Origin of the sequence: Micromonospora sp. NPDC005299 (assembly GCF_042872345.1) — a bacterium.
GTDB lineage: Bacteria > Actinomycetota > Actinomycetes > Mycobacteriales > Micromonosporaceae > Micromonospora.
Map to the genome: position 1 here is coordinate 658352 of NZ_JBIAKG010000003.1, position 55894 is coordinate 714245.

Here is a 55894-nt window from a genome sequence, read left to right on the forward strand (position 1 = left end):
GCCCTGTTCCGCGCTCGGGGTGGCGGCGCCGGGCGTGGCCGCGCCGCTCGGGCGGGCCGACTGCGCCGGTCCGCCGGTCCGCGGCGCCTCGCCGGCCTGCCGGGTCGGGTCGGGCCGGAGGGCCGCCACGGCGGCGCCGCCGCCCGCGACGGCGAGCACGAGGGCCGCGGCGACGGCGATCCGCCATCGGCGTCGGGAACCCCCGGGCGGCGTCGGGGTCGGCGTGACCGGCGGCTGGTTGGCGCTACCGCCGCCGGGCGCGGTACGCGGCTCGGCCCCGACGCCCTCCGGCGGCGGCCCGGGCAGGGTGGCGGTGGCGGCGGACGCGCCCTCGGCCCAACCGGCTTCCGGGCCGGGGCGGGCGGGCGGTCCCCATCCGCCGGGCCCGGCGGGTCCGGCCTGCGGCGCGAGGCCTGCCGAAACGCCCTGGGGCGCCCAGTCCGTGTCGTTGCCCTGCGGCGCCCAGCCGGCGTCCCCGGCCTGGGTCGCCCAGTCGGCATCCCCGCCCTGGGGCGGCCATTCGGCATCCCGGCCCTGTGGCGGCCAGTCGTTGTCCCCGCCGTGCGGCGACCACTCGTTGTCCCCGCCGTGCGACGGCCAGTCGGCGTCCCCGGCCTGGGGTGCCCGGTCGGTGTCGGGGTACCCGGTCGGGCCGGCCTGCCGCGCCGGCCAGGCGTGTCCCCGGTCGGCGCCGGCCCACCGGGGGTCGGGGTCGGCGTGCCCGGGCCCGGTCTCCGGCCAGGGCAGGCCGGATCGGGCCTCGGCCGGTGGCACCGGCGGCGCGGCCTCGGGCCAGGGCAGGACGGGCGCGCCCTGCTGGCGCGGGACGTCCTGCCCCGGCCAGAGGCCGGTCGGCTGTCCGAAGGCGTTGTGCTGGTCTCGCTCGGCCGGCATGACCCTCCCTGGCTGGCGGTGGCCCGTCTCTCGGGGCTCAGGTCGGACGTGCATTCCGACCGACGATATCCTCCGGTCACCCGGGCCGTGCGTACCGCAACACTCAGCCGAACGCCCCACTCGGGGTGCCGGTGACGGTCGAACCGGGCATCTCGACCCCGGTGCGGGCGATCGCGTCGAGCAGCCGGTCGGCCAGCTCGGGGCGGCAGACCAGCAGGTCGGGCAGGCGCGGGTCGGCCCGGTTGTAGCGCAGCGGCGACCCGTCGATCCGGGACGCGTGCATCCCGGCGCCCAGGGCCACCGCCACCGGGGCGGCGCTGTCCCATTCGTACTGGCCGCCCGCGTGGACGTACGCGTCGACCTCGCCGGTCACCACGGCGCACACCTTGACTCCGGCGGAGCCCATCGGCACGGCCTGCGCGCCGAGCAGGTCGACCAGCTCGCCGACGAAGGCCGGCGGGCGGCTGCGGCTCACCGCGATCCGGATCGGCCCGTCGACCGCCTTCGGGGTCGGGCAGGCGGTGCCGAGGATGAGCTGGTCACCGTCCACGGTGGTCCGGGCCGGCATGCCCACGGCACCGGCGATCAGCGCGCCGTCCGGCGCGGCCGAGCGCTGCCAGAGCGCCACGTGCACCGCCCAGTCGTCCCGCCCGGCCTCGGAGAACTCCCGGGTGCCGTCGAGCGGGTCGATGATCCAGACCCGGTCGGCGTCGTGCCGGGGCGCCCGCTCGCCGTCCGCCCAGGCCCGGCGCGAGTCGGCCTCCTCCTCGGAGAGCACCGCGTCGGCCGGCCGCCAGCGGGCCAGCGCCTCGGTCATCAGCTCGTGCGACGCGCGGTCGCCGGCGTCCTTGAGCGCCTTCGGGTCGGCGAAGCCCTGCCGGGCCCGCAGCGCGGTGAGCGCCTCGCCCGCCCGCCCGGCCAGCCACTGCGCGAACTGCTGGTCGTCGAGCCGTCCGGCCTCGTCCTCGGTCACGAGCCTCACCACCTGTCTCCCCGGGCCTGCCGCGACCCGCAATCCTTCGGCGGCCGGTGGTCCCGGCGCCAGCTTCCGGTCGGATGGTAGACAGCCGTGAACTCGTTTCGAATCCGCGTCGGCCCTGGTGGACGGAGCGGCCGCCCGCATGTTGAACTTCGCGTGTATGGCGGTCGGACCCGCCGGGCCAGGCCCTAGGCTCGTGCGCATGACCGCCGAGCAGCTGATCTCCTTCGCCCGTGGCGCTCCCTCGTTGGACATCGTCGATGTCGAGGGGCTCAAGGCCGCCGCCGTCCGCGCCTTCGACGCCGACCCCGCCGGGATCACGGCGTACGGCACCTCCGTCGGTTACCCGCCCCTGCGGAAGTGGATCGCGGAGAAGCACGGCGTCGAGGCCGACCAGGTGCTGATCACCAACGGCTCGCTCCAGGCCGACGCGTTCCTCTTCGACCACCTGGTCCGCCGGGGCGACGCGGTGGTGGTCGAGCGCCCGACCTACGACCGGACGCTGCTCAACCTCCAGCAGATGGGCAGCGAGATCCACGGCGTGACGATCCAGCCGGACGGCCTGGACACCGCCGAGCTGCGCAAGCTGCTGGAGTCCGGGGTCCGGCCGCGGCTGGCCCACGTCATCCCGAACTACCAGAACCCGGCCGGCGTGACCCTCTCCCTGGAGAAGCGTCGCGAGCTGCTCGACCTGGCCGCCGAGTACGACTTCACGATCTTCGAGGACGACCCGTACGCGGACATCCGCTTCCGGGGCGAGCCGCTGCCCTCGATGCTGTCGATGGACACCCGGGGCGTGGTGGTGCACGCCTCCAGCTTCACCAAGACGGTCTGCCCGGGCGTCCGGGTCGGCTACCTGGTCGGCCCGGCCGACGTGATCGCGAAGATCGCCAAGCGGGCCACCAGCCTCTACATCTCGCCGGGCATGGTCTCCGAGGCGATCGTGCACCAGTTCTGCGTCTCCGGTGAGATCGACCGGTCGATCCACACGGTGCGGACGGCGCTCGGCGAGCGCGCCGTGGTGCTGGCCGAGTCGCTGCGCCGGCACATCCCCGAGGCCCGGTTCGTGGAGCCGGACGGCGGCTACTTCCTCTGGGTGGAGCTCCCCGAGGACGTGGAGGTCGACCGGCTCGCCCCGGCCGCGGCGGAGCGCGGCGTCGCGGTGGTCAAGGGCAGCGACTTCATGATCGACGGCGGCCGGCACGCGCTGCGGCTGGCCTTCTCGGCGGTGACGGCCGACCGGATCGACGAGGGCGTCCAGCGGCTGGCGCAGGCGGTAGCGGCCGTCCGAGGCTAGTCGTCTGTCGGGTTTCCGACAGAAAGGCGATACCGGCCGGTCCGGCTCTCCCGCTGGGCCGGCCGGCGACCCACAATGCTGCGAGCGCCGCTCACCTTTCCTCGGTGGCCGGTCCGCCGACCGGGGAGCCACGGGCTGCCCCCGTCCGGGGACCGCCGGCGCGCACAGCACAACCCCCGCCCCCCAATGGGTGCCGGGTGGGCCGTGTCGCCCCTCACCCCCCTGACGCGGCCGGCCCGCCCGGCGCCGTCACCGCTCTCTCGCCCGGGCGTGACGCGGGTCGCAGTCCGGCCGCCCGCCCCGTGCTCGGCCGCGCTGCGCCTCGTCCCGACCGGCGTAACCTGCAAGCCGCAGCTTCGTGGAGAGGGGGCGAGATGACGGACCGGGTGGCACGCGACCGCAGCGCCGGGCAGAACGACGACCGGACACCCAGACCACGGGCCTGGGCGGCACCGGTACGCGCCATGTCCCGGATCCTCAACGCCGACGGCTCTCCGCGTACGACCCGGCCGGCCGGCCCGGACCGGAGCGGGATCGTCGACTGCGGTCTCTACGTCGACGGCGAGCGCCGGACCGGCGAGTGGCACTACGCCGAGGCCCTGGCCGCGGCCCGCCGGGAGCGGAACGGGTTCGTCTGGCTCGGCCTGCACGAGCCGGAGCTGGACGAGATGACCGCGATCGCGGCCACCTTCGGCCTGCACGAGTTGGCCGTGGAGGACGCGGTCAAGGCCCAGCAGCGTCCCAAGCTGGAGCGCTTCGGCGACGTGGCCTTCCTGGTGCTGCGCACCGCCCGCTACTGCGAGCACACCGAGCTGACCGAGAACTCCGAGGTGGTGGAGACCGGCCAGGTGATGCTCTTCATCGGGCCGAACTTCCTGATCAGCGTCCGCCACGGGGACGCCTGCCGGCTGTCGCCGGTCCGGGCCGACCTGGAGGCGAAGCGGGACCTGCTGCTGCACGGCCCGTGGGCCGTCGCGTACGCGGTCACCGACCGGGTGGTGGACCTCTACCTGGAGGTCGCCGACCGGCTGGAGGACGACCTCGACGTGCTGGAGGCGGACGTCTTCGACCGGCAGGGCAGCGGGCGGATCCAACGGATCTACCAGATGAAGCGGGAGCTGGTGGAGTTCAAGCGGGCCGTGATGCCGTTGCAGCGCCCGCTGCTCACCCTCACCTCGCAGGTGAACCGGGAGGTGCCGCAGGAGGTGCGGCGCTACTTCCGGGACGTGCAGGACCACCTCAGCCGCACGGTCGAGCAGGTGAACTCCTACGACGACCTGCTCAACTCGATCCTCCAGGCGCGGCTGGCCCAGGTCACCGTCGACCAGAACAACGACATGCGCAAGATCGCCGCCTGGGCGGCGATCGGCGCGGTGTGGACCGCCATCGCGGGCATCTACGGCATGAACTTCGAGAACATGCCGGAGCTGAAATGGACGTACGGCTATCCGGGCATCTGGGCCGTGAACCTGGGCCTCTCGTTCATCCTGTACCGCTGGTTCCGCCGCAACGGCTGGCTGTAGCCCGCCCGTAACCGCAGACGGAAGCGCCGGCCACGCGGGGCGGACCCCCGCGCGCCGGCGCTTTCCGGGACCGCCGGGGTCAGCGGCGCCCGCTGGCCTTGGTGCTGCTCCGGCCGTTCTGCACGGCCTTGGTGATGTCGTCCGCCGGGCGGCCGGAGGCGTCCTTGGCGCCCTCGGCGACCGACGGCACCTTGTCGGTCGGCTGGATCACCGGCTGGCTGCTCGACGTGGCGGTCGAGGCGCTGCCGCTGCCGGCCACCGCCGAGCTGCCGGCGCCGGTCGGCCCGGCCTGGGTGACCTTCGCGGTGGCGTCGGGGGTCTCCACCACGATCGTGTCCACGTCCTCCCGCATCGGCTCCAGCTTGCCGGTCGGGTCGTACTCGGCCCACTCCTGCTGCTCGCGGCGACGGCGCATGGCCATGGCGCCGGCCAGGCCGGCGACCGTGCCGGCGACCAGCAGGCCGGTCGTCATGCCGCGCGACCTCTTCTGCTTCTTCTTCGCGGCCTTCATGTTCTTCGCCTTCACCTTCTTGCTCATGGCGGCCTGCTTGGCGGCGGCCGCCCTGCGGCCGGTCACGGCCTTGCCGGCGCCCTCGGCCTGGGCGTTGCGCACCGCCAGAACCAGCGGCGCGAGTGCGGCCACCGTCGACGCGACGCCGCTCGACGCCCGGTCCCGGACGACGATCGCGGTGGGCGCGACGGCGCCCCGGGCTGCCTGGACGCGCGGGCCGACCGTGGCGCCGGCACCCTTCGCCGCGTGCGCGGCAGCCTGCCTCAGGTGACCGATGCCCTGGTTCAGCTCGGCCTTCGCGAGCTGCCCCCGGGTCTTGCGCCGCCCGATTCCAAACACGGTCCCACCTCCTGGGAGTTGTTCCTCCGTCATCCTCCACCTTCGGATGCCTCCGCATGGCCAGATCGGGCACATGGGAGGATCCGCATGGAACTGACCAACGAGTGAGGAGTACCCGTGGCCGAGGCTGTCTACGCCACCTTGCACACCAACGCTGGCCCGATCCGGTTGGAGCTCTTCCCGAACCACGCGCCGAAGACCGTCCGCAACTTCGTGGAGCTGGCCGAGGGCACCCGGGAGTACATCGACCCGCGCACCGGCCAGCCGGGCAGCGGGCCGTACTACGACGGCACCATCTCGCATCGCGTGATCAGCGGCTTCATGGTCCAGATGGGTGACCCGACCGGCACCGGTCGCGGTGGCCCGGGCTACAAGTTCGGCGACGAGTTCCACCCGGAGCTGCGCTTCGACCGGCCGTACCTGCTGGCGATGGCGAACGCCGGGCCGGGCACCAACGGCTCCCAGTTCTTCATCACGGTGGGCCCGACCCCGCACCTGAACAACCGGCACACCATCTTCGGTCAGGTCGCGGACGAGCAGTCGGCGAAGGTCGTGGACTCGATCGCGAACACCCCGACCGGCCCGAGCGACCGGCCGCTCCAGGACGTGGTCATCGAGCGCGTCGAGATCGAGCGCAAGCCGGCGTGAGCGTGGCGCGGGTACCTTTGCTCGCATGACTGAGCGCTCCGGGCAGGCAGGTGACGCCACAGAGGGGCCGGCGCCGACCACTCCGGTCTGCTTCCGGCACCCCGACCGGGAGACGTACGTCCGGTGCACCCGCTGTGACCGGCCGATCTGCCCGGAGTGCATGCGGGACGCCTCCGTCGGCCACCAGTGCCCGGAGTGCGTCAGCGAGGGACGCCGCACTGTGCGGCCGGCGCGTACCGCCTTCGGGGGCGGTGCGGCCGGCCGCCAGGGCTACGTCACGAAGACTCTGATCGCGCTGAACGTGCTGGTCATGGTCCTGTCCATCGCCTCCGATCGGGGCGGGGACGCGGCCGCCGGCGGGTCCGGCTTCGGCGGCCTGATGGGCGGCTCGACGCCGCTCACCGACTGGGGCGCGGTGCTGGGCTACGCCCAGTACGTCGCGTTCGGCGAGCTGCACGGCATTGCCGCCGGTGAGTGGTACCGGCTGGTCACCGCCATGTTCCTGCACTACGGCCTGGTGCACCTGCTGCTCAACATGTGGGCGCTCTGGGTGCTGGGCCGAACCCTGGAGGCGGTGCTTGGCCCGCTGCGGTTCCTGGCCCTCTACCTGGCCGCCGGGCTCGGCGGAAACGTCGCCGCCTATCTGTTCAGCCCGCCGTACAGCAGCACGGTCGGGGCGTCGACGGCCATCTTCGGCCTCTTCGCCGCGATCTTCGTGATCATGCGCCGGCTGGGCCGCGACACCTCGGCCATCGTGCCGATCCTGGTGATCAACCTGATCTTCACGTTCACCGTGCCGGGCATCTCGGTGGCCGGGCACCTCGGCGGTCTGGTGGTCGGCGCGCTGATGGCCCTGGTCCTGGCGTACGCCCCGCGGATGCGGCGGACCGCCTTCCAGGTGGCCGGCGGGACGATCCTGCTGGTGGCGCTGCTCGGGCTGGTGCTCGTCCGCACCGCCGCGCTGACCGGCTGACCGGGCTCAGCGCCCGGCGGCGCGGGCGGCCTCCAGCGCGGCGGCGACCTCCTCGGGCGGCGCGTCCAGGTCGTAGCGGCCGAACAGGTGCAGCGACTCGCCCGCGTCGATCTCCAGCGTCTCGGCGGTGAGCCCGCGCCGGGTACGTCGCTCCACCCGGATCGCCTCCACGGCCGCCCAGGGCAGCCGCCGGCGGCCGGCGTAGCCCCGGATCACGGTGATCCCCTCCGGGTCGGCGGCCAGCCGGACCGGCGCGACCAGGTCGCGCAGCGCCCAGCCGAGCAGCGCGGCCGCGGCCAGCCCGGCGAGCACCAGCGGGACCCGGTCCTCGCCGGCGAAGAGCAGGGCCAGCGCGATCAGGACGAGCGCGCCGAGCGCCTTGGCCGCCGGTAGCACCGGCGGCACCCGCCACTGCCGGGCCGGGGACGACTGTGGAGTCACCGCCCCAGCATGCCAGCCGGGTGGGCCCGGGAACGGGGGGAGGACGACCGGCCGGGTCAGCACGTAGGATCGGAGCAAGCCAGGTTACCGGGGAGTAGACATGAGTGACGCAGTCATCGTCGGTGCGGTACGGACCCCGGTCGGGCGGCGCAAGGGCAGCCTTGCCGGCGTCCACCCGGTCGACCTCTCGGCGCACGTGCTGCGCGCTCTCGCCGAGCGGACCGGCATCGACCCCGAGCAGGTCGACGACGTGGTCTGGGGCTGCGTGTCGCAGGTCGGCGAGCAGTCGTGGAACGTGGCGCGCAACGCCGTCCTCGCCGCCGGCTGGCCCGAGTCGGTCCCCGGCACTACGCTCGACCGGCAGTGCGGGTCGAGCCAGCAGGCGCTGCACTTCGCCGCCGCCACCGTCCTCTCCGGCCAGGCCGACCTGGTGGTCGCCGGGGGCGTCGAGTCGATGACCCGGGTGCCCATGGGCTCCAGCGTGGCCGGCGGGATGCCGTTCAGCGCCGCGATCCTGGAGCGCTACCGCGGCGTCGAGGGCGTCGCCGAGGACAGCCCGCTCCCGTTCAACCAGGGTGTCGGGGCCGAGCTGATCGCCCGGCGGTGGCGCTTCTCGCGCACCCAGCTCGACGAGTTCGCGCTGGCCAGCCACGAGAAGGCGGCCGCCGCGCAGGACGCCGGGGCGTTCGACCCGGAGCTGGCCCCGGTGGCGCTGGCCGACGGCGGCAAGTTCACCGCCGACGAGGGCATCCGGCGGGACACGTCGCTGGCCAAGCTCGGCGAGCTGCCCACCCCGTTCAAGGCCGACGGTGTGGTCACCGCCGGGTCCGCGTCGCAGATCTCCGACGGGGCGGCGGCGCTCGCGGTCACCACCAGCGAGTGGGCCAGCCGGCACGGCCTGCGCCCGCTGGCCCGGGTGCACACCGCCGTGGTCGCCGCAGACGACCCGGTCGCCATGCTCACCGCCCCCATCCCGGCCACCGCGAAGGCGCTGCGCCGCGCGGGGCTGGGCATCGAGGAGATCGGGGTGTACGAGGTGAACGAGGCGTTCGCCCCGGTGCCGCTGGCCTGGCTGGCGGAGACCGAGGCGGACCCGGAGCGGCTGAACCCGCGCGGCGGGGCGATCGCGCTCGGCCACCCGCTGGGCGGGTCCGGCGCCCGGATCATGACCACCATGCTCCAGCACATGCGCGACAACGGGATCCGCTACGGCCTGCAGACCATGTGCGAGGGCGGCGGCATGGCCAACGCCACCATCGTCGAGCTGCTCTGAAATCGCTGGCTGACGCCCGGGGGCACGGCCTGGCGTGCCGACCGTGACGACACCCGACTGGTCCGATCCGCTCTGGCGGGACGCCGCGCTGGCCTGGGTCGGTGACGCGCTGGGCCGACACGGCCGGCGGGTGACCGGCCCGGTCGAGCCCCGGGTCCGCCCCTGGTCACTGGTCTGGCGGGTGCCCACCGGGGCCGGCCCGGTCTGGTTCAAGGCCAACAACCCGGGCACCGGCTACGAGGCGGCGCTTCTGGCCGAGCTGGCCCGGCTCGCCCCGGGGACGGTGCTCGACCCGCTCGCCGTGGACGTCGCGCGCGGCTGGTCGTTGCTGCCTGATGGCGGCCCGAGCCTGCGTGACGTGCTCGCCGGGGATCTGACGCACTGGGAGCGGGTGCTGCCCGCGTACGCGGCGTTGCAGATCGCGGTCGCGCCGCGGGTCGACCGGCTGCTCGCCGCGGGGGTGCCCGATCACCGGCCGGAGCTGATGCCGGACCTCCTCGACGGGCTGCTCGACGACGAGGAGTCCCTGCTGCTCGGCGAGCCGGACGGGCTGGCCCCGGAGCTGCACGCACGGTTGCGCGCCTACCGGCCGGAGTTCGCCGCGACCTGTCGGCGGCTGGCGGAGTTCGGCATCCCGGCCAGCCTGCAGCATGACGACCTGCACGACGGGAACGTCTTCGTGACCGACGCCGGCTACCGCTTCTTCGACTGGGGGGACGCCTCGGTGGCCCACCCGTTCGGCACTCTGCTGGTGACGCTCAGCTCGGTGGCGCACTCTGCCGGGCTGGCACCCGGCGACCCGGTGCCGGGCCGGCTGCGGGACGCCTATCTGGAGGCGTGGACCGACCGGTACGACCGGGCCGCCCTGCGGGAGGCCGCCGGCCTGGCCATGACGGTCGCCACGGTGAGCCGGTCGCTGTCCTGGCGGCGAGCCCTGGCCACCCCCGACCCGGCCCGAGCCGAGTACGTGGCCGCGGTTCCCGGCTGGCTCGGCGAGGTGTTCGCCGCCCCGCCGGCCTGAGGGGGGCGGCCGGGCCGGAGCGGATGTCGCACCGGAGGTGCGATTTGCACGGATGGAAGTTCCAGAAATCGGGAGTGACCCATATCACCCCCGCTCGCATGCTCGTTGCATCTTGCATGGACGTGTTCTCGCGAACGTTCCTTCCGGCCGCCGCCGAGACCGGCCTGGCGACCCAGACCGCCAGCCGGCACATGCCGGTCTTCCGCCTGTGCGTCGGCTCCGGCGACGCCACCATTCTGGTCACCCGGTGCAGCCGCCCGGACCACCCGATCGGCGGCGACTACCTCATGCTGCTCACCCACCGCCGCCTGGTGGTCACCCGGCAGACCCGGGTGCTGCACCGGCTGCGCCTGCACCTCAACACCGAACTGCGCGAGCTGAGCACCGTCACCTGGAGCCCCGACCCCCGGTCGCACAGCCTGGAGCTGGCGGCGACCGCGATCGACGGGGTGCGGGAGCGGTTCCTCATCCGGACCCACCACCCGAAGCAGGTGTGGCAGCTCGACGCCCTGCTCAACCACGCCTTCCGGACCCGGCTCCGGACGCCCGCGGAGCGGCTGGTCGCCACCATTGGCGAGTCGCCGGCCGGCACCCGCCCGGCCGTGCTCCGCCCCGCGTCGGTCCGCTGACCGGCTCCTTACCGAACCCGAACACTCCGCCGGCCTCCCGGCCGGCCCCCGGTCGGTAATCATGGGCCGGTGACCGCCGATGCCGCTCCGCGCGGGCTCGTCCTCGTGGTGGAGGACGAGCCGGCCATCGCCGACCTGGTCCGGCTCTATCTGACCCGGGACGGGTTCGGCGTACACCTGGAACGGGACGGGTCGGCCGGGCTGGCCGCCGCGCGGCGACTGCGCCCGGTGGCCTGCGTGCTCGACATCGCGCTGCCCGGCCTGGCCGGCACCGAGATCTGCCGGCGGCTGCGCGAGGCCGGCGACTGGACGCCGGTCATCTTCCTCACCGCCCGCGACGACGAGGTGGACCGGATCGTCGGCCTGGAGTTGGGCGCCGACGACTACGTGACCAAGCCGTTCAGCCCGCGCGAGCTGGTCGCCCGGGTCCGGGCGGTGCTGCGCCGCACCGCCGGCGCGCCCGCCGCGGCCGAGCAGCCCCGGGTGGTCGGCCAGGTCACCCTCGACCCGGCCCGCCGCACGGTCACCGCCGCCGGCGCCCCGGTGCAGCTCACCTCCACCGAGTTCGACCTGCTCGCGCACCTGATGGCCCGTCCCGGCCGGGTCTTCACCCGGGAGGAACTGCTGGCCGGCGTCTGGGGGTACGCGGCCCACGCCGGCACCCGGACCGTCGACGTGCACGTGGCGCAGGTCCGGGCCAAGCTCGGTCCGGCCAGCGTGATCCGCACCCACCGCGGCGTCGGGTACGCGGCCGATGCCTGAGCAGCCCACCGTCGCGCTGCCGGTCATCGGGTCCAACCCGCCGGCCCCGCCCCGGCGGCGGCTCGCGCACACCCTCACCGCCCGCGCAGTGCTGGTCACCTGCGCGGTGGCGCTGGTGTCGGTGCTGGTCACCGCGCTGGTCGCGGTGCCCCTGGCGGTACGCGGGGCGGAGCGGCGTGACCAGGAGGCGCTGGCCGCCCAGGCCCGGCTCGCCGCCGAGGTGCTGCGGGTCCGCGCGGTACGCCAGCGGGACACCGCCGGGGACCGGCTCATCCGCCAGCTCCGCCAGCAGCAGATCGAGGTGTACCTGATCCGGTCCGGCCAGGTCGACCGCGCCGGCCTGCCCCCGCAGGTGGTGAACCGGGTGACGGCCGGCCGGGACGTCTCCGGGCGGCGGCTGGTCGGCGGTCAACGGGCCCTGGTCGAGGGGCGGGCGCTGCCCGGCGGGGACGGCGTCGTGCTGGCCCGGCCGACCCGGAACGGACCCTGGCGGCAGGTGCTGCTCAGCCTCTGGTTGCCGATGCTCGCCGGGCTCGCCTCCGGGGTGGCCGCCGGCCTGCTGCTGGCCCGTCGGCTGGCCCGGCCGATCCGGACCGCGGCCACCGCCGCCGCTCGGCTGCGCGCCGGCGACCGGGCGGTCCGGGTGCCGGTCGAACCGCCCGACGAGGTGGCCGACCTGGCGTACGCGCTGAACGGGCTGGCCGCGGCGCTGGCCACCAGCGAGGGGCGGCAGCGTGAGTTCCTGCTCTCGGTCTCGCACGAGCTGCGCACCCCGCTCACCGCCATCCGCGGCTACGCCGAGGCGCTGGCCGACGGGGTGATCGACGCCGACGGGGTGCCCGCCACCGGCCGGACCGTGCTGGCCGAGGCCGAGCACCTGGACCGGCTGGTCAGCGACCTGCTGGCGCTGGCCCGGCTGGAGGCCGCCGACTTCCCGCTGGAACCCGGGCCGGTCGACCTGACCCGGCTCGCCGCCGACGCGGCCCGCACCTGGTCCGACCGGTGTGCCGCGCTCGGCGTGCCGTTCCGGGTGGAGGCGCCGGAGGGGCCGGTGCCCGCGTACACCGATCCGGGGCGGATCCGGCAGGTGGTGGACGGGCTGCTGGAGAACGCGCTGCGGGTCGTACCCCCGGGGGCGCCGATGGTGCTCGCGGTCCGGCCGGCCGGCGCGGACCCGGCGGCGGGCGGCCTCGTCGAGGTCCGGGACGGCGGACCCGGCTTCACCGACGACGACCTGGCGGTGGCGTTCGAGCGCGGGGCGCTGCACCAGCGGTACCGGGGGGTGCGCAAGGTGGGCAGCGGCCTGGGGCTGGCGCTCGCCGCCGGGCTCGTCCGGCGGCTCGGCGGCGACATCTCGGCCGGGCACGCCCCGGAGGGCGGCGCGGCCTTCACCGTCCGGCTGCCCGGTGATCCTTACCTGACCCGAACATCGGCCTGACGATCCGCTCGCGCGCGCGGGGGAGGCTGACGGCACCACGGACGAGAGGAACACTGATGGCACGTCAGGGAATCGTCACCGGCGTCACGGCGCTGCTCGCCGCGGCCGCGCTCGGGCTCGCCGGATGCGGCCCGGCCCAGGTCGCCCGGGACTCGGCCAAGGAGACCGCCGTCGAGGTGGCCGCCGCCCTGGGCGCGGACGGCCAGGCGCTGGCCGCCCTCGGCGTCGACGCCGCCGACCTGGACGTCGACCCGGTCGCCGCCCCGGCGCCCTCGGCCTCCGGCGCGCCCGGTGAGCAGGCCGGTCCGCAGGACAAGCGGGGCGAGCGGGCGCAGGAGTGGCGCAAGCGGCACCGCGCCCGGGTGCTGCTGCGCAGGAACACCCTGCACGGTGAGGTCGTGGTGCAGACCAAGGACAACGGGACGAAGACCGTCGCCGTGCAGCGCGGCCAGGTGACCGCGATCGACGCGAAGTCGATGACCGTGAAGTCGACCGACGGCTTCTCGGTGACCTGGACCTTCGACGAGAAGCTCCGGGTGGTCGAGCGGCGCACCACCGTGCAGTCCAGCGACATCAAGGTCGGCACGACGGTCGGCGTGGCCGGCGCGAAGAACGGCGACACGTCCGTCGCCCGCCTCATCGTCGTCCCCGCCAAGCAGCGCTGACTGGAGGGGCCCCCTGTTGACGCCTGGCGTTGTACCGGGGGCCCCTCTCCACGACGAGGAACCGTCAGTACACGCGTGAGCCGATGAAGTCGTCGTGGCCGTAGCCGACCGGGTTCGCGTACGAGCGGGACTCGAAGGACCACTGCTGGCGGGTGCTCGTCGAGCAGGTCGCCAGGCGCAGCCGCGGGGTGGTGAGCCAGGGGTTGTCGAAGGCGACGCAGAGGTTGGTCGCGCCGGCCGGCTTGAGCTGGTTGCCGGCGAAGACGAACCTCTGGTTGGCCCCGCCGTGGCAGTCGTAGATGTTGACCGTGGTGCCGGCGGTCAGGCTGCCGCCGCTCACGTCCAGGCAGCGGTCGTGGGAGAGCTCGGAGTGCAGCGACTGCCGGGCCGGGTCGTACCAGAAGCCCTGGTTGCGGCCGCCGTGGCAGGCGTACGACTGCTGCACCGTGCCGTTGCGCGAGTCGTACCCCTTGCCGTCCACACAGGTCCCGGTGGCCGCGTTGCGCAGCTGCCGGAACTCCAGCAGCCCGTCGACCAGCACGCCCTGCCCGGTGCTGGCCGGGTCGACGCAGGTGGCCCGCTGGGCGCCCGCGTTCCAGAACTGGGTGACGCACTGGGCGAACATGCCGTGCCCGCGGTAGTTGGGGTGGAACGACTGCCGGGCCGCGTTCTCGTCCCAGATCCCGATCTCGATGTAGAGGCCGCGGGCCGAGGTGTTGTCGGTGCACACCTCGTGGCCGTGGAAGAGCCGGCTGGCGTCCAGGTAGCGGGTGCCGGTGTTGGTGGCGGCGGCCCGCAGCGCCGACTCGAACATCGGCACCGCCTTGTTGCGCGCGAACGCCATGTCCGCGAGGTAGAGCAGGCAGCCGCCGGAGTACCAGCCGGGGAAGTTCGGGTTGTCCTCCACGTCCGGGCTGCCCGGGCTGGGGTACGACATGAGCACCAGTTCGTAGTCCGAGCGCAGGTAGCCGGCGGCGGTCATGGTCTGCCGGATCGAGTTCAGCGCGGCCTCGACCGCGAGGCGGCTGCCGTCGGTGCGGATCGTCCACTGGTCGGTGTAGGTGGGCCAGCACGCGCCCTGGAAGAAGACCCGGCGGATCGCGCAGTCGGTGGCCACCGGCCCGAACTGGATGGTGCCGTCGCCGTTCGCGCCGACGACCACCCAGATCAGCCGGACGTGGGTGTTGCGCGCCTTGATCGCCAACTGGTCGCCCTGGTTCAGCTCGTTGTGCTGCGTCGGGCCGCCGGCGATCAGGTTCCACGGGGTTGCCCCGGAGCAGGCCAGGTTGTACTTCTGGTCGGCGGGGATGCCGGTGCGGAAGACCGCCTGGTCGTACGAGCGGTCGCACCAGTTGCCGTCCTGGTGGGTGCCGGGGACGTAGTTGCCGACGCCCTCCCCGGAGATCTCGCTGTCGCCCATCGTGACCAGGGCGGTGCGCCGCTGTTCGAGCGGCCGGATGTCGGGGGAGCCGTAGAGGGCGGTGGCTTCGGCGGCGCGGACGGTCTCCAGCGCGGCGGGGAGCGGCTGGACGGCGGGCCGGTCGGCGGCGGCCGCGGGGGCGGCCGGTCCGACCTGCATCGGCAGGGCGAGGACGGCGGCGGACAGGACGGCCAGCGTGCGGCGTCGGGTCGTCCGTGCGCGCCTGGCGGGGGTACCAGACATCGACGTACTCCTTTCGCCTCAATCGCGGGGTGTCGATTGAGTTACCAGAAGGTAACCGCCGCATAGCGAGATGTGAATGCGTCTCGGAAACGTTGCGGCCGGGTGCGGAAGGGCACTTCTCCGGCAGATCGGGCGGGCAGGTGCCGGGGTGTCCGCCCAGGCCGGGGGCAGGCTGTGGTGACCTCGGCGAGCAGCCGGGTTAGGCTAGGCCCCGACTTACCGTCGCCACCGTGGAGAACCCGTGAAGCTCTCGATCCTCATGCCGGTCTACAACGAGGAAGAACGCATCGCGGATGCCCTCAAGCAGGCATTGGCGGTGGACTACCCGTGCGAGATCGAACTCGTCGTCGTGGACGACGGCAGCCGTGACGGCACCGGCGAGGTGCTCGGCCGGGTGGACGACGCCCGGCTGCGGGTGATCACGCACCAGCGCAACGCCGGCAAGGGCGCGGCGATCAAGACGGCGGTCGACAACGCCGAGGGTGAGTTCATGGTCATCCTCGACGCCGACCTCGAGTACGACCCGCAGGACATCCCGCGGCTGCTCGAGCCGGTGCTCGACGGGCGGGCGACGGTGGTCTACGGCAACCGGACCTTCGGCAGCCACAGCTCCTACAGCTTCTGGTACGTGATGGGCAACAAGGGCGTGACGCTCGCCGCCAACGTGCTCTACAACTCGTACATCGGCGACCTGGAGACCTGCTTCAAGCTGATGCCGCTGGAGCTCTACCGCTCGCTCCAGGTCCGCTCGCGCGGCTTCGGCATGGAGGCCGAGGTCACCGGCAAGCTGCTCCGCCAGCGCATCCGCCCCTACGAGGTCCCGATCAGCTACCGCGCCCGGGGCCGCGAGGAGGGCAAGAAGATCACCTGGAAGGACGGCGTCGAGGCGATCTGGATCCTCGCCCGCGAGCGCGCCCGGCGCCGCCCGGTCGGCCCCGCCACCCGCTGACGCCCCACGCACGACACGGACCCCGCACCCCGGCCCAGGCCGGTGTCGCGGGGTCCCGTCGTTCCATCGGTCAGGCGGCGGCCCGGGCCGGGCTGAGAAACGCGTCGACCGAGCGGCGCAGGCCGGCCGGGTCCAGGCCGTGCCAGCGGTCGTGGTCCTCGGGCGTGCCGTAGCGGCGCAGCTCCGACCGCCCCACCCCGAGGGTGAGCAGCCGGTGCGGCCGGTCGGCCAGGGCCGCGCCCGCCACCCGGGCCGAGGTGCCCGCCAGGTACGGCTCGACCAGGATCACCTCGGTGCCGGCGAGCGCCCGCAACCCGGCCGTGTCGAACGGGCGCGGCCGGTGGGTCCAGGCCACCGTGACCGGCCGGTCGGCCACCGCCGCGAGGGCCGCGTCCAGCAGCGGCCCGACCGCCACCAGCAGCGGCGCGCCCGGCCCGGCGTCCCGCACCACCCGAAGGTCACCCGCCCCGGGGTACGCCTGCGCGTTGGTCTGCGTGGACAGCCGCAGGTACGCCGAGCCCTGCCCGCACACGGCGTCGCGCAACAGCCCCGGCACCTCGTCCGGGTGGCCGGGCACGTACACCGTCCAGTCGTGCAGGGTGTCGATCAGCGCCACGTCGGCCGGCCCGAGGTGGGTCCGCCCCGCCGCCGCCCGGTCGTACGACGCGCCGATGCTGACCAGCACCGCACCGACCCCCTGGTGGTCGAGATCCACCTTGATCTGCTCGTACGCCCGCTCGACGAGGAACGGCGCGTAGCTGTGGACGATCGGCCGCTGCCCGGTCAGCGCCAGCCCGCCGGCCACGCCCACCATCAACTGCTCCCGGATGCCGACGTTGATTACCCGGTCCGGGTAGCGTGCCGCGGCCGGGGCGAACGCGGCGGCCGAGATGTCGGCGAGCACGATCGTGGTGCGGGGATCGGCCAGGACCTCCTCGGCGGCGGTCACGAAGGTTTCGCGCATGGTCATGCCCACTCCCCGTCGGTGACGACCGCGACGACGACGTGCGGCCGATGGTGGTCGTGCCCGGTCAGGGCGGTGTGCAGGGCCGCGTGGTCCCGGCCGTCGACCGTCGCGGCGGTCCACCCGTTGACGGTGAACCGGCTGGCCGCGCCGCCCGGCCACCCGTGGCTCGCCGACCGGTTGTCCAGCACGATCGCGGTCAGATTGCCGAGGCCGGTGGCACCCGCGTACGCGATCGCCTCGTGGTTCGACCCCTCGTCCAGTTCGGCGTCGCCGAGCAGCACGTACACGTGTGGGCCGGTGCGGCCCTGGGCCCGCAGGCCGAGCGCGGTGCCCACGCCCAGTCCGAGGCCGTGGCCGAGCGACCCGGAGCCGATTTCCACTCCGGGCACCAGCAGCCGGTCCGGGTGGTCGCCGAGCCGGCTCTCCGGGCCGCCCTGGTCGTCCAGCCAGTCCACCGGGACGAAACCCTTGGCGGCGAGCAGCGCGTAGTAGCCGGCGACCGCGTGCCCCTTGGAGAGCAGGAAGCGGTCCCGGTCCGGGTCGTCCACGGTCGCCGGGGTGATCCGGAGCACCCGGTCGTAGAGCACCTGAAGCACGTCCAGCGTCGAGTACACGTTGGGGCCGAACTCGCGGCCGGCGCGTACCCGGTCGAGCAGCGCCCCCAGCACGGCCGGGTCGGTGGCGGTTGTCGTCATCATGCGGATAGCCTCGGAGTTGAAGCTCACTTCAACTCAAGGCTTAGTGATGCACGAAGCACTCACCATCGGACAGCTCTCCGCCCGCAGCGGGGTGGCCGCCTCCGCGCTGCGCTACTACGAGCGGCTCGGGCTGATCCGCGCCGAGCGGACCGGCGGCAACCAGCGCCGCTACGCCCGCACCGAGCTGCGCCGGGTGGCCTTCGTCCGGATCTCGCAGCAGGTCGGCGTCTCGCTGGAGGAGATCCGCGAGGCGCTGGACTCGCTGCCGTCGGCGCGGACGCCCACCCCGGACGACTGGGCCGCCCTCTCGAAGACCTGGCGGGACCGGCTGGACGAGAAGATCCGGTTGCTCGGCAAGCTCCGCGACGACCTGGACGGCTGCATCGGCTGCGGCTGCCTGTCGTTGCAGCGCTGCACCCTCTACAACCCCGGCGATTCGCTCGCCGCCGAGGGCCCCGGCGCCCGGCTGATGCTCCCCCGCGAGGGCTCCGGCGCCGCCTGACCGGTCACCGGACCAGCAGCACCTTGCCCAGGTGGTCGCTGGTCTCCACCAGCCGGTGCGCGTCCGCGGCGTCGGCCATCTTCGCCCGCGCGTGCACCACCGGCCGGATCTTCCCCGACTCGACCAGCGGCCACACCTGCTCGCGGACCCCGCGGACGATCTCCGCCTTCTCGGCCACCGGCCGGGACCGCAGCGCCGTCGCGTGCACCGAGGCGCGCTTCGCCAGCAGCATCCCCAGGTCCAGCTCGCCCTTGCGGCCGCCCTGCATGCCGATCACCACCAACCGCCCGCCGGTGGCCAGCGCCGCCACGTTCTTCGGCAGGTACGCGGCCCCCATGATGTCCAGGATCACGTCCGCGCCCCGGCCGTCGGTGACCCGGCGGATCTCCTCGACGAAGTCCTGCTCCGCGTAGTCGATGGTGTGCGCGGCGCCCAGCTCGCGCAGCCGCTCGTGCTTCGCCGCCCGGGCCGTCACCACCACCGTCGCGCCGAGCGCCACCCCGAGCTGGATGGCGAACGTGCCGATCCCGCTGCCGCCGCCGTGCACCAGCAGCGTCTCGCCCTCGGCCAGCCGGGCCAGCTGCACCACGTTCGAGAAGACCGTGCAGGCCACTTCGGGCAGCGCCGCCGCGTCGACCAGGTCCACCCCGGCCGGCACCGGCAGCAACTGGCCGGCCGGCACGGCGACCCGCTCGGCGTACCCGCCGCCGGCCAGCAGCGCGCACACCTCGTCGCCCACCGCCCAGCCGGTCACCTCCGGCCCGACCGCGGCCACCACCCCGGCACACTCCAACCCCGGGTACGCCGGCGCGCCCGGCGGCGGCGGATAGTGCCCCTGCCGTTGCAGCAGGTCGGCGCGGTTCACGGCGCTCGACCGCACCTCGACCACCACCTCGCCCGGGCCGGGCTCCGGGTCGGGCACCGCCGCCCAGACGAGAGCCTCGGGTCCGCCGGGTTTCGGGATCGTGATCGCGTGCATGCCCCAGTCTTACCCGATCCGGCCGGCCGTCCACGCCCCGGCCAGGATCTCGTCCACCGTCTCCTCCGGCGTCTGCGTCGAGGTGTCCAGCCAGAGCCCGATCCGCGGCGTGCCGGCCCGGAACTCGGCGTCCAGGTCGGCCACCGGCCAGCCGCCGTACCCCTGCTTGGGTCGGTCCCGCTCGCGGGCGGCGACCACGTCGGCGCGGGGCGCGAGCACCACCACGGCCAGCGGCCGGTGCCGGATCCGCTCGACCAGCGCCGGCAACTCCGGACCGAGGACCACATCCTGGAGCACGACGGTGAAGCCGGCGGCGGCGTAGCGGTCGGCGGCCGACGCGGCGAGGTCGTAGCGGAGCCGGAGCTGCCGCCACGCCTCGTCCGTGAGGTCGGCCGTCATCTCCGCCCGGCCGCTGACGATCATGCGGCGGAACACGTCACCGCGCAGGTGCACCGCGCGGGGCAGCCGCCGGGCCAGGAGCTCGGCCACAGTGGACTTACCGGCCGCCATGATTCCACTGATCAGCACCACCGCCGGGGTTTCCCACACGGGAGCATCCTGACAGTAGGGGTGGGACGGCGGCTCGCCGGTTCCACCGGCCGTGGCAGACTAGGCACGGCCGCGCGCCCCCTCGGGGACGCGGCAGGGAGGGTTCGCCTAGTGGCCGATGGCGCTGGTCTTGAAAACCGGTAAGGGCAGCGATGTCCTTCGTGGGTTCGAATCCCACACCCTCCGCCCCCGACCGCCAGGTCCGTCACCCCTCGGCGAGCCAGGTCACGCCGTCCGGCCCGGGCAATCGCTTCGCGGCCAGCATCGCGTCGAGCGCGGACGCCAGCGCCGGTTGCCGATCCCGTGGGGTCCGGACACCGGGCGCTTCCGGTTCGATTCGGGCCGCCGAGGGGGTATGAAGGGGCGCAGGACATTCGCGCGCACCCGGAAGGACCGTTTCGATGAGCCTGGAACGACCGATCGCCCCGGACCCGTACGAGTTGCTGCCGACGGTGCCGTCGTTTCACCTGACCAGTGACGACGTGCACAACGGCGAGCCGATGGACGCCCGGTACGCGCACGGCAGCGCCGGCGGTGAGAACGTCTCCCCGCACCTGGCCTGGTCGGGCTTCCCGGACGAGACCAAGAGCTTCGTGGTCACCTGCTTCGACCCGGACGCGCCGACCGGCAGCGGCTTCTGGCACTGGGTGCTGGTGGACGTGCCCGCCTCGGTCACCGAGCTGCCGACCGCCGTCGGGGAGAGCGACCTCGGGGGCGCGTTCAGCATCCGCAACGACTACGGCGACACCGGCTACGGCGGCGCCGCCCCGCCGGCCGGCGACCGGCCGCACCGGTACGTCTTCGCGGTGCACGCGGTGGACGTGGAGCGGCTCGACGTGGGCAAGGGGGCCAGCCCCGCCTACGTCGGCTTCAACCTGGCCTTCCACACGCTGGCCCGGGCGGTGATCCGCCCGACGTACCAGATCAAGGAGTGAGGAGACGGGGCCTCCGCGTTCGCGGAGGCCCCGTTCAGGTCAGTCCGGGACGCGGGCGACCGCGAAGACCGACTGGCCGAACGGCGGCCGGAGCCGCTGCTCGGCGGCCTTGGTGGCCGGGAGAACCAAAGTGTCGTAGACCTTCACCATCGGGCCCTCCTTCGGCATCAGCCGGAAGACCTTGGTGGCCATGAAGTAGCCGATCAGCCCGAGCGCGTTCGCATAGTGGATCTTCTCCACGGTGAGGCCCGCCTCGGTCATCGCCGCGGCCAGGGTCTTCTTCGTGTAGCGCCGGACGTGGCCGGTGGCGATGTCCGCCGGGCTCATCGCGAACTGGAACGCGGGCACGATGATGATCACCGCGCCGCCGGGCCGGACCAGGTCGCGCATGCTGCGCAGCGCGCCCACGTGGTCATCGATGTGCTCCAGCACGTTGTACGACACGGCCGCGCTGTAGTCGCCCCGCTCGGAGTGCGGCAGCAGCATCTGCCGGACCTCGATGTCCGGGTGCTCGGCCAGCCGTTCCTTGAGCTGGACCAGGCGGTCCGGGTCCGCCTCGGTGGCGGTGATCCGGGGCAGGTGCTCGGCCCACTCGAGGGCGTAGTCACCCAGCCCGCTGCCGATCTCGATGGGGTTGTCACCGAGGTAGGGCACGGCGAGCTCGACGAACCAGCGACGGTGGTTGACCGCCGTCGCGAGACCCTCGAGCACCTCCGACTGGACGCGCTGATCCCCAGTGATATCTGCCATGCGTCGATTCCTCACGATATGACTGACCCGCGCCTGGACCGACAGAGTCAACCATCCGGATGGACGGCGGGGGAATCGGGGCACCGGGGGTGGCCGAATTGCGGTCGGGGGTGGGCACGTGATCGGCGGTCGGCGAACCCGGCACATAGTACGCCAGTACCCAGAAACATGTCACGGCCCTGCCATACCCTGACTACGCTCTGAATTGTCATGACTACTCCTGAATCGGACGCCGCCCCGGGTGGTGCCGCCGAGGACGGGCCCGACGAGGGCGGACGACCGGGGCAGGGCAGGTGGGTCGACGTCCTCGCCGTGCTCAGTTTCGTGCTGCTCGCCTGCTGGATCACCGCCCGGCTCTGGCTGGACCCGGCCAACGGGGTCCGGGACAACCGCACCGATGAGGCGCAGTTCGAGTGGATGATGGCGCACGGTGCGCGGGTCGTGACCGATTTCGCCTATCCGTTCACCTCGGACCGGATGAATGTGCCGGACGGCGTCAATTTGATGGCTAATACGTCCGTATTATCCATTTCGCTGCCAATGGCGCCGGTCACGGTCCTGTTCGGGCCCCGCTGGTCGTTCCTGCTCTTTCTGACCCTCGGAATGGCCGCCACCGGCGTGGCCTGGTATTTCGTCCTGTCCCGGGTGCTGATCGGCGCCCGCGGCCCGGCCTGGCTGGGAGCCGGCTTCTGCGCGTTCGCGCCGGCCATGGTCTCGCACGCCAACGCCCACCCCAACATCGTCAGCCAGTTCGTGGTGCCGCTGCTCGTCTGGCGGACGCTGCGCCTGGCCGAGCCGGGCCGCTGGCTGCGCAACGGCCTGCTGCTCGGTGTGCTGATCGTCTGGCAGGCCTTCCTCAACCTGGAGATCCTGCTGATGACCGCGATCGGCCTGGGCGTCGTGGTGCTGGCGCTCGCCCTCGGCCGGCCCGAACTGCGTGCGGCGGCGGCCCGGCCCTTCGCCGCCGGGCTCGCGGTGGCCGCCGTGCTCTCGGGGGTGCTGCTGGCGTACCCGCTCTCGGTGCAGTTCTTCGGACCCGGCGCCTATCAGGGGCTCTCCACGCTGATCCGCGGCTACCGCACCGACCTGGCCTCCTACGTCGCCTGGTCGCGGGAGTCCCTGGCCGGCGACGCGCGCGGCAGCGTCTGGCTGGCCAAGAACGCCACCGAGGAGAACGCCTTCTTCGGCTGGCCGCTCGCCGTGCTGGCGGTCGCGCTGGTCTGGTGGCTGCGCCGCAACGTCGTGGTGCTCGGCCTCGCCGCCGTCGGCGCGGTCTTCGTGCTGTTCTCGCTCGGCCGCGAGATCCGCTTCGACGGGCGGGACACCGGCATCCCCGGCCCCTGGGCGGCGCTGGAGCACCTGCCGATCCTGCACTCGGTGGTGCCCACCCGGTGGTCGCTGGCGCTCACCCCGATCGTCGGCATCCTGCTCGCGCTCGGCGCCGAGCACGTCCGGCGGCTGGCCCGGCGGCACCCGGCTGCCCGGAGGCAGATCCGGTTCGCCACCGCCACGGTGCTCACCATGGCGCTGCTGCCACTCCTGCCCACCCCGCTGCCCTCGATACGCCTCGACCCCACCCCGACCTTCGTCACCTCCGGCGCCTGGCGGCCCTACGTGGCCGGCGGGCGCAGCATCGTCACGCTCCCGCTGCCCGACACCACGTACGCCGTCCCGCTGCGCTGGTCCGCCGAGACCCGGCTGGACATGCCGCTGGCCCGCGGCTACTTCCTCTATCCGGACACCCGGCCCGGCGCCGGCCGGGTCGCCCTCTTCACCGCCCCGCCCCGCCCCACCAGCACCTTCTTCACCATCATCCGGCAGACCGACGCGGTGCCGCCCATCACGCCGCAGGACCGGGTGGCTGCCGTGGACGACCTGCGGTACTGGCGGGCGGGCGCGGTGGTGCTCGACCCGCGGTTGCGGCAGGCCGGGTCCATGTACCGGGGGATGACCGAGCTGACCGGGATCACGCCGACCTTCACCGGCGGGGTCTGGCTCTGGGACGTGCGTCCCCTGGTCGACTGAGCGCCCGGCGGGGGCGGGCGGGTCAGGACTGGCGGACGCAGCAGCCCTGGCAGATCTTCGGCCGGGGCAGGGTGAAGGCCAGGCAGCAGGTGCGCCGCTGCACGGTCGGCTCGCCCGCCGAGCCCGGCACCAGCTCGACCAGGTCGCTCAGGTCTAGCGCGTCGAGCAGCGTGCCGATGGTCGCGGTGGAGGAGCCGGGCAGCGCGTCCGAGGCGCGCAGGATGCCGTGCGCGATGCCGGAGGCGACCGAGCCGAGCAGCGTACGGGTGCCGATCCGGACCTCGCCCTGGATGGCCGCGATCAGCGGGGCGAAGTGCGCGTCGAGCAGCGTGGCGCGCAGCGCGTCGAGCAGCGCGACCTCGTCGGCGACCACCCGGACGCCCCGGTCGCCGGCCAGCGCCAGCGGGTCGCCGGGAAGCACCGCGACCGTGGTCGAGCTGCGCAGGCCGAGAGTGAGCAGTTGGTGGTGGTCCTCGAAGTGGACCAGCACGTCGGCCGGGTCGAGCAGCGGAACCCGCCGGGCCGAGGCCCAGCCGAGCACGGCCGGCAGCGCCGTCCAGTAGCTGTAGGACTTCCAGGCCAGCGCGGCGCAGGCGTGCGGGGTGCCGCCCCAGCGCCGGCCCGCCGCCCGCAGGAACTCGGGGAGCAGGGTGCCGTCGACCAGCCGGGTGGCCGGGATCCAGCGGGGCGCGCCATCGGTGACCAGCAGGCCGGGCGCGAGGCCGGGCAGGTCGTCGGTGCCGAACATGGCGCGCAGGGTCGCCGTGACCGGGGCGAACGGGGTGGCGACGTCCCACCCCGGCATCACCGCAGTCACCTGGTCGTCCCCTGTCTGGTCGCCCCGCCGGCCGCCGCCTGTCGCCGGCCTGAGCTAAGGCTAGCCTAACCACCGCTTCCCGTGGAGGGAAGTGGTCCGGTGGGCTCCGGGAAGAGGTCCCGCTCACTCCGTCGCCGCTCGCGTACTACCCGGCGAGATGGGCGGAAAACGCCGCCGAGCGGGTCGGCGGGCCGCGCAAGCATCGACGGACACCGCTGAATTGTCAAGGTAAATGTCGAATACGAGGCAGTTTCCGTACACGTTCGGCCACTGAACGTGAAAATGGTCTTCCCGCGTACGAGGAAGCCGATGACGACCTCACCCATCGAGCGTGCCGCCGACTCGTTCGCGGCCGAACTCGCCCGGCACCGCACCGGCCGAGGGCTGTCCAAGAAGCAGTTGGCGACGCTGATGGGCTTCGACCCGTCGTACGTCAGTCACGTCGAGGGGCGCCGGCACCGGCCCACCGAGGACTTCGCCCGCCGCGCCGAGGCCGTCCTGGAGGCCAGCGGCGCGATCTGGCAGCGCTTCCGGGAGTACGACGAGCTGCGGCACGGCCGCTCCGGCGGGGCGCACCGGGACCCGCCCGTGCCCGGCCAGTGGCTGCCGCCCGGCACCGGGCTGGTGGTCGAGCGCGAAATCGCCACCCTCACCTACACCGACGACGGCTACCACTGCGCGATCCGGCGCGAGCTGTACAACGCCGGCACCGAACCGGTCACCCGCTACCTGGTCCGGGTCGCCGTCGACCGCTACCCCAACGACCCGGGCCGCTCCAACCGGCACCACCGGGAGCACCCGCTCACCTTCGCCGAGCTGCACCTCACGGCCTACCGGGACGACGGGGGCGCGCGGGAGCCGATGCACTGGCGGGCCAAGCACGACCGGGACGCGTTCAAGGAGATCTGGCTGCTCTTCGAGAACGACGAGGGGCGCTTCCCGCTCTACCCCGGCGACCGGGTCACCATCGAGTACGCGTACCGGGTCGGGCGGGACAAGTGGGGCCCGTGGTTCCAACGCGCCGTACGCCTGCCCACCCGGCACCTCGCCGTCCGCCTCGACCTCCCCGCCGACCTCGACCCCAAGGTGTGGGGCGCCGAGACCTCCCTCTCCGCCGAGGAGGGGCCGCTGCGTACCCCGATCCAGCGCGGCGACGACGGCGGCCGGGCCATCTTCGAGTGGGCGACCGACGACCCGCCGCTGAACGCCCGCTACCGGATGCAGTGGCGGTTCCGCAGCCAGCCCCCCGACGTCGAGCCCGACGGCCCGGCCCCCGGCACCCGGGTGCGGGCCAGCGACCGGATGCGCGCGGTCGGCATCGTGCAGCGCGGCGACGACCTGCTCCGGCAGCCCGCCCGCCAGTTCGACCTGCCGCGCGAGGAACAGCTCGCCCGGGACGTGATCGACCGGCTCTCCGGCCTGCTGGTCCGCCTCGACGAGCTGCACCCCTTCAGCAAGGGCGTCGGCATCGCCGCGCCGCAGCTCGGGCTCGGCTGGGCCGCCGCCCTGGTCCGCCCCGCCGACCGGGCGGCCGAACCCGTCGTGCTGCTCAACCCCTGGGTCGTGGACAGCTCCCCCGACACCGACGAGCAGTACGAGGGGTGCCTCTCCTTCTTCGACCACCGAGGGCTGGTGCCCCGGCCGCTGCGGATCGACGTCGAGCACGCCCAGTGGGACGGCAGCCGGGTCATCACATCCTTCGAGTACGCGATGGCGCGGCTGGTCGCCCACGAGATCGACCACCTGGAGGGCCGCCTCTACGCCGACCGGATGGCCCCCGGCGTGCCGCTGGTGCCGGTCGAGGAATACCGCGAGAGCGGCAACCCCTGGCGCTACTGACCCGCAGGAACTCCGGTACGCGGGCCGGGTGCCGGCCCGACCCGCGTACCGGTGAACGGGGGGCCGGGTGGCGTGCCCTAGGGGGCAGGGGCACGCGACCCGGCTCGGGGGGAGCAAGGTCTACAGGTTGCCGAAGGTGTCGTAGCGGATGTTGTCCGGCGGCACGTCGTCGGCGGCCAGCGCGCGCAGGGTCGCCCGGACCATCGCCGCCGAGCCGGAGACGTAGCAGTCGTGCGTGGTCCACGGGCCGTACCGGGTGACCACCTCGGAGATGTCGCCGAGTTCGCCGTCGAAGTCCGGGTCCTCGCTGCACGCCGCGGTCACCGACAGCCACGGATGGGCGGCCACCAGCTTCTCCAGGCCGGGCAGCCCGTACAGCCCCGCCGGCCGGCGGCCCCCGTAGAAGACGTGCACCCAGCGCGTGCGGTTGACCCGGGTCAGCTCCTCCACCAGCGCCTTGATCGGGGCCAGCCCGACCCCGCCCGCCACGCAGAGGATGTCCCGGGTGGAGGCCCGGTCCAGGGTCATCGAGCCCATCGGCGCGGCCACCCGCAGCAGGTCCCCCGGCTTGGTCCGGCGGACCAGCGCCCCGGAGACCCAGCCCGCCGCCCCGGCCGGCGTCCGCACGTGGAACTCCAGCACGTTCTCCTCGTTCGGGGCGTTCGCCACCGAGTACGTCCGCCACACCCGCGGGTGGTAGCGGGGCGCCTCGATGCTCACGTACTGGCCGGCCTGCCAGGTCATCGGATGCTGGAGGGCGCGCACGGTCAGCACCGCGGTGTCCGGGCCGTGCCGCTCGTGCGTGAGCACCTCGGCGTGCCAGAACGGCGGGTTGTCGTCGGCCGCCGCGCCGGCCAGCATCCGCTCGCTGATGCTGGCGTACGCCTCCCGCCACGCCTGGTCGTACTCCAGGTTCCAGCCGTCGCCGGCGGTGCTGCGCAGCGCGTCCAGCAGCGCGACGCCCATGGTCTCGTAGTGGCTCGCCTCGACATGGAACTTCCGGTGGTCCCGGCCCAGCGCGCGCAGGTACTCGTCGAAGCTCTCCGGGTCGTCCACCGTCTGGGTGGCGGTGACGATCGCCTCCAGGATCCGGTCGCCCTGGCCGTTCATCTGCACTGGGAAGAGCATGCGCAGCGCCGGGTCGAGGAGGAACAGCCGGGCGTAGAAGTGACCGCTGAGCCGCTCCCGGTCCTCCTCGACCAGGGTCCAGCTCTCCTTCAGCAACCGCGCGAAGTTCTCCACAGGGGCACGCTCCTTCTCCTGGCGGGCGGATCGGCCCCCATAGAATCTCCACGGAGCGTGCCGGCCGGTCGCACAGAATGTGCGATCGGCTCACCTGGCCGCCGGGGCGTGCCGACCGCCCCCCGAGTGCGGCACAGTGGTCCGGTGACCGTTGACGAGCTCACCCGCCCGGTGTCCCGCCGGACCCTGGGCACCGAGACGCTGCTCGTGCTCGGCCTCTCCCTCGGCCAGTCGGCCGTGTACGCCCTGGTCTCGCTGCTCGCCAAGCTGACCGCCACGGGCGGGCTGTCGAAGCAGACCGCCTCGCTGAACACCTCCGTGTCGGCCCGGCCGTACCTCGACCTGACATACCAGCTCCTCGGGATCCTCTTCGCGCTGCTGCCGGTGCTGCTCGCCGTACACCTGCTGGCGCGTGACCCCGGCGACCCGGCACGGACGCTCGGCGCCGACCTCACCCGGCCCGGGTCGGACCTGGCCCGGGGCGCCGGGCTGGCCGCGCTGATCGGCCTCCCCGGGCTGGCCCTGTTCTGGGTGGCCGCCCAGCTCGGGATCAACGCCACCCTCGTCCCGGCCGCCCTGCCGCCCCTCTGGTGGGCGGTGCCGGTGCTGATCCTGGCCGCCGTGCAGAACGCCGTGCTGGAGGAGGTGATCGTGGTCGGCTACCTGGTCACCCGGCTGCGGCAGCTCCAGTGGCGGCTCGGCGCGGTGCTCGCCGCGAGTGCCGTGCTGCGCGGGTCCTACCACCTCTACCAGGGCTTCGGCGCGTTCCTCGGCAACGCGGTGATGGGCGTGATCTTCGGCCTGTTCTACCTGCGTACCCGGCGGGTGGGGCCGCTGATTGTCGCGCACACCCTGCTCGACGTGGTCGCCTTCGTCGGCTACGCCCTTCTGCCGAAGTCCTGGTTCGGCTGGCTCTGACGGCGGCTCGGGCGGTAGAGGCTGGTCGCGCGGGCGGCCAGGCGCGCGGCGGCGGTCGCATCGCCGGTCGCCGCGGCCAGCGCCGCCGCGCCCGGGAGCAGCCGCGCCGCCAGCCGCAGGCCCAGCCAGCCGGCGGCCTGCGCGGCCAGCGGGGTGGCCAGCCGCCAGGCCGCCTCGGCCACCCGGGACACCGAACCCTCCACCGGAGCGCCGGCCGAGCGCACTCCGTCCAGCGCGGCGCGGGCCGTGCCGACGTCCGGGTGCACCTGGGTCAGCACCAGCAGCTCGGCCACCCGGTCCGGATGCGCCGGATCCCGGCCGTAGACGGCGGCCAGGTGCAGCACCAGGTTGGCCTGGGTCCACAGCACCGCCGTGAGCTCCGCCACCGGCGCGAACAGCCCGGCGCCCGCCGCGAGCGCGCCACCCGTACCGGCCAGCCGGACGAACCGGCGGGTCACCAGCCGGGCCAGCCCGTCGGCATCGGCGTCCGGGTAGGCGTCGCGGGTCCGCTCCACCCAGTCCGCGGCGCGCGGCCCGAGGGCGTCCACCGCGGCGAGGGCCAGCAGTTCCGGCGCGAAGCCCGGGTGATCGAGTATGCGAGCGGCGACCACCCGCCAGCCCTGCCCTTCCACCTGCCGGCTGACGTGCGCGGTCGGCGCGGGAACGACCTCTCCGGCGACGGCCGGTTGGTCGGCGAATCGGGTCGCGGTGGGCTCGGCCTTGGTTTGCGGATCCGGTCGGTCCACCTGCGCGGTGGCCGGTTCGGCCGGGATCGGCGCTGCCGGGGCCTGTGCGGCGACGGGCTCCGCCGGGACCTGTCCGGTGGCCGGCGCGGCGGTCGCCCGGCCAGTTGGTGTCCGCTTCGTCGCCGCGGTCTTCTTCGGCGGGGCGGCCTTGGTGCTCTTCCGCGCCCGCCCGGTCTGCGCCGGCGCGACGGTTTCCGCCACCGGCGCGGCCGGCTCGGCGGCCCCCGGCTCGGACGCGACTGTCCGGGCCGCCTCGGTCCCCGCGGGCTCCGTTGTTCCGAGCGCCGCCGGAGCCTCGGGCGCCGCGGCAGACTTCCGCGCCGCCGGGGTGGCCTTCTTCGGCGGGGTGGCCTTCTTCGCGGCCGGCGCACGGCGGTGCCGCTTCGGGGGCTCCTCGATCACCGGCTCATCGGCAGGAACCGTCGCCGGCGGCGGCGCGACGGCCGGCGTACCCGGATCGGCGGCGGCAACGACCTCGGCGGGCGGGCGCGGCTGTGGGGTCGCCGGCCCGCCGACGGCGGGCGGGGTGGCCTGCGCCGGGTCGGGTGGCTGGAACAAAACGGTCGGCGCGGCCTTGGCCTGCCGGGGCCGCGGTGGTGTGTCGCCCGCCTTCTCGGCCGGAGCGGGCTCAGGCGTGGGTGGCGGGGTGAAGGTCGGGCGGGGGGAGCGGCTCCGCCGGCCCTGGGCGGCGGGCTCGCGACGGGGCGGATCGCTTGGCGGCTGCTCCTGCATATCGATGGAGCGTAGACCCGGTCGTGACGTGGCACACGATGAAAACGCAGGGGGCGGGGCCTTCCCGGTAGTCGCTTTGCTCCCGGTGGGTGTGGGCCTGTATCCTCGGGCGCGGTGGTCTCCGGGCCACCAGGGAGACTTCGCCTAGTCTGGTCTATGGCGCCGCACTGCTAATGCGGTTGGGGTCTTAAAGCCCCTCCCGGGTTCGAATCCCGGAGTCTCCGCGCGAAAGCCGGTGTGTAGACTGGCCGAGCAGCAAGCGCCCGTAGCTCAATGGATAGAGCATCTGACTACGGATCAGAAGGTTAGGGGTTCGAGTCCCTTCGGGCGCACAAGATCAAGAGGCGTCTGACATGCCAAAAGGCGGTCTGGCGCCTCTTTTCGTTCCGTGCCGATGGACGCATTGGTGCTCGAATGGTGCTCGTACGACGAGGCTGTCCTACGTCCCGACCTGTCCGTCTCCGTCAGTGCAGCCACGGCCGGGTTCGATGAAGGACGCGATCGTGCGATGTGGGTAGGCGAGGGGGAGCCGGCCGCTCGCAGCGGAACGGCATCCCGGTGGGCGCCCCGAGCGTCGCCGTCCTGGTCGCCTACGGGCTCGCGCTGGGTTTAGCGCTTCGCGGCTTCAATGCGTCTCGGTGTTGCCGGCCTGTACCGTGCCAAAACTCGTCGCACAGGGTGTGAGCTGCTGTTTCGCGACAATGACGCAGGATGGCAGGCGTGTTGGTTCGGCTGCTGTACCTGAGTGCGGTGCGGATGTTCGGCTGGTTGCCGCTGGCCACGTGCAGCGAGTCCGCGCTGGTCGCAGAGTTGCTGGTGCTGCGCCACGAGGTGGCGGTGCTACGCCGTCAGGTCGGTCGGCCGCGCCTGTCGTGGCCGGAGCGGGCGGTGTTGTCCGCGCTGGTCCGGGCACTGCCGCGGGAACTCTGGAGGCATCGGATCGTTACCCCAGCCACCCTGCTGGCCTGGCACCGCCGGCTGGTCCGCCGGCACTGGACCTACCCGAACCGGCCCGGACGACCACCGATCAGCGACGACCTCCGTGACCTGATCCTGCGCCTGGCCAGGGAGAATCCCAGTTGGGGGCACCGGCGCATCCAAGGCGAACTCGTCGGGCTCGGCCATCGGGTCGGCGCTGGCACCATCCGTCGCATCCTCGCCAGCTCGAAGCGCGGTCCTGCCCCACGCGAGATCGACACCAATTGGAGGACGTTCCTGCGCGCGCAGGCGTCCGGCCTGCTGGCGACCGACTACTTCCACATCGACACCGTCACGCTGCGGCGGTTGTATGTGCTGTTCGTCATGGAGATCACGACCCGACGGGTGCACATCCTCGGCGTCACCGCCCACCCGACCGCCGCCTGGACTACCCAGCAGGCCCGCAACCTGGTGCTGGACCTCGGTGACCGTATGACACTGTTCCGGTTCCTGATCCGCGACCGCGACGCCAAGTTCACCGCGTCGTTCGACACGGTGTTCGCCGCCGAGGGCATCGACGTGGTGAAGACCCCGCCGCGCACGCCCCGGGCGAACGCGTTCGCGGAACGCTTCGTGCGCAGTGTCCGGGCCGAGTGCACCGACCGGGTATTGATCTACAACGAACAGCACGCCCGTACGGTGTTACGCGACTATGAGGACCACTTCGACCGGCACCGGCCGCACCAGAGCCTGGATCAGCATCCACCCGACTACGACCCCGGTATGGTCGTCGCGATCGACAAGCCGATCCGGCGGCGCCGCGTCCTGGGCGGCGTGATCAACGAGTATCACCGGGCAGCTTGAGCTACTCGCAAATTCGCAGCTCACAAGCCTCAAACAGAGTTTTGGCACCGTACAGGCTGAAAAGCGACAGGAAAATCGGCGGTGCGAGGACTGGTCCTCCAACCGGTCGCCGTTGATATAACTGGCCGGATACCGGGCCTGGTGCCCGGCTGCGAAAGCAGGCTGACGTGAGGCGGGTGAGTCGTGACGACGAATACCGATCTTCGCCGGAGCCGAGGGACACGTTAGACGCCCTTGAGGTGAACAGAACCGAGGACGCCGTCCAGCAGGTGTACAGGACAGCGTACGGCGCGACCGGTACGAGATCGTCACGGTTTGCTTGAGCCGTGTGCCGCGACGAGTGGCACGCACGGTTCTTAGTACTCCAACGTCACTTGGCTTCGGCGTTGGGCGTGGCGTGGGCATAGAGACGGCCACCGCGTTGATCATCGATGGTTTGTGAGGACAACCGAAGATCGTGCGGTGGCCGCGTGCCACAGCGTAGACCCCGCCAGATGGCGGGTCATCCTGGACGAGGCGATGACGCGTGTCGCGGACCGGTTCGTGCGGGCCGAGCCGCGGGCGACGGCCGGGCAGTTCGTGGAGGGGCTGCTGGCGGACGTGGAACGTAAGACCTGCTGGTCCCTCGCTGAACGGGCCGGTCACGCTGATCCGCAGGCGATGCAGCGGCTGCTTCGCACGGCGGGCGGTCCGCGATGACATGCGTGAGTGGCTGATCGAGCAGCTCGGTCACCCCGACGCGGTGCTGGCCTGCGACGAGACCGGGTTCTTGAAGAAGGGCGTGTGCTCGGTCGGGGTCCAGCGGCAGTACACCGGCACCGCCGGTCGGGTCGAGAACAGCCAGGTGGGGGTGTTCCTGGCCTATGTGGCACCTGCCGGGCGGGCGATGATCGACCGCCGGCTCTACCTACCCGAGACGACCTGGTGCGACCAGCCCGACCGGCTCACCGCCGCAGGCGTCCCCGACGACGTCGGGTTCGCCACGAAGCCGGCCCTGGCCCGGCAGATGATCGCCGACGCGCTGGACGTCGGTGTCCCGTTCGGGTGGGTGACTGGCGATGAGGTCTACGGCGCCGACCCCGGCCTACGCGGCGACCTCGAACAGCGCGGGATCGGCTACGTCCTGGCCGTTGGCTGCGACCGACGCGTGGCCGTCAACGACGGACGCACCCTCATCCGCGTCGACGACCTCGCCGACCGTATTCCCACCACCGAATGGCAGCAGCACAGTTGCGGGCCGGGCGCGAAAGGTCCCCGCGACTACCTGTGGGCGTGGATCACCACCGCCACCCGGCCCGGTGAGCACCGGTGGCTGCTGATCCGCCGCAACCGCACCACCGGCGAGTTGGCCTTCTACCTGTGCTGGTCACCCCACCCGGTGCCGTTGCACACCCTCGTCACCGTCGCCGGCTCCCGCTGGAGCATCGAGGAGCTGTTCCAGACCGGCAAAGGCCAGGTCGGCCTGGACCACTACCAGGTCCGCGGCTGGACCGGCTGGCACCGCCACGTCACCCTGGCCATGCTCGCCCTGGCCGTCCTGACCATCCTCGCCGCCCAACAGCCTGACCCTGGTCCCGAGATCATCGCCTTGACCGTCGCCGAGATCCGCCGACTCCTCAACGCCATCGTCCTCGCCACAACGCTGCCGCCAGCGCACACCCTGCACTGGTCGATCTGGCGACGAACATCCCAAGCCCGAGCCCGGCGATCCCACTACCAGCACAGACAGGCCAAGTGACGTTGGAGTATTAGGGGGGCGGGGCGCAGCAATGCGTCCCGCCTACCCGACTGCGTTCAATGCTCTTCTCAGATCCTGGGCGGTCGAGGTCACGACACGCCGCGAACATCACACATCGCGACTGCACCGCTAGGGGTGCAGGACGATCTTTCCCACATGGCTCCTGCGGGCGAGTTCTTCCTGCGCCTGAACGGCCTGGTCCAGCGGGAACGTCGCGGCGATGACGGGCTGGATTTCGGCCTGACGAGCCAGGTTCATGAGGAGGTCGAAGTGCGTTGGCGTGTGCATCGCGGAGCCGATCACCTGCGCGTTGTGCAGGTAGAGACGGCGCACATCAAAGGTCACGTTATACCCGCCGAGTGCGCCGGCGATGACCCAGCGGCCACCTTCGCGCAGCAGCGGCAGTCCCTGACTCACCAGGTCCCCAGCGACGACGTCGAGTGCGACGTCGATGCCCTCCGGCGCGGCAGCGCGGACCTGCTCGGCGAGGTCTCGTGCGCGGTCAATGACTTCGTGTGCGCCCGCCTCACGCACCGAATCGATCTTGGATCCGCTACTGATGGCGAGCACCCTCGCACCGCGCGCACGGGCGATCTGCAGCAGCGCGAGGCCGACACCGCCGGACGCTCCCGAGACCAGCACGGTCTCTCCCGCCCGCAGCCGTGCCCGCTCGATCATGCCCAGCGCTGTGCCGTACGCAGTCGGCAACGTCGCGAGCTGATCGTCGGTGAGCGGGGATTCCGTCACGTCGTGCACACGTTCCGACGGCGCGGTCACGTACTCGGCGTAACCGCCGTCGCGTTCGCTTCCCATCAGGCCCACCGGGTTCGCGTCCGGCCCGTCGGCGTCGTAGATCGCTGGGTCGACGACCACTCGGCGACCGACGAGGCTCTTGTCCACGTCGGCGCCGACTGCCACGACCCGACCGGCCACGTCGGCGCCCTGGATGCGTGGGAAGTCGATCGGGCCTCGCCAGCCCGACAGCGCCTTCGGGTCTCCCGGACGGCCGTAGGCGCCCTCCCGGGTCCACAGGTCGGTGTTGTTCAGCGCGACCGCGCTGACCTGGACCAGCGCCTCTCCTGCCTGCGGGGCAGGCACGGCCACCTCCGTCAGTTCAAGAACCTCCGGCCCTCCGTGCTCTGCGATCCGCACCGCGCGCATGGTCTTGGGCACACCCATCGCCTGTCCTCCTCGCAGGTATACTGATCTGTGAACATCTGCGACGGTACACCGATCGGTGAAGGGGCGCCTGATGCGGGAAGCGCAGCCCATGACACCGGCGGGCCGCCGCATCGTGGCGGCTGCCGAGGAGCTGTTCTATAACCGTGGGATCACAGCGGTCGGCGTGGATCTGATCGCTGAGCACTCAGGCGTGACCAAGCGGACCCTGTACAACCAGTTCGGTTCGAAAGACCACCTCGTGGCGACCTACCTCGCGGAACGTGACCAGCGCTGGAGGTCACTTGTCCGCGCCACGGTTGACGCCTGTGACGGTCCCGTTGAGGCCGTCACCGCACCCTTCGACGCACTGCGGACCTGGAGCGAGACCAACACCCGCGGCTGCGCGTTCATCAACGCACTGGCCGAGCTCCCGGACCCCTCGCATCCCGCGCATCGCATCGCCGCGAACCAGAAGCTCTGGCTGGTGAACCTGTTCAAGGAACTCGCCACCGCGGCGGGCTGCTCAGGCCCCACCGCCCTCGCCACCCAGCTCCTCGTGCTGCACGAGGGCGCTCTCGCTATGCAGCCGCTCCCGCTCGATAGCCTTTCGGAAAGCGCTGACCTGGCACGAACCCTAGTGGTCACGACACGCCGTGAACATCACGCATCGCGACTGTAGTACTAGTCATGCTCAGCTTCGAGATCACCCCGATAGGTACGGTCCGGAATGACAGGACGGATGTCCAGCACACCGACAACTGGGGTGCCGTCCGCAGCACGATCACCATCGACGAGCGCTTCGGCGATTTGTGCCTCCAGGGCCTGGAGGGCTTCTCCCACGTGGAAGTCCTCTTCATCTTCGATCAGTTCCCGGAACACGGCGATTACCGCGAACCCCGTCCCTACCGCGGCCGTTCCGACCTCCCGCCCGTTGGCGTATTCGCCGGCCGCGGCCCCCGCAGACCCAACTGCATGGGGGTAACGTGCTGCGCCATCGAATCCGTCCGCGGCCGCGAACTGACGGTGGTGGGCCTCGATGCGGTCTCGGGCACCCCGGTCATCGACCTGAAGCCGACGATGGCGGAGTTCCTCCCGATGAACGTCAAGCAGCCGGAATGGGTCAGCCGCCTGATGTCGGAGTACTTCCAGCCGTAAGCGGGGGTTTGGGGCGAAGCTCAACGCTGTGTTGGGTAGGGGCTTTCGTTGGGATGGCGGTAGTGCCGAAGGTCTTGACGGTGGAGTTGACTCCCGAGCAGCGCACCGAACTCTCGCATCCACGATTACATCGGCCCAACCAGAGTCAGCGGCTTTCCGAAGGGAATCCGGAGCCGGCCGAGCGGCCATGATCGAACGTACTCTCATGCCGCGATCCGCGCGTGGCGGAGCGTGACGGCGACCGCTACCGCTCGGCATCCTGAACTGCCGATGACAGTGTGCGAGCGGTGCGATCTGTTGCCGCCGAGGGGACCCGAGCCCGGCGTCGTGTCCGGGGCCGCGTGAGCGGTTGCTGCCGTCGTTACCGGTGGGAAGCGGCGCTCTCAGCGCCCCGGCAGCGTCTTGAGCGCCTGGGACCGTTGCGCCACCAGATCGGCGTAGGTGCCGTCGCGCTCGGCCCAGCGGTGCTGCAGCACGCCCTGCACGAGGATCTCGTCCGGGGTCGGGTCCTGCCCGAGCAGCCCCAGCACCTCGTCGAGGTAGTCCTCGAGGTCCAGCGCGCGCGGGTTCAGCCGCTTGTGCTCCGGCGTGGTCGCCACCGCCGGCGGCACCAGCTCGGTGACCTCCACGCCGGTGCCGGCGAGCTGCGCGCGCAGCGCCTCCGTGTACGCGTGCACGCCCGCCTTCGTGGCGGCGTACGTGGGCATGAGCGGGAACGGCAGGAAGCCGATGCCCGAGCTGACCGTGACGAAGGTGCCCGCGCCGCGCCCGAGCAGGTGCGGCGTGAACGCGTCGAGCACCCGGATGGTGCCCAGCAGGTTGGTCTCGACGGTGGTCTCGGCGGTGGCGAAGTGCTCGGGGTCGCGCAGGTCCTCCGAAAGCTGGACCCCGGACATGGTGACCACGACGTCCAGGCCGGGGTGGCTTTCCAGCACGCTGTCGCGGGCGCGCCGCACCGAGTCCGCATTGGTGACGTCGATCTCGACGGTGTCCAGCCCGTCGAGGGAAGCGGCCCGGCGCCCGCCGACGGTGACGGTGCCGCCGGCGGCGGCGAAGCGGCGGGCGAGGCCCAGGCCGATGCCGGAGGTGCCCCCGGCGATGAAGACCGTGCGGTTCGTGATGTTCATGAACCGATGGTCGCAGCGTCGCCGGGGCCCAGGAAGTGCTTTGCGAATCCGGGGAGTGACAGGACCCCCTGTCCGCGCCCGCGCCGGTATTAGCCTCGGCCTCATGAGCGGCGACGACGGCACCAACCGGCTGGGCGACTACCTGCGGGCGCGGCGTGAGCTGGTCACGCCCGAGCAGGCCGGCATCCAGCCCGGCTCCCGCCGCAAGGTCCGGGGCCTGCGCCGCGAGGAGGTGGCGCTGCTCGCCGGGATCAGCGCCGACTACTACCTGCGGCTGGAACGCGGCCGCGACAAGAACCCGTCGCCGCAGGTGCTCGAGGCGCTCGCCCGGGTCCTGCACCTGGACGACGTCGAGCGCCAGTACCTCCTCGACTTCACCGCGCCCCGGCCCCGGGCCCGCCCGCGCCGCCGGCCGGAGCACGTGCCCGCGCGGCTGCACCACCTGCTGGCCGCGGTCGGGGTGCCGGCCTTCGTCGAGGGCCGCTCGTTCGACGTGCTGGCGGCCAACGCCCTGGCCACGGCGCTGTCACCCCGATTGCGCCCGGGCGAGAACCGGCTGCGCTCGATGCTGCTCGACCCGGAGGAACGCGAGTTCCACGCCGATTGGGAACGCTCCGCGGCGAGCTTCGTCGCGGCGTTCCGCCAGACCAACGGCGACGTGCCCGACGACGCCCGGGTCGTCGAGCTGGTCGGCGAGCTGTCGCTGTCCAGCGCACGGTTCCGCTCTTTGTGGGCACGCCACGATGTGCGCCAACTGCAAGGTGGTACGACCACAGTCCGGCACCCGGTGGTCGGCGAGCTCACGCTGCACCGCGACAAGCTGCCGGTCGATGGTCTGTTGTTGGTGCTCTACTACCCGGACGAGACCGGCGACAACGCCGAGAAGCTGCGCCTGCTAGCCTCGCTCGCCGCGTCCTGAAGGTGACCTCGCAGCGGCGTCTGCGCGCCAAGTCTGATGCTCGCCGAGCATTGATGCTTTGCCGTGATCAGACATCCGCTACTGCCGCCGGTCGCGCGCGGCGTCGCACCGAGCTGCCCCGGTTGCCGTCCGGACGCGCCGAAGTAGTGCGTCGATGCCGACTCAAAGAGATCACTGCATGGTGATGGCGGGTGGGTGGTCGAACGAGACCGGGCAGTGGAAGACGTACAGGGCGTAGCCCCGGCCGATGACAACATCGGTGGGATTAGGTGAAGCCTTCATGGGCTCCTCTACCGGCCGCCAACTGCCGCCCGACCCGTGCCACTCGCCGGAGTCGGCGGTGAACAGCAGGGTCATCGCGGTGCCACACTCCCCGCAGTCGACCGGATGCGGGTCGGTCAGCGACCAGTTCGCGAAGCCGCCCACCTTCCAGCCCGGCGCCACTGACAGGTCGAACTGGTAGTTGAGCCCGTCCTCATCGTCGGCTTCCTCCTCGATCTGCTCCTCCCAGGCGGTGATCCGGGTGTCGAGTTCCTCGGGGAGTAGTCCGCCGTACTGATACTCGCGAATCTGTTCCGGGTGCACGACGCATTGAGTCGGCAGGTAGGAGTCGTTGACGACGGGCGGTTCCGGCGCCGCGTCCAGGGGCTGGCCGACGTCGGCGGTGTGGCGCCAGTACAGCCGTACCCGAGGGTTGTAACCGTCCTCGGGATGGTCCAGCGGGCACCACAGCACCTGCAACAGGTCGGCGCCGACCGGGCCGGCGAAGTCAGGAACGTCCCGGCGGTACAGCTGCGCCACCGGGATCAGCGGGATCGGCTGGTTCACCAGGCTATGCGGCTCCGAGAAGTCGAGGCCCGGCAGTTGCGCCCGCTCCTCGCCAGTCAGGGCGTAGCGGGCGCCCACCGCGTCGGCGCGGGCCTTCGCCGCCGTGTAGATCTCCCGGCTGCGGCGGACCGTCGCCGGCGTCCGGAGTCGAAAAATGTAGTGGGCATCGCCGTCCATGCACACCGGCCAGGCCTCGTCGGCGGGCCAGAGCAGCGGGCCACCGACCGAGCTTTCGGCGGCCGTAGGCGCACCAGGCCGGGGATGCAGCCGCGTCGCTGTGGACGAACACTCCCTCAACTCGGGGAAGAGCTTCGTGATGTCCAGCGGCCGTGGCGGCGTGCTGCGAGTCATGCCCAATGATCCTAGAGATCGAGCGACAACGACCGTGTAGCCGCCGAGCTTTGACCTGACATCCGGATCTGCCGCGATCCGGGCGGGCAGCCGTCCTTTGGGACGTCGCAATCCCGGGCGATGCCTACGCAGAGTGACTGACCGGCGGTGGTGAGTCGTCGTGCGGTGGGGCCAGTCGTGGCCGTCCTGGTGGAGTCGGCTTCCTCCGTCACAACCATCCTGACCTGCTGGTGTGAGGTCTTGTCAGCCTGTGTGAGGTTCTGTCAGCCCTCACGGGAGCTTGCGGGACTGTCCGCGGCCATACCGTCGAGCCACCGATCAGCACCCCGCGCCACCGTCCGTCGTCCGCCCGGTCCACGCCTGTGCCACCGCTGACGGGGATGACGTTCAGAGCCAGCTCGGCGGCGTCCGTATCAGTGAGAGGAGCAGCGATGAGAACCCGAGCAGCTTCTGTGGCCGCCACAACGACAACCGTGCTTCTGCTCGCGGCCGTTCCGACCGCGCTCCTCCACCTCGCCGGATGGCCGACGCCGACCGTGCCGTCGAGCGCCGTACTACGGGACTGGGTTCGACAGCCACTGACCGCCGGGTTCCTCACCGGCCTCGCGCAAACCGGGGCCTGGCTGATCTGGGCGGCGCTCGTCGCCGCTGTTCTCGCCCGCGTCTACACCCGGGTCACCCGCACACTGCCATGGCTACCGACACTGCACGTGCCGGGACCGCTGCAGGGACTGACCGCGGCGGTGCTGGGCGCGACCGCGGTCACCGCCGCCGCGGGCGGCGTACCCGCCCACGCCGCCGCGCCAGCCGGCGCCGACGTCACCACCGACGAGCTGGAAGCGGTGCACCTCACCCCGCCGCAGGCCGCGCACACACTGCCTGCTCGAGCTGCGGTGAGCAGCGCAGAGCCCAGCCGTGTGGCGACTGGCGGTGACGACACCTACACCGTCCAGCGTGGGGACAGCCTGTCCGACATCGCGCAGCGGTGCCTTGGCGACGCCCGCCGCTGGCCAGAGATCTTCGCCCTCAACCGCGGCACCCACTTCGCCAAGGTGGGTGGAACGCTGCGTAACCCGAACCTGATCTACCCCGGCTGGATCCTCGACCTGCCCGCCGAAACCGCCCCGCAACCCCGACCGGCCACCCCGCACCAGCCACCCGGCCACGGCCCGGACGCTGAAACGCCGCTGCCAGGCCCCGACGTGAACAACCCATCCCCGGCGCAGCCCACCCCCGCCAGCACCGCGCCGGACAGCCACCCGCCGACGTCGCCCAGCGTGTCACCCGGGACCGAGGCACCCGTCGGTGCCGCCTCATCAGCACCCACCAGCACCCCGACCGGCGATGGCGCCGCCACCGACGCCCCCGCCGCCAACGCAGACCGGTCCTCCCGCGGGGTGTCCCTGCCCAGCGGAAGCTGGATCGACCTCGGCCTCGCGCTGGCCATCGCCGCTGCGGTCGCCCTGGTATGGGCACACCGCCGACGCCGCTACATCCCCCGCCGGCCCTCGGCGCAGCCACGCCTGAGCGACCCCGACCTGGCGCCCATGCCCCGCGTGGTCAACCAGATCCGCCGCGCACTACGCCACGCCGCCGCCGACCACCCCCACACGCCCGACCACCATGAGGACGACCCGGTCGATGTGGACGTCAACGGCGAGCTCAACGACCTTGGAGGCCACCACCGCCCCGGCAGCACGAACAGCATCCACGGAGCTGACACCGAGACGGTCCACGGCGACGTCGCCGATTCCGACGCTCCGCACGCGACCGATTCCGACGCCATCCACCCCGCTACCGCTGACCCATTGCCGGTGGCGCCGGCCCTCGCGCATCCGCTGTCGGCGCTGTGGCCAGCCGCCGGACTGGGCCTGACCGGGCCCGGCGCGCAAGCCGCCGCCCGCGGATTCCTCACCGCCGCCCTGGCCGCAGGCGGCCTGGACCACCCCGACGCCCGAGCCCAGGTGGTGATGCCGTCGGCCACCGCGGCGACGCTGCTCGGCGCCGCCGCGGTCAACGTGGCCCGCACGCCCCGGCTGACCCTCACCCCCGGCCTCGACGAAGCCCTGGAGATCGTCGAAGCGCAGACGCTGCACCGCACCCGGCTGGCCTACCAGCACGAGGTCGACACCGTCACCGACCTGCGCGCCGCCGACCCCTACGAAGAACCACTCCCGCCGGTCATGCTGCTCGCCGACGCCACCAGCCGCCACGAACGCGCCCGCACCGCGGCCCTACTCACCCAAGGCCAACGCCTGGACATCCACGGCGTGCTGCTCGGCGCATGGCCCGACGGCACCACCGTCGACGTCGCCGACGACGGCACCACCACCCCCGCCGACTGCGACCCCCACGGCCCCCACCCCGCCGACGTCGGTCGCCTCGCCGTCATCAACCCCACCGAGACCGCCGACCTCCTCGCCACCCTCGCCGAATCCCACACCGGCCAGCTCCCCGCGCCCGCCCCCACCGAAGCCACGCCCACCCGCATACAGGCCGAGACACCGGCGCAGGCGCCCCGCCCATCGACCCCGACCGCCAGCGGGCAGCCAGGCACGGAAACGGCTGCCGAGCCCGCCGTCGACACGCGAACGCACGCGCACGACAACGGCATCAAGGATCCCGACAGCCAGCACACCGCAGCCGTCACCGCCGCCACGACCGACACCTCCACTCCTGAAACGGACACCACCCTGGCCGGCGCCACCGCCACAGCCGACCCCTCAACCCCGGAGCCGGAAGCCGCCCCGGCCGGCTCCACTGGCACAACCGCCCCGGCAGACGCCGGCGCTGACCACACCGCCGACATCGACCCGGCCACACTCCGCCAGGAGCCGGGCGACACCGAGACGGCACGCCGGCCCGGGCGGGTCGAGGTGACCGTCCTCGGCGCGCCCGGCATCGTCGGCGGCGACCCGCAGCGCAACCTGCGCGCGAAGTCCCTCGAACTGCTGGCTTATCTGGCGGTCCGCGACGGCACCGCGTCCGTGGAGGCGATCCTCGACGACCTGCTGCCCGACGCGCCGTCCAGCAAGGCCGTGCACCGGCTGCACACCTACGTCTCGGACCTCCGCAGCGTCCTGAAGCACAACGGCGGCCCCGGCACCTACCTCACCCACCCCCACCACCGGTACCAACTCAACCCCGAACGCATCGAGGGGCTCTGTTGCATTGAGCGTTGGCATGATCGAGGCAGGCTTGAGCAGTGAAGTCGTTGACTCGATCTCGGCCGTGGCTGCCTCCGACGTCGGCGTTCGCCGGGTTCCGGTTCCCGCCGGAGGTGATCGTGGTCGCGGTGCGCTGGTATCTGCGGTACAACCTGTCCTATCGCGACGTTCAGGAACTGCTGGTCGAGCGTGGCGTGGAGGTCGACCACGTCACCGTCTACCGGTGGGTGCAGCGGTTCACCCCACTGCTGGCCGACGCCGCCCGATTTAGCCGCCACTCGCCAGGTGACCGCTGGTTCGTCGATGAGACGTACGTGAAGGTGAACGGGGTGTGGCGGTACGTGTATCGGGCGGTCGACCAGTACGGGCAGGTCATCGACGTGCTGGTCTCGGCCCGCCGGAACGCCGGCGCGGCCCGCAGGTTCTTCCGCCGGGCGCTGTCGACGGTGAAGGTGACACCCGGCGAGGTCGTCACCGACGCCGCGGCGGTCTACCCCGGGGTGCTCGACGAGCTGATCCCGTCCGCGTGGCACCACGTCGAGCAGTACGCCAATAACCCGATCGAAGCTGATCACAGTCAGCTGAAACACTGGTTGAGATCGATGCGCGGGCTACGAACGGACAAGACCGCACAAGTGATCATCGCCGGCCACGCGTTCATGCAGAACATCCGCCGCGGACAGTACGAACTCGCCGTCGACGCCCCGCCCGCTCTGCGGGTCGCCGTCGCGTTCACCGAACTCGCCCAGGCGATCTGACCACGGACCCGACACAGGTTCAACGCGTCCACCGATCCGATAATGCAACGGCGCCCCCGGCCGTCGGCACGACGGCGGGAGAGCCAAGGCCACTACCCGCTTCCCCCTGGCGTGATGCTGAGCCCTGGAGTGGGTACGACAAACGGTCCCTCTGTGGAGAAGGACCGTGAGGCGATGAGTCAGGCAGCGTCCGCTTGCTGTCAGCGCTGGTGGTTCTGGTTGTGCCGAAGGGCTTCTTCGAGCTGGTCTTCGAGAATGATGATCCGGCAGGCGGCTTCCAGGGCGGTGCCCTGGTCGACCATCTCCCGGGCCCGTGCGGCGAGGCGGAGCTGGTAACGGGAGTATCGGCGATGGCCGCCGGCTGACCGGAACGGGGTGATCAGCTTTGCTTCGTCGAGGCGGCGCAGGAAGTCCGGCGAGGCGGCGGTGATCTCCGCGGCGCGGCCCATCGTGTAGGCGGGGTAGTCGTCGTCACCGAACATGTCATCGGGTTGGGCCATATACACCTCTCCATGACGAGGGCCCCGGCGCGGAAGCGCCGGGGCCCAGGGTTACGGGGTCGAAAGCACCATCTGCCGACAGGTTCGTCGGGTTGTCGTATCCGCACCTGCCGCCGTCGGCGGCGTGGGGTGCGAGGATCGCATAAGCGTGACCGGAGACCACCTCTCGTTCGATGGAAACTGCGGTGACCGGCTCCAGAGTTGAACTGCGTCCTGGAGACGGGCGATCCAACGGTGTTCGGGCCCTCCCTTTCCTCTGCTTTCAATTTCCGTGGTGCTAGTCGTGCTGCCCGCCGGTGTCGGAGCCCCACGCGACTTCATGGCCCCGTCCACGTGTGGCGGACTGTCCTGCCAGGCGAGCCCTGAACCAGCATCAGCCCACCTGCCTGCCCTGACCTGGAACTACGTCAGGGTCTTACTTTCCACTCCCACGTGCCTTACCTTGCCTTGCTGCAAGCGGCGATCAGCACTTCCACCGCTGGGCCGAGCGAGCCACGACATGTGTCTGGGGCCCTGCGTAACGCTCGGTCCGCTTCGTCTGCGTCTTCGACGATCTCTGCTGTGAACGACAGGAACACTAGCCAGGCGCGGCGGGAATGTCTAGCGATTCGGACCTAGATTTCCTGGACGGCTACACCTGCTTTCAGCATCGCATCGACGGTTGTCCCGACGGCTGGTAGCAACCGTCGTCCTGCAGGGGTGGAGCTACGTCACCGCCGTACTCGGCCGCCTCGACTTGCGCACCGGGGGGTGCTGGCTGCTCAACGTCGGCCACGTGCCACCGCTGCTCGTCCGCGACGGTGACACCCAGGAGCTGCCGCTACCGGCCGCGCTCACAAACCTTGAGGAGCGAGCACAGGAACATGCCGTTGCGACCGGCATCCAAGGGAGGAGCACGTAAGACCGCAGGTCATCAGCTTGCGGTCTCGGATAGAACCGTCTTAGGAAACCGACGATCTATCCCCTGAGCTACAGACGACGTGGGCGTGGGCTGATAGCGAATTGTTCGGAGGCGGGGACCGAGGTGCCGGTCGCGATCAATCCGGCGACGCCAGGCGCGCACTCGGCGATCCTGCGACTGGACAACCCGGCGACCAGCCCACGGACAGCGCGGACCTGCCCGGTCGGCTGCGGACCCGGTTGCCGAGCGGAGCCCGGCTGTTCGCCTCCGCGTCCAACCGCGTCTCCTACCGCAACGGCCCCGTCTCGGTCATCGTCGCGGCCTCCGACGACAACACCGCCGTCACCGTCCGGTACACCACCATCTGCTGAACACAGCCCACCCCTGCCACGCCCCAGAGTGTCGCCAACTGGCAGGGTGGTGTGCAGGTCAGCAAGGACGGACGGAGTTGGCGCATCGGCGCTGTCGCCGACGTGGAATGGATCGCCGGTCACACCATTGCCGGCATCTCGGTCACGCTCGGAGCTAGTGCCATCACAGGATTCGGCCGGTGTTGTCAACATGTGTCGGTGCAGCGCAGCGGTGGTCAGAGTGCGAGCCGGTCGGTGTGGGTAGGCGGAGCCCGGGGATCGTTGGTGCTCCTGTGGTGATCGGACGTCGGCGAACTGGCGTGGACGTGCCGGTACCTGACCGAACTTGCGTCTCCTCCAGGGCGACTCAGCCATCGTTCCCCGGTGAATGCATCGCCCGGACCTGCTGGTATCGAGCGGGATGCGCGCGAACCGAGCGCGACGGGGGCGGCCCTTCGGGTGGATCTCGCTACGCATAGACGTTCATCTGTCTACGGATCAGAAGGTTAGGGGTTCGAGTCCCTTCGGGCGCACAGCAGATCGAAGGCCGGTTTCCCGACGCGGGAGACCGGCCTTGATCGTGTTGACCCCCACGCGCTCGCCCCACCACGCGAAACGCTCTGCTCAGGCAGGGTGCCGGTGATCGCCGACGAATCTTCGCCCAAACTTGCCGGCGACCGCGTGCTCGGTGTCAGTGACTTTCCCTGTCTCCAGGATCTGCTTCAGCCTGCGCAGGTTCGCCGCTACCTCGGCGGCGGGCGGCTTCCCGGCCAGGGTCAGCGCGATGCGGCCCAGTCTTCCGAAGGGTGTCTTGAGCACCTCGTGAACCTCGGTCCGGCCCGGGTCGGACCCAGGGGTGAACTGGACCGTCCAGTGAGTTCTCATCCCGGGCGCGGCAGTGGTCTCGTACCGGAGCAACTGGTTGGTGCGTTCCTCGATGAGCCTTACCGTGGAGCTCACTCTGACGCCGAGTGGTCCCCGAATTGTCCATCGGAACGTTGCTGGCCCGATCTGTTCACTGGCCATGACGTCGCCCAGGAAGCGGGGCAGGTTCTGGAAGTCGCGGTAGAAGTTGAAGACGTCCGCGACCCGGCGCTCGATGGTCACTCTCGCCTCGGCTGGGTTGTCGCGGCGGCGGGGTGGTGAGGGGCGCATCGTTGCCTCCGACGGCTTCTTCCCATTTCAGCCGTGCTGCGATCCAGGCCCGTTTGCCCGAGCGGCCGTCCGCTAAACCTGGCGAGACAGTGGGCCCCGGCGGAGCGCAAGACGGAACCTCGGCCTGTTCACCGGCGTCGCGCGCCGAGCCGGCGGTCTTGGCACGTCATCCCTGCAGTGTCGCCAGCGTCTGACGCAGCCAGGTGAGTTCCGTGCGCGTCGTGGCGGTGGCGACCTTGAAAAGTCCCTGCCGGAACGGATCGTCGAAGTCCGCCTCGCGCAGTGGCCGGTCGCCGTCCCAGAAGAAGCTGGCGGGCTGAGTCAGGAACTGCAGCCGCCGTTGCAGAACCGCGGCCTGCGCCGGCGGATCCTGCAGGTGGCGCAGGAACGCCAGCAGGGTGAACCACCGGTTCTCGTCGGTGATGAACAGCTCGTCCGGCCTGCGGAGGCGGCCCAACAGGGCAGCCCTGCCCTCGTCGGTCAACGCGAGCATGTGTCGAGGCGCGGCCGCTTCGCCGGGCTCGAGCTCGCGGACCAGGAAACCGGCACGCTCCATCCGCTTCAGCAGGGGATACAGGGTGCCGTCGGCGATGGGCCGAACGTGGCCGGTGAGCGCCGCGATCCGCTTGCGCAGCTCGTAGCCGTGCAGCCGTTCTTCGTAGAGGAAGCCGAGAACCACGAACTCCAACATGATCGACATCATACCCTGTTGACGGAGTATCTCGATGTCGAGGTACCCTCGGCGCTATGCAAAGTGTTGAGGTACTCCCCGATGGCTCCCGGCTGCGGTGGATCGACGTTCCCGGCACCGATCCCGCCCGCGTCTACCTGCACGGTCTCGGCGCGAGTTCCGCCCCCTACTTCACCGCGGCGGTCCACCATCCCGCCTTGGCCGGCCACCGCTCGCTCCTGGTGGACCTGCTGGGATTCGGCCTCAGTGATCGGCCTGCGAGTGCCTCGTACACGCTGGAGATGCACGCGGACGTCGTGGCGTGTGCGCTCAGAGCGGCCGGGGTGAGCCAGGCCGACGTGGTCGCCCACAGCATGGGCGGCGCGGTCGCGACCGTCCTCGCCGCCCGCCACCCGGAGCTGGCACGCCGGCTGGTCCTCATCGACACACCGCTCGATCCGGCGCCGCAGCTGCCCACCGTCAAGCGTCCGGGCAGCTCGGGCATCGGCGTCTACCGGACCGAGGCCGAGTTTCTCGACCATGGCTGGGACGAGACTCTGCGGTTCGTGGGAGAGCACTGGGCCGCCACCATGCGGCAGGCCGGGCCGCAGGCTCTCTACCGCAGCGCGATGAGCCTGCTGCGCGGCACCGTACCGACGGTCCGGCAGCACCTGGAGGCGTTACCTGTTCCCCGGACCCTGCTCTATCCGGCCACCGACGGCCCACGTGCCGACCACGACCGGCTGGCGGCCGCCGGTGTCGAGGTCGTGGCGGTCCCGGACTGCGGCCACAACATCATGCTCGACAACGTGGATGCCTTCGCCGCGGCCGTGCGCGCCGCGCTCGAACGGTCGGGGACTCTGCGCCCCGGTTACGCCTGTCCCAGCTGAGGGTTCTGGCGGCTCCAGCGCCGTTCGAGCTGAACCCGGACGCAGCAACGGAGAAGAAGATCCGGTACGTCCCGCCTGGATAGCTTGAGTGCGACGCAGCCGACGGGCAACGGGAGGCCGAGCCATGGAAAACCCACCGCAGCAGTTCGCGCGTCCCGTGTCGGTGACCGTGCTGGAGAAGCTGCTCGGCCGGCTGACCTCGGTCTGCATCCAGGTGGCGACGGCGGGCCTCGACCTGCCCGACCGGCTCCGGGACGGTCCGAAGTCGATCGACGAGCTGGCCGCCGAGGTGGGCGGCGACCGGGACGTGCTGCTGCTCTTCATGCGAGCGCTGACCAGTGAGTCGATCTTCCAGGAGGTCGAGCCGGGGGTGTTCGCGCACACCGAGGAGTCACGCTGCCTGATCAGCGACGCGCCGAACTCGCTGCACGGCATCGCCGAGATGCTCGGGGCCGAGTGGGCCTGGAAGGTGTGGGAGCCGGCCGAGGTACTGCACACCATCCGCACCGGCCAGCCCGCCTTCGAGCACGTCTTCGGCCGGGATATCTGGGACTACATGACGGCCAACCGGGACCAGTACGCCGTGTTCAGCCGCGCCCAGACCATCTTCTCGGGGCCGAAGGACGACGCGATCGTCGACGCGTACGAGTTCGAGGGGGTCAAGACCATCGTCGACCTCGGCGGCGGCGAGGGCACCTTCCTGGAGAAGATCCTGCTCAAGCACCCGGGGATCGAGGGGGTGCTGTTCGACCTGCCGCCCGTGGTGGAGCGGGCCCGGGCGCGGGTCGCCGGCGGCGCCGTCGCCGACCGCTACACCTGCGTCGGCGGCAGCTTCTTCGACCGGGTGCCGCCGGGCGCCGACGCGTACGTGCTCAAGCAGGTGCTGCACGACTGGAGCGACGACGAGTCGGTGGAGATCCTGCGCAAGGTCCGGGAGGTGCTGCCGCCGTCGGGCCGGATCCTGGTCGCCGCCCACCTGGTGCCCGCGCCGCCGCGCCGCCCGCTGAAGTACCTGATGGCCGGCATGTGGGTGCGGCTCAACACCCCGGGCGGCTACGAGCGGACCGAGCAGGAGTTCCGCGACGTGTTCGACCGGGCCGGCCTGGAGCTGGTCCGGATCCTGCCCACCGCCTCCACGCACAGCATCCTGGAGACCCGCCGCGCCGAGGACTGACCGGCCGAGCCGAGGGAGGTGGCGCGTGAAGGCTGCGCCCTTCGACCACCACGCCCCGACCAGCCTCGCCGAGGTGCACGACCTCCTCGCCCGCCACGGCCCGGACGCCACGCTGATCGCCGGCGGGCAGAGCCTGGTGCCGCTCATGGCGCTGCGGCTGGCCCGCCCCCAGGTGCTGGTCGACCTCAACGAGGTGGCGGGGCTGGCCGGGATCCGCGAGGAGCCGGGCGCGGTGACCGTCGGCGCGCTCACCCGGCAGCGGGCCGTCGAGCGGTCGCCGGTGGTCGCGGCGCGGCTGCCGCTGATCGCCGCGGCGGTCGGCCGGATCGGCCACCCGCAGGTGCGCAACCGCGGCACCGTCGGCGGCAGCCTGGCGCTCGGACATCCCGCCGCCGAACTGCCCGCCGCCGCGCTCGCCCTGGACGCCACCCTGGTCCTGGCCGGCATCGGCGGCGTGGAGCGCGAGGTGGCGGCCGGGGACTTCCACTCCGCGACGGGCGGCACCGCGCTGCGGGCGGGCGAGGTGTTGACCCGCGTCCGGTTTCGAGTGCCGCCGGCCGGCGCCGGCCACGGCTTCCACGGGCTGGGCCGCCGGGCCCGGGACTTCGCCCTGGCCGGCGCCGCCGTGGTGCTCGGCCGGGGCGCCGGCGGCGAATGCGCGTACGCCCGCGTGGCGGTGCTGGGCGGCGGCCCGGCGCCGCGCCGCCTGCCCGGCGTGGAGCGGGCGCTGCGTGGGGGGCCGCTCGACGCCGAGGCGATCGCCGAGGCCGCGGCCGGCGCCGCCGGTGAGGTCGAGCCGGTCGGCGACGTCCAGGCCGACGCCGGATACCGCCGGGAGGTGCTGGTGACGCTGGTCCGGCGGGCCCTGTCCGACGCGGCGCGCCGGGCCCGACCGACACACTGACCTGGGGAGCGACGCATGGAGTCCGTCGAGCTGGTGGTGAACGGGGTACGCCGGGAGGGGCGGGTCGAGCCGCGCCGGACGCTGGCCGACTTCCTCCGTGAGGATCTCGGGCTGACCGGCACGCACGTCGGCTGCGAGCAGGGCGCCTGCGGGGCCTGCACGGTGCTGCTCGACGGCAAGCCGGTCTACGCCTGCCTGCTCTTCGCGGTGCAGGCCCGGGGCCACGAGGTCACCACGGTGGAGGGGCTGGCCGCCCCGGGCGAGCTGGACCCGGTGCAGGAGGCGTTCCGCCGGTGCCACGCGGTGCAGTGCGGCTTCTGCACCCCGGGCATGCTGCTGGCGGCGCACGGTCTGCTCGCCGACGACCCGGACCCGGACGAGGCCGGCGTCCGCGCCGCGCTCGCCGGCAACATCTGCCGCTGCACCGGCTACCAGAGCATCGTGGCCGCGGTCCGGCTCGCCGCGGCGGAGCGGCGCCGGCCGGCCGCGCCGGAAGGAGCGGCGCGATGACCGGCGTGCCCGAGGAGGGTCGGGTCGGCAGCCCGGCCCGGCGGATCGAGGACCCGCGCCTGCTCACCGGCCGGGGCCGGTACGTGGCCGACCTGACCGCCCCGCACCTGGCACACGCGGCGTTCCTGCGCAGCACCGTGCCGCACGCCCGGATCACCGTGGACGCCTCGGCCGCCCGGACCGCTCCGGGGGTGATCGCCGTCTTCACGGCGGCGGACCTCGCCGGGACGCTCGGTCCGGTCAGCTTCGACGCCTCGATCCCCGGAATGACGCAGCTCGTGCACACCGCGCTCGCCGACGACCGGGTCCGGCTGGTCGGCGACCCGGTGGCCATGGTGGTGGCGGAGAGCCGCTACCTGGCCGAGGACGCGCTGGAGCTGATCGAGGTCCGGTACGACGAGCTGCCTCCGGTGCCGGACGTGGCCACCGCCCTCGACCCGGCCGGCCCGGCCCTGTACGACGTGGCACCCGGCAACGTGCCGTACCACGACATGGCGCGGTACGGCGACGTCGACGGCGCGTTCCGGAGCGCGGACCGGGTGATCGGCCGCACCCTGCGGCAGCACCGCTACATGGCCGCCCCGCTGGAGACCCGGGGCGGGCTGGCCACCTACGAGCCGGCCGGCGGCGAGCTGACGTACCACGTCAGCGCGCACGCGCCGCACCTGATGCGGATGGTGCTCGCGGCGCACCTGCGGCTGCCGCCGCACCGGGTGCGGGTGGTGGTGCCCGACATGGGCGGCTCGTTCGGGTCGAAGTGGGGGATCACCCGGGAGGACCTGCTGGTCTGCGCGGCGGCGGCGCGGACCGGCCGGCCGGTGCGGTGGATCGAGGACCGCCGGGAGAACCTGCTGGTCGGTGGGCACGCCCGGGACGAGTCGCTGCACCTGGAGGCGGCGGTCCGGGCGGACGGCACCCTGCTCGGGCTGCGGGCGAAGCTGGTCATGGACATCGGGGCGTACTCGGTCATCCCGATGAACCCCGCGTTCTTCACCCTGGCGCTGCGGCTGCTCATCCCCGGCCCCTACCGGGTCCCCGCGTACGACTTCGAGGTCAGCACGGTGTGCACCAACAAGGGGCCGTACGTGGCGTACCGGGGGCCCTGGGCGGTGGAGACCTGGGCCCGGGAGGTGCTGCTGGACATCGTCGCCGGTGAGCTGGGGCTGGCTCCGGAGGGGATCCGGCGGCGCAACCTGGTCACCCCCGCCGAGCAGCCGTACCGGACGGCGGCCGGGTGGCGGCTGGACGGTACGCGGGCGCCGGCCACGTTGGACCGGGCGCTGGAGCTGGCCGGCCTGCCCCGGTTCCGGGCCGAGCAGCGGCGCGCCCGGGAGCGGGGCGAGGTGCTCGGCTTCGGGCTGGCCACCTTCATCGAGCCCTCGCCGGGCGGGGCCGAGTTCCTCGCCATGTCCGGTGGCGGCAAGGAGACCGCCCGCGTCCGGGTCGAGCCGACCGGCGAGGTGTCGCTCTTCACCTCGCAGATCCCGCACGGGCAGGGGCACGAGACCACGCTCGCCCAGGTGGTGGCGGCCGAGTTCGGGCTGCCGTACACGGCCGTGCGGGTGGTGCACGGGGACACCGACGCCACCCCGTTCAGCATGGTGGGCACCGGCGGGAGCCGGGCCGCCACCTTCGGCAGCGGCGCGGCGACCCGGGCCGCCCGGGCGGTACGCGACCAGGTGCTCCGCCTGGCCAGCGGGATGCTCGGCGCGCCGCCGGAGGAACTGGAGCTGGCCGGCGGCCGGGTCTACGTCCGGGAGCGGCCGGCGACCGGGCTGAGCATGGTCCAGCTCGCCGGCATGGTCGCCCTGGCCCCGGCCTACCTGCCTCCGGACACACCGACCGAGCTGGCGGCCACCGCCACCCACGACGGGGCGGACGGCGGGTTCGCCCAGGCCACCCACTGCTGCTGGGTACGGGTCGACCCGGGCACCGGGCAGGTGGAGATCACCCGCTACCTGGTGGTCGAGGACTGCGGCTCGATGATCAATCCGGCCGTGGTGGAGGGGCAGATCCGCGGCGGCACGGCGCAGGGCCTGGGCGGGGTGCTCCACGAGCGGCTGCACTACGACGAGGCGGCCCGGCCGCTCACCGACACGCTCCGCGACTACCTGCTGCCCACCGCGGCGGACGTGCCGCCGATCGAGATCGTGCACCTCGGCCCGGAACCCGGGGCCGGCCCGCCGGACCACCGGGGGGTCGGGGAAGGGGGCGCCATCTGCGCGCCGCCGGCCATCACCAACGCGCTCTCCGACGCGTTGGGCATCGAGATCACCCAGCAGTCGGTGACGCCGTCGTTCGTGCTCGCCGCGCTGCGCAAGGCCGGTGCCACACCCTCGGATCCGCTTGACAGGTAGGAAGTTCCCTACCTATCGTCGTCGGCATGAGCATCAAGGGAATCAAGTTGATCACCGTGCCCGTGTCCGACCAGGACGCCGCCAAGCAGTTCTACGTCGAGCAGCTCGGCTTCGAGGTGTCGCAGGACTCCCAGATGGGGCCCATGCGCTGGCTCGAGGTGGCGCCCAAGGGATCGCCGGTCAGCTTCGCGCTGCTGCCGAGCGTGCTGGGTGTGCCCGTGGGCGGCCTCAAGGGCGTCCAGCTCTTCACCGACGACCTCGACGGCGACTGTGAGAGTCTGCGCGCCGCCGGCGTCAAGGTGGACGGGCCGAACGCCCGCCCGTGGGGTCGTGACGCGAACTTCTCCGACACCGACGGCAACGGCTTCGTCCTCATGTCGGTGCCCGGCGGCCAGTAGGCCGACGCGCTCCGGTTCGGCCGCCCCGACCTCTCCCCCCGGGGTCGGGGCCCGAGCCGGCGCGGCCCGACGGACTCCCGGTCCTCAGTTGAGAGAGTGCCATGTCATTGATGATCGAGGCCGTGGGCCTCACCAAGTCCTTCGGGAAGGTCGTCGCCCTCAACGGGCTCGACGTGCGCCTGGAGTCCGGCCAGGTCGCCGCGATCCTCGGGCCCAACGGCGCCGGTAAGACGACCTTCCTGCGCATGATCTCCACGCTCGCCCGGCCGGACGGCGGCACGCTGCGGGTCTGCGGCATCGACGTGACGGCCGAGCCGGCCCGGGTCCGCCAGCTGATCGGCCTCGCCGGTCAGCACGCCACGGTCGAGCCCGCACTGACCGGGCGGGAGAACCTCCAGATGATCGCCCGGCTGTTCGGCCAGGACCGGCGCACCGCCCGGGCCAGCGCCGAGGAGACGCTGGAGCGGCTGCGCCTCGGCGAGGCCGGCGACCGGTTGGTCCGCACCTACTCCGGCGGCATGCGGCGTCGCCTCGACCTGGGCGCCAGCCTGGTCGGCCGTCCGCAGGTGCTGCTGCTCGACGAGCCCACCACCGGACTCGACCCGCAGAGCCGGATCGAGCTGTGGGACACCATCCGCGCGCTCACCACCGAGGGCACCGACGTCCTGCTCACCACGCAGTACCTGGAGGAGGCGGACCGGCTCGCCACCACCATCCTGATCATCGACCACGGGCAGGTGATCGCCTCCGGCACGGCGAAGGAGCTGAAGAGCCGGGCCGGGCGCGACATCGTGGAGATCCACGTCCGCGATCGGGAGGATCTCGACCCGGCCGTGCGGGCGCTGACCCGGATCGGCGCCGAGACGCCGGTCGTCGACCACGGCTCGCTGATGGCCTCGGTGGCCGTCGACTCCGGCCCGGAGCGGCTCCGCGAGGCGTTGCAGGAGGTCAGCGAGCTGGGCGTGCACGTCGAGGACGTGGCCCTGCGCCGGCCCACGCTCGACGAGGTGTTCCTGTCGCTGACCGGGTCGACCCCGGCGGGCGAGCCCCGCGGCGCCGCGCCGCGGTCGCCCGAGACCCCTGCGGGCATCGAGCCCGAGACCGTGTCGAGGAGTGCCCGATGACCGCCGTGGCCGCGCCGCACCCGGCCAACAACGCCCGCCTGCTGCCCAGCGTCGGTGTGCTCACCGGGCGGGCCCTGCGCATCTACCGGCGCACGCCCCAGCTGCTGATCCTGCGGATCGTGCAGTCGGTGGCCTTCCTGCTGATCTTCCGGTACGTGTTCGGTGGCGCGATCGGCACCGGCACGATGCGCTACGTCGACTTCATGGCGCCCGGGCTGCTCACGGTGGGCATCATGTTCGCCACCATCGGCACCGCGCTCGGGGTGGCCGAGGACCACGTCGGGGGCCTCTTCGACCGGCTGCGGTCGCTGCCCATGCCGCGCAGCGCCGTGCTCACCGGCCGGGTGCTCGCCGACCTCGCCATGACCGTCGCGGTGCTCATCCCGACCATCGCGATCGCCTTCGCGGTGGGCATGCGGGTGCACACCGACTGGGCCTCCGCGCTCGGCGCGCTGGGCCTCCTGGTGCTCTTCGGGTTCGCCTTCGTCTGGATCTTCGTGGCGGTCGGGCTGCTCGCCGGCAGCGTCCAGGCGGCGCAGGGCATCTCGTTCATCGTGATGCCGATCAGCTTCGCGTCCAGCGCCTTCGTGCCGACCTCCAGCATGCCGGGCTGGCTCCAGGCGTTCACCGAGCACCAGCCGGTGACGGTGGTGGTCAACGCGGTCCGCACCCTCACCCAGGGCGCGCCCGCCGAGGCGCTGCTCGGCCACAGCACCGGCTACTACGTCACCCGGGCGCTGATCTGGATGGTCGCGCTGATCGTGGTCTTCGCGGGCCTGGCCATCGCCCGCTACCGGAGCCGCTGACCGGCGGCCCCCGCGATGGTCCGTGCCGTGCCGCCCGTCCCGGGGCGGCACGGCATGGGCCGCCGTCGTGTTTCTCACTCCCTGCCATACTCGCGTCACTCGGTTGACAGGTAGGAAAACTCCTACCTATCGTCCTGTCCATGACCATCACCCAGATCAGGCTCATCACGGTCTCCGTGTCGGACCAGGACCGGGCGAAGGCGTTCTACGCCGACGTCCTGGGTCTGACGGTCGTGCAGGACCTGACCATGGGGCCGATGCGCTGGTTGCAGGTGGGTCCGGAAAAGGGCGCCACTGGTATCGTTCTGGTGCCGGGTCGCACCGGTTTCGGGCCAGGTGACCTCCAGGGAGTCCAGTTGGAGACCAACGACCTCGACGCCGACTGCGCGCGCCTGCGCGCCGCGGGCGTGGCGGTCGACGGCCCGCACGACCGGCCGTGGGGCCGCGACGCCACCTTCGTCGACCCCGACGGCAACGGCTTCGTCCTCGTCACCCGCGAATCGGGCGGTTGAGCGTGTCCGCCGCCACGGGAGTGGACGTCTTCGCGGCGCTGGCCAGCCCGGTCCGGCGCGACCTCATCCGGCTGCTGCGCGACGGCGGCCCACAGTCGGTGCAGGATCTGGCCGCCTCGTTCGACATGCGTCGGCCCAGCGTCTCCGAGCACCTCAAGGTGCTCCGCGACGCCGGCCTGGTGACCGAGCGCCGCAGCGGCCGCAAGCGGCTCTACCGGCTGGAGCCGGAGCCGCTGATGGACCTGCGCGACTGGCTCACCCCCTACGAGCGGTTCTGGCGCGAGCGGATGAGCGACTTCGCCGCGCTGGTCGCCGAGGAGTCCGCAACCGAGGGGAAGCCGGTGTGACCGAACCCGACAAGATCGAAGTCGACCAGTTCCTGCCGTATCCGCCCGCACAGGTGTGGCGGATCCTGGTCGATCCCGATCTGATGGCCCGCTGGCTGATGCCCAACGACTTCAAGCCGGTGGTCGGTCACCAGTTCACCTTCCAGGCCAAGCCGATGCCGGCGCTGCACTTCGCCGGCACCATCCACTGCGAGGTCCTCGCCGTCGAGCCGGAACGGTTGCTCCAGATCACCTGGGCGGACCGCAGCGGCAGCGGCCTCGACTCGGTCGTCACCTGGCGGCTGGAGCCCGAGGGCCGGGGCACCCGGATGCTGATGGAGCACTCCGGTTTCGACCTCGACAGCCCGTTCCAGGCGGTCGCCCACCGCACCATGGGCAGCGGCTGGCGGTCCTCCGTGGTGCGCTCCATGCTCACCGTGCTGGAGCAGGAGGCCTGATCCGCCGCGGGCGCCGCCCGCCGGAGCAAGGTGGAGGAAGCCTCCCTCCGTTCCCGCCGCATAGCGTGGCCGTACGCCGCTGATCTCGAAAGCGGTGTCCCCGCCCGCATCGCGCCGGAACGGCAGGTGGCCCCGTGAGCAGTGACGATTCGGCCCCCGCGTACCCGTT

At 72.2% G+C, this 55894-nt stretch carries 55 protein-coding genes, 3 tRNA genes and 1 pseudogene (2 of these 59 cut by a window edge); 40 read left to right on the plus strand and 19 right to left on the minus strand.

The window, feature by feature from the left end; genetic code table 11:
* Positions 1-894, minus strand: the 5' portion of a protein-coding gene (locus ACFYPD_RS12575; RefSeq protein ID WP_387112077.1) for a hypothetical protein. Its footprint begins 861 nt before the window's first position; 894 of the gene's 1755 nt are visible here — the first part of the coding sequence; the start codon lies at positions 892-894; its stop codon lies off the left edge, out of view.
* A 103-nt stretch (positions 895-997) separates the two neighbouring features.
* A complete protein-coding gene (locus ACFYPD_RS12580) occupies positions 998-1876 on the minus strand; it encodes a 3'(2'),5'-bisphosphate nucleotidase CysQ (protein ID WP_387112080.1) in 879 nt (292 codons plus the stop codon).
* Between the two features lie 199 nt (positions 1877-2075).
* Here ACFYPD_RS12580 and ACFYPD_RS12585 point away from each other — a divergent pair, with 199 nt between their 5' ends.
* Entirely contained in the window at positions 2076-3170 is a 1095-nt protein-coding gene (locus tag ACFYPD_RS12585; RefSeq protein ID WP_387112083.1) for a PLP-dependent aminotransferase family protein, read from the plus strand.
* A gap of 374 nt (positions 3171-3544) precedes the next feature.
* Entirely contained in the window at positions 3545-4693 is a 1149-nt protein-coding gene (corA, locus tag ACFYPD_RS12590) for a magnesium/cobalt transporter CorA (RefSeq protein ID WP_387112085.1), read from the plus strand.
* Between the two features lie 79 nt (positions 4694-4772).
* Here the strand turns inward: corA and ACFYPD_RS12595 are convergent, their stop codons facing one another.
* Positions 4773-5576 carry a hypothetical protein gene (locus ACFYPD_RS12595; protein WP_387112088.1) on the minus strand — a complete coding sequence of 268 codons (804 nt, stop codon included), beginning with the start codon at positions 5574-5576 and terminating at the stop codon, positions 4773-4775.
* A gap of 84 nt (positions 5577-5660) precedes the next feature.
* Between ACFYPD_RS12595 and ACFYPD_RS12600 the strand changes: the two genes are divergently transcribed.
* Together ACFYPD_RS12600 and ACFYPD_RS12605 are read left to right on the plus strand one after the other, a co-directional pair.
* On the plus strand, positions 5661-6191 hold the full coding sequence (locus tag ACFYPD_RS12600; protein WP_151465136.1) for a peptidylprolyl isomerase: 531 nt from the start codon (positions 5661-5663) through the stop codon (positions 6189-6191).
* A gap of 25 nt (positions 6192-6216) precedes the next feature.
* Positions 6217-7164, plus strand: coding sequence for a rhomboid family intramembrane serine protease (locus tag ACFYPD_RS12605; RefSeq protein WP_387112090.1), 948 nt, complete (start codon positions 6217-6219; stop codon positions 7162-7164).
* Positions 7165-7170: 6 nt separating this feature from the next.
* On the opposite strand, the gene ACFYPD_RS12610 is transcribed toward ACFYPD_RS12605, so the two are convergent.
* On the minus strand, positions 7171-7605 hold the full coding sequence (locus ACFYPD_RS12610) for a PH domain-containing protein (protein ID WP_387112091.1): 435 nt from the start codon (positions 7603-7605) through the stop codon (positions 7171-7173).
* A gap of 100 nt (positions 7606-7705) precedes the next feature.
* Here ACFYPD_RS12610 and ACFYPD_RS12615 point away from each other — a divergent pair, with 100 nt between their 5' ends.
* The 6 genes from ACFYPD_RS12615 (at position 7706) to ACFYPD_RS12640 (ending at position 13393) form a co-directional block, all read left to right on the plus strand.
* A complete protein-coding gene (locus ACFYPD_RS12615; protein ID WP_387112093.1) occupies positions 7706-8878 on the plus strand; it encodes a thiolase family protein in 1173 nt (390 codons plus the stop codon).
* A 43-nt stretch (positions 8879-8921) separates the two neighbouring features.
* Positions 8922-9899: a phosphotransferase gene (locus tag ACFYPD_RS12620; RefSeq protein ID WP_387112097.1), complete on the plus strand. Its 978-nt coding sequence runs from the start codon at positions 8922-8924 to the stop codon at positions 9897-9899.
* A 116-nt stretch (positions 9900-10015) separates the two neighbouring features.
* Positions 10016-10528, plus strand: a complete 513-nt coding sequence (locus tag ACFYPD_RS12625; RefSeq protein ID WP_387112100.1) for a hypothetical protein — start codon at positions 10016-10018, stop codon at positions 10526-10528.
* Positions 10529-10597: 69 nt separating this feature from the next.
* The gene (locus ACFYPD_RS12630) at positions 10598-11290 is read left to right on the plus strand and encodes a response regulator (protein WP_387112103.1); all 693 of its coding nucleotides are present in this window, start codon (positions 10598-10600) and stop codon (positions 11288-11290) included.
* Positions 11283-12728 carry a sensor histidine kinase gene (locus ACFYPD_RS12635; RefSeq protein ID WP_387112106.1) on the plus strand — a complete coding sequence of 482 codons (1446 nt, stop codon included), beginning with the start codon at positions 11283-11285 and terminating at the stop codon, positions 12726-12728. The genes ACFYPD_RS12630 and ACFYPD_RS12635 overlap by 8 nt, the downstream gene beginning before the upstream one ends.
* Positions 12729-12784: 56 nt before the next feature.
* On the plus strand, positions 12785-13393 hold the full coding sequence (locus ACFYPD_RS12640; protein WP_387112109.1) for a hypothetical protein: 609 nt from the start codon (positions 12785-12787) through the stop codon (positions 13391-13393).
* 64 nt (positions 13394-13457) lie between these two features.
* Here ACFYPD_RS12640 and ACFYPD_RS12645 read toward each other — a convergent pair whose 3' ends face one another.
* Positions 13458-15056, minus strand: coding sequence for a ricin-type beta-trefoil lectin domain protein (locus ACFYPD_RS12645; RefSeq protein ID WP_387112111.1), 1599 nt, complete (start codon positions 15054-15056; stop codon positions 13458-13460).
* 241 nt (positions 15057-15297) lie between these two features.
* On the opposite strand from ACFYPD_RS12645, the gene ACFYPD_RS12650 reads away from it, so the two are divergent.
* Positions 15298-16005: a glycosyltransferase family 2 protein gene (locus ACFYPD_RS12650; protein ID WP_387112114.1), complete on the plus strand. Its 708-nt coding sequence runs from the start codon at positions 15298-15300 to the stop codon at positions 16003-16005.
* Between the two features lie 70 nt (positions 16006-16075).
* Here ACFYPD_RS12650 and ACFYPD_RS12655 read toward each other — a convergent pair whose 3' ends face one another.
* Together ACFYPD_RS12655 and ACFYPD_RS12660 are read right to left on the minus strand one after the other, a co-directional pair.
* On the minus strand, positions 16076-16969 hold the full coding sequence (locus tag ACFYPD_RS12655; protein WP_387112399.1) for a transketolase family protein: 894 nt from the start codon (positions 16967-16969) through the stop codon (positions 16076-16078).
* Between the two features lie 2 nt (positions 16970-16971).
* Positions 16972-17667, minus strand: a complete 696-nt coding sequence (locus ACFYPD_RS12660) for a transketolase (RefSeq protein ID WP_387112401.1) — start codon at positions 17665-17667, stop codon at positions 16972-16974.
* Between the two features lie 49 nt (positions 17668-17716).
* Between ACFYPD_RS12660 and soxR the strand changes: the two genes are divergently transcribed.
* The gene (gene soxR, locus ACFYPD_RS12665) at positions 17717-18172 is read left to right on the plus strand and encodes a redox-sensitive transcriptional activator SoxR (protein WP_387112117.1); all 456 of its coding nucleotides are present in this window, start codon (positions 17717-17719) and stop codon (positions 18170-18172) included.
* Positions 18173-18176: 4 nt separating this feature from the next.
* Here soxR and ACFYPD_RS12670 read toward each other — a convergent pair whose 3' ends face one another.
* A complete protein-coding gene (locus ACFYPD_RS12670) occupies positions 18177-19151 on the minus strand; it encodes an NAD(P)H-quinone oxidoreductase (RefSeq protein WP_387112120.1) in 975 nt (324 codons plus the stop codon).
* A gap of 9 nt (positions 19152-19160) precedes the next feature.
* Positions 19161-19700 carry an AAA family ATPase gene (locus ACFYPD_RS12675; RefSeq protein WP_387112122.1) on the minus strand — a complete coding sequence of 180 codons (540 nt, stop codon included), beginning with the start codon at positions 19698-19700 and terminating at the stop codon, positions 19161-19163.
* A gap of 97 nt (positions 19701-19797) precedes the next feature.
* Between ACFYPD_RS12675 and ACFYPD_RS12680 the strand changes: the two genes are divergently transcribed.
* A tRNA-Ser gene (locus tag ACFYPD_RS12680) sits at positions 19798-19886 on the plus strand.
* A gap of 215 nt (positions 19887-20101) precedes the next feature.
* Positions 20102-20635, plus strand: coding sequence for a YbhB/YbcL family Raf kinase inhibitor-like protein (locus tag ACFYPD_RS12685; RefSeq protein WP_387112125.1), 534 nt, complete (start codon positions 20102-20104; stop codon positions 20633-20635).
* A 39-nt stretch (positions 20636-20674) separates the two neighbouring features.
* Here ACFYPD_RS12685 and ACFYPD_RS12690 read toward each other — a convergent pair whose 3' ends face one another.
* The gene (locus ACFYPD_RS12690; RefSeq protein ID WP_387112128.1) at positions 20675-21385 is read right to left on the minus strand and encodes a class I SAM-dependent methyltransferase; all 711 of its coding nucleotides are present in this window, start codon (positions 21383-21385) and stop codon (positions 20675-20677) included.
* 210 nt (positions 21386-21595) lie between these two features.
* Between ACFYPD_RS12690 and ACFYPD_RS12695 the strand changes: the two genes are divergently transcribed.
* Positions 21596-23410, plus strand: coding sequence for a hypothetical protein (locus tag ACFYPD_RS12695; protein WP_387112131.1), 1815 nt, complete (start codon positions 21596-21598; stop codon positions 23408-23410).
* A gap of 22 nt (positions 23411-23432) precedes the next feature.
* On the opposite strand, the gene ACFYPD_RS12700 is transcribed toward ACFYPD_RS12695, so the two are convergent.
* Complete coding sequence (locus ACFYPD_RS12700) at positions 23433-24215, minus strand: hypothetical protein (protein ID WP_387112403.1); 783 nt, start codon at positions 24213-24215, stop codon at positions 23433-23435.
* 321 nt (positions 24216-24536) lie between these two features.
* Between ACFYPD_RS12700 and ACFYPD_RS12705 the strand changes: the two genes are divergently transcribed.
* Entirely contained in the window at positions 24537-26066 is a 1530-nt protein-coding gene (locus ACFYPD_RS12705; RefSeq protein WP_387112134.1) for a peptide deformylase, read from the plus strand.
* Positions 26067-26186: 120 nt separating this feature from the next.
* Here the strand turns inward: ACFYPD_RS12705 and ACFYPD_RS12710 are convergent, their stop codons facing one another.
* Positions 26187-27308 (minus strand): globin domain-containing protein, encoded by a 1122-nt coding sequence (locus tag ACFYPD_RS12710; protein ID WP_387112136.1) that lies wholly within the window; start codon positions 27306-27308, stop codon positions 26187-26189.
* A gap of 144 nt (positions 27309-27452) precedes the next feature.
* Between ACFYPD_RS12710 and ACFYPD_RS12715 the strand changes: the two genes are divergently transcribed.
* On the plus strand, positions 27453-28226 hold the full coding sequence (locus tag ACFYPD_RS12715) for a CPBP family intramembrane glutamic endopeptidase (RefSeq protein ID WP_387112139.1): 774 nt from the start codon (positions 27453-27455) through the stop codon (positions 28224-28226).
* Here the strand turns inward: ACFYPD_RS12715 and ACFYPD_RS12720 are convergent.
* The gene (locus ACFYPD_RS12720; protein WP_387112140.1) at positions 28187-29704 is read right to left on the minus strand and encodes a hypothetical protein; all 1518 of its coding nucleotides are present in this window, start codon (positions 29702-29704) and stop codon (positions 28187-28189) included. The genes ACFYPD_RS12715 and ACFYPD_RS12720 overlap by 40 nt on opposite strands.
* A gap of 133 nt (positions 29705-29837) precedes the next feature.
* Here ACFYPD_RS12720 and ACFYPD_RS12725 point away from each other — a divergent pair.
* The 4 genes and pseudogenes from ACFYPD_RS12725 to ACFYPD_RS12740 all read left to right on the plus strand — a co-directional run bounded on the left by ACFYPD_RS12725 (position 29838) and on the right by ACFYPD_RS12740 (position 33224).
* Positions 29838-29928: transfer RNA gene (locus ACFYPD_RS12725), tRNA-Ser, on the plus strand.
* 35 nt (positions 29929-29963) lie between these two features.
* Positions 29964-30036 (plus strand) — tRNA-Arg (locus ACFYPD_RS12730).
* A 379-nt stretch (positions 30037-30415) separates the two neighbouring features.
* Complete coding sequence (locus tag ACFYPD_RS12735; protein ID WP_387112143.1) at positions 30416-31486, plus strand: integrase core domain-containing protein; 1071 nt, start codon at positions 30416-30418, stop codon at positions 31484-31486.
* A 519-nt stretch (positions 31487-32005) separates the two neighbouring features.
* Positions 32006-33224 (plus strand): annotated as a pseudogene (locus ACFYPD_RS12740) (IS701 family transposase).
* A gap of 129 nt (positions 33225-33353) precedes the next feature.
* Here ACFYPD_RS12740 and ACFYPD_RS12745 read toward each other — a convergent pair.
* On the minus strand, positions 33354-34403 hold the full coding sequence (locus ACFYPD_RS12745; protein ID WP_387112145.1) for a zinc-binding dehydrogenase: 1050 nt from the start codon (positions 34401-34403) through the stop codon (positions 33354-33356).
* Between the two features lie 73 nt (positions 34404-34476).
* Between ACFYPD_RS12745 and ACFYPD_RS12750 the strand changes: the two genes are divergently transcribed.
* Together ACFYPD_RS12750 and ACFYPD_RS12755 are read left to right on the plus strand one after the other, a co-directional pair.
* The gene (locus tag ACFYPD_RS12750) at positions 34477-35064 is read left to right on the plus strand and encodes a TetR/AcrR family transcriptional regulator (protein ID WP_355054701.1); all 588 of its coding nucleotides are present in this window, start codon (positions 34477-34479) and stop codon (positions 35062-35064) included.
* 8 nt (positions 35065-35072) lie between these two features.
* Entirely contained in the window at positions 35073-35540 is a 468-nt protein-coding gene (locus ACFYPD_RS12755; protein ID WP_387112147.1) for an SAM-dependent methyltransferase, read from the plus strand.
* Positions 35541-35923: 383 nt separating this feature from the next.
* Here ACFYPD_RS12755 and ACFYPD_RS12760 read toward each other — a convergent pair whose 3' ends face one another.
* Positions 35924-36667 carry an SDR family NAD(P)-dependent oxidoreductase gene (locus ACFYPD_RS12760; protein ID WP_355057600.1) on the minus strand — a complete coding sequence of 248 codons (744 nt, stop codon included), beginning with the start codon at positions 36665-36667 and terminating at the stop codon, positions 35924-35926.
* 103 nt (positions 36668-36770) lie between these two features.
* Between ACFYPD_RS12760 and ACFYPD_RS12765 the strand changes: the two genes are divergently transcribed.
* Positions 36771-37586 carry a helix-turn-helix transcriptional regulator gene (locus ACFYPD_RS12765; protein ID WP_355057598.1) on the plus strand — a complete coding sequence of 272 codons (816 nt, stop codon included), beginning with the start codon at positions 36771-36773 and terminating at the stop codon, positions 37584-37586.
* A gap of 171 nt (positions 37587-37757) precedes the next feature.
* Here the strand turns inward: ACFYPD_RS12765 and ACFYPD_RS12770 are convergent, their stop codons facing one another.
* Positions 37758-38765, minus strand: a complete 1008-nt coding sequence (locus ACFYPD_RS12770; RefSeq protein WP_387112150.1) for a hypothetical protein — start codon at positions 38763-38765, stop codon at positions 37758-37760.
* Between the two features lie 473 nt (positions 38766-39238).
* Between ACFYPD_RS12770 and ACFYPD_RS12775 the strand changes: the two genes are divergently transcribed.
* Together ACFYPD_RS12775 and ACFYPD_RS12780 are read left to right on the plus strand one after the other, a co-directional pair.
* Entirely contained in the window at positions 39239-41974 is a 2736-nt protein-coding gene (locus ACFYPD_RS12775) for a LysM peptidoglycan-binding domain-containing protein (RefSeq protein ID WP_387112152.1), read from the plus strand.
* Between the two features lie 26 nt (positions 41975-42000).
* A complete protein-coding gene (locus ACFYPD_RS12780; protein WP_387112405.1) occupies positions 42001-42690 on the plus strand; it encodes an IS6 family transposase in 690 nt (229 codons plus the stop codon).
* A gap of 200 nt (positions 42691-42890) precedes the next feature.
* Here ACFYPD_RS12780 and ACFYPD_RS12785 read toward each other — a convergent pair whose 3' ends face one another.
* On the minus strand, positions 42891-43190 hold the full coding sequence (locus ACFYPD_RS12785; protein WP_387112154.1) for a MerR family transcriptional regulator: 300 nt from the start codon (positions 43188-43190) through the stop codon (positions 42891-42893).
* Positions 43191-43827: 637 nt separating this feature from the next.
* Here ACFYPD_RS12785 and ACFYPD_RS12790 point away from each other — a divergent pair.
* On the plus strand, positions 43828-44091 hold the full coding sequence (locus ACFYPD_RS12790; protein ID WP_387112408.1) for a SpoIIE family protein phosphatase: 264 nt from the start codon (positions 43828-43830) through the stop codon (positions 44089-44091).
* A 239-nt stretch (positions 44092-44330) separates the two neighbouring features.
* The gene (locus tag ACFYPD_RS12795; RefSeq protein ID WP_387112156.1) at positions 44331-44462 is read left to right on the plus strand and encodes a hypothetical protein; all 132 of its coding nucleotides are present in this window, start codon (positions 44331-44333) and stop codon (positions 44460-44462) included.
* A gap of 603 nt (positions 44463-45065) precedes the next feature.
* On the opposite strand, the gene ACFYPD_RS12800 is transcribed toward ACFYPD_RS12795, so the two are convergent.
* Both ACFYPD_RS12800 and ACFYPD_RS12805 read right to left on the minus strand, forming a co-directional pair.
* Positions 45066-45548, minus strand: a complete 483-nt coding sequence (locus tag ACFYPD_RS12800) for an SRPBCC family protein (protein ID WP_387112159.1) — start codon at positions 45546-45548, stop codon at positions 45066-45068.
* Positions 45549-45762: 214 nt separating this feature from the next.
* Complete coding sequence (locus ACFYPD_RS12805; RefSeq protein WP_387112162.1) at positions 45763-46287, minus strand: PadR family transcriptional regulator; 525 nt, start codon at positions 46285-46287, stop codon at positions 45763-45765.
* A gap of 56 nt (positions 46288-46343) precedes the next feature.
* On the opposite strand from ACFYPD_RS12805, the gene ACFYPD_RS12810 reads away from it, so the two are divergent.
* From ACFYPD_RS12810 to ACFYPD_RS12865, 12 genes are all read left to right on the plus strand, one after another.
* Positions 46344-47156, plus strand: a complete 813-nt coding sequence (locus ACFYPD_RS12810; protein ID WP_387112164.1) for an alpha/beta fold hydrolase — start codon at positions 46344-46346, stop codon at positions 47154-47156.
* Between the two features lie 124 nt (positions 47157-47280).
* The gene (locus ACFYPD_RS12815) at positions 47281-48330 is read left to right on the plus strand and encodes a methyltransferase (RefSeq protein WP_387112167.1); all 1050 of its coding nucleotides are present in this window, start codon (positions 47281-47283) and stop codon (positions 48328-48330) included.
* A 25-nt stretch (positions 48331-48355) separates the two neighbouring features.
* Positions 48356-49234 (plus strand): FAD binding domain-containing protein, encoded by an 879-nt coding sequence (locus tag ACFYPD_RS12820; RefSeq protein WP_387112169.1) that lies wholly within the window; start codon positions 48356-48358, stop codon positions 49232-49234.
* A gap of 15 nt (positions 49235-49249) precedes the next feature.
* Positions 49250-49744, plus strand: coding sequence for a (2Fe-2S)-binding protein (locus ACFYPD_RS12825; protein ID WP_387112171.1), 495 nt, complete (start codon positions 49250-49252; stop codon positions 49742-49744).
* Complete coding sequence (locus ACFYPD_RS12830) at positions 49741-52101, plus strand: xanthine dehydrogenase family protein molybdopterin-binding subunit (protein ID WP_387112173.1); 2361 nt, start codon at positions 49741-49743, stop codon at positions 52099-52101. The genes ACFYPD_RS12825 and ACFYPD_RS12830 overlap by 4 nt, the downstream gene beginning before the upstream one ends.
* Positions 52102-52127: 26 nt before the next feature.
* A complete protein-coding gene (locus ACFYPD_RS12835) occupies positions 52128-52499 on the plus strand; it encodes a VOC family protein (RefSeq protein ID WP_387112176.1) in 372 nt (123 codons plus the stop codon).
* Between the two features lie 101 nt (positions 52500-52600).
* On the plus strand, positions 52601-53623 hold the full coding sequence (locus ACFYPD_RS12840; protein ID WP_387112178.1) for an ATP-binding cassette domain-containing protein: 1023 nt from the start codon (positions 52601-52603) through the stop codon (positions 53621-53623).
* Entirely contained in the window at positions 53620-54429 is an 810-nt protein-coding gene (locus tag ACFYPD_RS12845; protein WP_387112181.1) for an ABC transporter permease, read from the plus strand. The genes ACFYPD_RS12840 and ACFYPD_RS12845 overlap by 4 nt, the downstream gene beginning before the upstream one ends.
* A gap of 140 nt (positions 54430-54569) precedes the next feature.
* Positions 54570-54941, plus strand: coding sequence for a VOC family protein (locus tag ACFYPD_RS12850; RefSeq protein WP_091316676.1), 372 nt, complete (start codon positions 54570-54572; stop codon positions 54939-54941).
* Positions 54942-54943: 2 nt separating this feature from the next.
* Positions 54944-55288 (plus strand): ArsR/SmtB family transcription factor, encoded by a 345-nt coding sequence (locus tag ACFYPD_RS12855; protein WP_387112184.1) that lies wholly within the window; start codon positions 54944-54946, stop codon positions 55286-55288.
* The gene (locus tag ACFYPD_RS12860; protein ID WP_387112186.1) at positions 55285-55725 is read left to right on the plus strand and encodes an SRPBCC domain-containing protein; all 441 of its coding nucleotides are present in this window, start codon (positions 55285-55287) and stop codon (positions 55723-55725) included. Before ACFYPD_RS12855 ends, ACFYPD_RS12860 begins: the two co-directional genes overlap by 4 nt.
* A gap of 134 nt (positions 55726-55859) precedes the next feature.
* Positions 55860-55894, plus strand: the start of a protein-coding gene (locus tag ACFYPD_RS12865) for a cytochrome P450 (RefSeq protein WP_387112189.1). It continues 1168 nt past the right edge of the window; the window shows 35 of its 1203 coding nt (coding positions 1-35); its start codon is at positions 55860-55862; the stop codon falls past the right edge of the window.

Coding starts and splice junctions, on each gene's coding strand:
- ACFYPD_RS12805 (WP_387112162.1), bottom strand. CDS start 46,287: ATGTTGGAGTTCGTGGTTCTCGGCTTCCTCTACGAAGAACGGCTGCAC.
- ACFYPD_RS12640 (WP_387112109.1), top strand. CDS start 12,785: ATGGCACGTCAGGGAATCGTCACCGGCGTCACGGCGCTGCTCGCCGCG.
- ACFYPD_RS12595 (WP_387112088.1), bottom strand. CDS start 5,576: ATGACGGAGGAACAACTCCCAGGAGGTGGGACCGTGTTTGGAATCGGG.
- corA (WP_387112085.1), top strand. CDS start 3,545: ATGACGGACCGGGTGGCACGCGACCGCAGCGCCGGGCAGAACGACGAC.
- ACFYPD_RS12645 (WP_387112111.1), bottom strand. CDS start 15,056: ATGTCTGGTACCCCCGCCAGGCGCGCACGGACGACCCGACGCCGCACG.
- ACFYPD_RS12695 (WP_387112131.1), top strand. CDS start 21,596: ATGACTACTCCTGAATCGGACGCCGCCCCGGGTGGTGCCGCCGAGGAC.
- ACFYPD_RS12785 (WP_387112154.1), bottom strand. CDS start 43,190: ATGGCCCAACCCGATGACATGTTCGGTGACGACGACTACCCCGCCTAC.
- ACFYPD_RS12815 (WP_387112167.1), top strand. CDS start 47,281: ATGGAAAACCCACCGCAGCAGTTCGCGCGTCCCGTGTCGGTGACCGTG.
- ACFYPD_RS12655 (WP_387112399.1), bottom strand. CDS start 16,969: ATGCGCGAAACCTTCGTGACCGCCGCCGAGGAGGTCCTGGCCGATCCC.
- ACFYPD_RS12745 (WP_387112145.1), bottom strand. CDS start 34,403: ATGGGTGTGCCCAAGACCATGCGCGCGGTGCGGATCGCAGAGCACGGA.
- ACFYPD_RS12770 (WP_387112150.1), bottom strand. CDS start 38,765: ATGACTCGCAGCACGCCGCCACGGCCGCTGGACATCACGAAGCTCTTC.
- ACFYPD_RS12690 (WP_387112128.1), bottom strand. CDS start 21,385: ATGGCAGATATCACTGGGGATCAGCGCGTCCAGTCGGAGGTGCTCGAG.
- ACFYPD_RS12735 (WP_387112143.1), top strand. CDS start 30,416: ATGGCAGGCGTGTTGGTTCGGCTGCTGTACCTGAGTGCGGTGCGGATG.
- ACFYPD_RS12765 (WP_355057598.1), top strand. CDS start 36,771: ATGAGCGGCGACGACGGCACCAACCGGCTGGGCGACTACCTGCGGGCG.
- ACFYPD_RS12810 (WP_387112164.1), top strand. CDS start 46,344: ATGCAAAGTGTTGAGGTACTCCCCGATGGCTCCCGGCTGCGGTGGATC.
- ACFYPD_RS12720 (WP_387112140.1), bottom strand. CDS start 29,704: ATGCAGGAGCAGCCGCCAAGCGATCCGCCCCGTCGCGAGCCCGCCGCC.
- ACFYPD_RS12835 (WP_387112176.1), top strand. CDS start 52,128: ATGAGCATCAAGGGAATCAAGTTGATCACCGTGCCCGTGTCCGACCAG.
- ACFYPD_RS12585 (WP_387112083.1), top strand. CDS start 2,076: ATGACCGCCGAGCAGCTGATCTCCTTCGCCCGTGGCGCTCCCTCGTTG.
- ACFYPD_RS12685 (WP_387112125.1), top strand. CDS start 20,102: ATGAGCCTGGAACGACCGATCGCCCCGGACCCGTACGAGTTGCTGCCG.
- ACFYPD_RS12830 (WP_387112173.1), top strand. CDS start 49,741: ATGACCGGCGTGCCCGAGGAGGGTCGGGTCGGCAGCCCGGCCCGGCGG.
- ACFYPD_RS12825 (WP_387112171.1), top strand. CDS start 49,250: ATGGAGTCCGTCGAGCTGGTGGTGAACGGGGTACGCCGGGAGGGGCGG.
- ACFYPD_RS12750 (WP_355054701.1), top strand. CDS start 34,477: ATGCGGGAAGCGCAGCCCATGACACCGGCGGGCCGCCGCATCGTGGCG.
- ACFYPD_RS12850 (WP_091316676.1), top strand. CDS start 54,570: ATGACCATCACCCAGATCAGGCTCATCACGGTCTCCGTGTCGGACCAG.
- ACFYPD_RS12845 (WP_387112181.1), top strand. CDS start 53,620: ATGACCGCCGTGGCCGCGCCGCACCCGGCCAACAACGCCCGCCTGCTG.
- ACFYPD_RS12605 (WP_387112090.1), top strand. CDS start 6,217: ATGACTGAGCGCTCCGGGCAGGCAGGTGACGCCACAGAGGGGCCGGCG.
- ACFYPD_RS12615 (WP_387112093.1), top strand. CDS start 7,706: ATGAGTGACGCAGTCATCGTCGGTGCGGTACGGACCCCGGTCGGGCGG.
- ACFYPD_RS12660 (WP_387112401.1), bottom strand. CDS start 17,667: ATGACGACAACCGCCACCGACCCGGCCGTGCTGGGGGCGCTGCTCGAC.
- ACFYPD_RS12635 (WP_387112106.1), top strand. CDS start 11,283: ATGCCTGAGCAGCCCACCGTCGCGCTGCCGGTCATCGGGTCCAACCCG.
- ACFYPD_RS12760 (WP_355057600.1), bottom strand. CDS start 36,667: ATGAACATCACGAACCGCACGGTCTTCATCGCCGGGGGCACCTCCGGC.
- ACFYPD_RS12700 (WP_387112403.1), bottom strand. CDS start 24,215: ATGCCGGGGTGGGACGTCGCCACCCCGTTCGCCCCGGTCACGGCGACC.
- ACFYPD_RS12840 (WP_387112178.1), top strand. CDS start 52,601: ATGTCATTGATGATCGAGGCCGTGGGCCTCACCAAGTCCTTCGGGAAG.
- ACFYPD_RS12705 (WP_387112134.1), top strand. CDS start 24,537: ATGACGACCTCACCCATCGAGCGTGCCGCCGACTCGTTCGCGGCCGAA.
- ACFYPD_RS12625 (WP_387112100.1), top strand. CDS start 10,016: ATGGACGTGTTCTCGCGAACGTTCCTTCCGGCCGCCGCCGAGACCGGC.
- soxR (WP_387112117.1), top strand. CDS start 17,717: ATGCACGAAGCACTCACCATCGGACAGCTCTCCGCCCGCAGCGGGGTG.
- ACFYPD_RS12670 (WP_387112120.1), bottom strand. CDS start 19,151: ATGCACGCGATCACGATCCCGAAACCCGGCGGACCCGAGGCTCTCGTC.
- ACFYPD_RS12755 (WP_387112147.1), top strand. CDS start 35,073: ATGCTCAGCTTCGAGATCACCCCGATAGGTACGGTCCGGAATGACAGG.